Origin of the sequence: Streptomyces sp. NPDC004667 (genome assembly GCF_040609475.1) — a bacterium.
GTDB lineage: Bacteria > Actinomycetota > Actinomycetes > Streptomycetales > Streptomycetaceae > Streptomyces.
In genome coordinates this window covers 1-54,072 of sequence record NZ_JBEXKC010000054.1, presented here as the reverse complement: position 1 = coordinate 54,072, position 54,072 = coordinate 1, and the positions used below count along the sequence as shown (strand labels likewise).

The window sequence follows — 54,072 nt, the reverse complement described above, 5'->3', positions numbered from 1 at the left end:
GCGGTGGTTCAGAGTGTCAGCGAGTTGGAGGAGGGCGATCGCCCGTCCGGTGTCCTTGACGTAGGTGAGGTCGAGCCCGTCGTCGGCGAAGGCCGACCCTCGGACGGGCGGGTGCGCTGGTGGCGGGAGCTGGACCGGGCCCGCCCGGGTGCGCCCCTCACCCTGACGGGAGCGCTGGTGCTGTGGGCGTCGGAGGGCGAGCTGACCGCCCTGGACAAGGCGTCGGGTGAGCCGGTCTGGCGGCATCCGCTGGCGGGCGACGGCCCGCGCACGGTGACGGTGGCGGGCGAGTGCCTGGTCCTCGGCGACGGTCGGCAGCTGCGGGCCCTGCACCTGCCGAGCGGGGTGCCCCTGTGGTCCTGGCCCCGCGGGTACGGGTCCGGGGGCGGCGGCCGGGCGGTGCCGGACGTGGCGGCGGGGGCGGTGCCCGTGCTGGACGGGGGTGTCGTGCGCGCCCTGGACCGGCGCAAGGGCTACGAGCTGTGGCGCTTCGACCCGGGCGCGCCGGCGGCCCGGCTGCTGTCCGCGGACGGGGTGGTGTACGTGGCCGCCCACCGCGCGGAGCAGGGCTGGGACGTGGTGTTCGCGCTGGACGCGGAGACGGGCGCGGTGCGCTGGCAGCGGCCGGTGACCCGGCACGACGGGCCGGACTGCGCGCTCGAACTGCTCGGCGTGCGGCGGGGCGTGCTCCACGTGAGGTCGCTGCGCGGCGGACGCCGCGGCCTGCTGGGCCGTACGGCGCCACCGTTCGTGACGGGCCTGGACCTGGACGGGGGCAAGCCCCGCTGGCAGTGGGACCACGCCGCGCTCGCCGGCCGGCGGCCGGCCCTGACCGCCGACACGTTGGCCCTGCCCCTCCCGGAGTTGACGGGGGTCGCCCTCCCGTAGGCTCCGGGTGCGTGGGTACGTAAGCCCCCATACCCTCCCAAATGTGACTGCGTCGAGAACACGCGCTACCGCCGGGATATCCGTACGGACCGGGCTGGCCCTCGCCGCCGCGCTGCTGGCGTTCGGCGGGTGGGGGGTGGCCGGGGCGCCGCCCGCCCGGGCCGAGGATCCCGTCACCCTGTCCGCGCAGGGGCAGATCACCGACCGCGTGGGGGCGCTGGGCGACCGGAAGCCCGCCGTCACGGCGGCGCTGGACAAGTTGTACGCCGACCACCGGATCCAGCTGTTCGTCGCGTACGTGGACGATTTCTCCGGCCGCTCCGCCCAGAGCTGGGCGGACGCCACCGCGCAGAAGAACGGACTCGGCCAGAACGACGTGCTGCTGGCGGTGGCCACGGGCGCCCGCCAGGTCGCCTATTCGGCAGATGTGGACTCCGGTTTCACGCCGGAGCAGCTGGCTGAGGTCGCCCGCACCGCCATCGAGCCCGCCCTGAGGCAGAACGACTGGGCGGGCGCGGCCATCGGTGCCGCCAACGGCTACGGCGCGGTGCTCGGCGGGCAGCCCGTCCCGGTGCCGACGATCACGCCCGGCGAGCCGGACCCCGGCGGCGGGCAGGGCGGCGGGAGCGGGGTGGGGGACTTCGTGCTGCCGGTGGTCGTCGTCGGCGCGGCCGGGGCCCTGGGGGTGTACGCGTACACCCGCCGCAAGCGCGGTGGGGGCGGCGGACGCGGTACGACGACCGCCCATCCGGGGTGGGACGGCGCCAGGGCGGAGCCGACGCCGCTGCCGGAGCTGGACGGGCGGGCCAAGAAGCTGCTGGTGGAGACCGATGACGCGGTCCGCACCAGCACCGAGGAACTGGGTTTCGCCACGGCCCAGTTCGGCGAGGAGGCGGTGGCGGCCTTCACCGGGGCCGTCGAGTACGCCAAGGACGAGCTGACCCACGCCTTCCGGCTGCGCCAGCAGCTGGACGACGCCTACCCGGAGGACGACGCCACGCGGCGGCGGATGCTGGAGGAGATCGTGGCGCGCTGCACGGAGGCGAACCGGCGGCTCGACGCGGAGTCGGCGGACTTCGACCAGCTGCGGGACCTGGAGAGGAACGCCCCGCAGGCCCTGGCCGCGGTGGAGGCGCGGTACGGCGCGCTGAGCGGGCGGACCACAACCGCCGGGGCGACCCTGACGGCGCTGGCGGGCCGCTACGCGGACTCCGCGTCGGCGCCGGTCGCCTCCAACGCCGCACAGGCCGAGGACCGGCTGCTGTTCGCGACCACCCATCTCGGCGAGGCGCGGACGGCGGTCGGCGCCGGGGACAACGGCAGGGCGGCCGTGCACGTGCGGGCGGCGGAGGGCGCGGTGGACCAGGCGGCGACCCTGGTGGACGCGGTCGAGCGGCGGGCCCGGGAGCTGGCGGAGGCGGCCGGGAAGCTGCCGGTCGCCCTGACCGGGACGGAGGGCGACCTCGCCGACGCCCGCGGGCTGCTCACGGGCACCGCGCAGGGTTCCTCGACGGGCGACCTGCGGGGCCGGATCGGCCGGGCCGAGTCCGTCCTGGCCGATGTGCGCCGGGAGGAGGCGGCGGGCCGCTACGACCCGATCGACGCCCTGCGCCGGATCGAGGAGGCCGACGCGGCCCTGGACGAGGCGCTGGCCGGGGCGCGCGAGCGGGAGAGCGGGCGGCAGCGGGCGGCGGCCCTGCTGGACCAGGCCCTGCTGTCGGCCCGCAGTGCGATCGGCGCGGCGACGGACTACGTCACCACCAGCCGGGGCGCGGTCGGCAGCCGGGCCCGCACCCGGCTGGCGGAGGCGCAGCGGCACCTGGAGCGGTCGGCGTCCCTGGCCGGCCAGGACCCGGCGGGCGCCCTCGCGGAGGCGCAGCGTGCGGACTCCCTGGCACGGGAGGCGCAGCAGCTGGCGGAGCAGGACGTACGGGCCTACCGGAACCCGTACGCCGACGGGCGCTCCGGCGGCGGCCGGGGCGGGGCGGTGCTCGGCGGGATCATCCTCGGCGAGATCCTCCGCGGCGGCGGGGGCTTCGGGGGCGGGCGGGGCGGCGGTTTCGGGGGCGGGGGCTTCGGGGGCGGGGGCGGCGGCAGCGGCCCCGGTTCGTTCGGCGGGGGCGGCACCCGGGGCCGGATGGGCGGTGGCGGCCGCTTCTGAACCCGCGTGGCGGCGGACGCAGGACACAGACCCCTCACAGTTCCCGTCAGGAGAGACCCGTCATGAGCAAGCAGACCATCCTCGGCCGTGTCACCCAGCTCGCGAGGGCCAACATCAACGCCCTGCTGGACCAGGCGGAGGATCCGCAGAAGATGCTCGACCAGCTGATCCGCGACTACTCGAACAACATCTCGGAGGCCGAACAGGCGGTGGCGACCACCATCGGCAACCTGCGGATGCTGGAGGCCGACCACAAGGAGGACGTGGAGGCCGCGGCCGAGTGGGGCGTCAAGGCCCTCGCTGCCAGCCGGAAGGCGGACGAACTGCGGGCGGCGGGGTCCGCGGCGGACGCCGACCGGTTCGACAACCTCGCGAAGGTGGCCCTCGGCCGGCAGTTGCAGTCGGAGAAGGAGGCACGGACGGCGGAGCCGGTGATCGCCGCCCAGACGGAGGTGGTGGACAAGCTCAGGGCGGGCCTGGACGCGATGAAGGGCAAGCTGACGGAGCTCCAGGCCAAGCGGGACGAGTTGGTGGCGCGGGCCAGGACCGCCCGGGCGCAGAACACGATGCTGGACGCGGTCAAGAACATCGACCTCATGGACCCGACCAGCGACCTCAACCGCTTCGAGGAGAAGGTCCGCCGCGAGGAGGCCATGGCGATGGGCAAGCAGGAGCTGGCCGCCTCCTCCCTGGACGCCCAGTTCGAATCGCTGGAGGACCTGGGCCGGACCTCGGAGGTGGAGGCCCGCCTCGCCGCGCTCAAGGCCGGCGGGGCGGCGTAGTCCCGGGCGCCGGCACGGCCCGGCGAGGCGGGCGTCCGTCGCGTCGGCCGTCGGCCCGACGGCCGGGCCCTCTCCTCGCGGCCCGGCGGCCGGGCGCCCCGGGGGGCGCCCGGCGCGCGGGTCAGCCGTACATGCTCAGCAGCTGCTCCGCCGAGAGTTCGGTGACCGTCTCGCCCGGCGCTCCGGGCATGGGGAGGGGGAGTTCGAACCAGACCGTCTTCCCTCGGTGGGTGCGGCGGGTGCCCCAGCCCGCGGAGAGGAGGCCGACGAGCTGGAGGCCGCGGCCGCCCTCGTCGGTGTCCCGGGCCCGGCGGCGGCGGGGCTGGGCCAGGTTCGCGTCCCACACCTCGCACACCAGGGTCCGGTCCAGCAGCAGGCGCAGCCGGATCTCGCCCTCCCCGTACCGCAGGGCGTTCGTCACCAGCTCGCTGACCAGCAGCTCCGTGGTGTCGAGCAGACCCTCCAGGCCCCAGGCCGGCAGCTTCGCGCGGGCCAGTTCCCGGGCCCGGCCCACCGAGCGGGCCTCGCGCGGCAGCTGCCAGTCGCCGACCGCGTCCACCGGCAGCCCCTGCACCCGCGCCATCAGCAGGGCGATGTCGTCCTCCCCGTGCCGGGTGTGCAGGGTGTTCAGGACGTGGTCGCAGATCTCCTCCAGGGGCCGGGCCGGATCCGCGACCGCGTCCCGCAGCCCGCGCAGCCCCTCCTCCAGGGGGTGGTCGCGGGACTCCACGAGCCCGTCCGTGTACAGGGCGAGCAGCGCCCCCTCGGGGAGTTCCACCTCGACCTCCTCGAAGGGTTCGCCGCCCACCCCGAGCGGCATCCCGGTCGGGATCTCCAGCAGCAGGCCGGGGCGCGGCGGCCCGCCCTGCTCGGCCGGTTCGACCAGCACGGGCGGCATGTGGCCCGCGTTGGCGATGGTGCAGCGCCGGGTCACCGGGTCGTAGACGGCGTACACGCAGGTGGCGAGGTACACCTCGGAGCGGTCGGCGTCGCGCGTGTGCAGGGCGGCGCGCGAGGCCTGCTGGGAGCCGCCCCCGGTGGCGCCCCCGTGGGCGCCGAGGCCGCGGGCCACCTCGTCGAGGGCGGTGAGGACCTCCGCCGGCTCCAGGTCCAGCAGCGCCAGGGTCCGTACGGCCGTGCGCAGTTCGCCCATGGCGACGGCGGCCCGCAGTCCGCGTCCCATCACGTCGCCGACGACCAGCGCCGTGCGGTGCCCGGGGAGTTCGATGACGTCGAACCAGTCGCCGCCGACCTCGGTGGCCGCGTTCCCCGGCAGGTAGCGGCAGGCGATGTCCAGTCCGGCCGCCTCCGGGTCGCCGGGGGGCAGCAGGCTGCGCTGCAGTATCAGGGCCCGCTCGTGCTCGCGCCGGTAGAGGCGGGCGTTGTCGATGCAGACGGCGGCGCGCGCGGCCAGTTCCACCGCGACGGCCCGGTCCCGTTCGCCGAAGGGCTCGCTGCCCTTCGTGCGGGAGAACTGGGCGAGGCCCACCACCGTGTCGTGGGCGACCATCGGGACGATCAGCGTGGACTGCACGAGCCCGTCCGGCGCGCCCCCCTCGATCAGCCGGGGGCGCGCCGTGCGCAGGGCCAGTGCCCCGGGCGACGCCGCCGGATAGCGGTGGGTCTCCCCTACGGAGACCAGCGGGCCGGGCCCCGACAGCGGGGCGTCGGACACGGCGGAGGCGAAGGCCACCCGCCGCAGCGGCGCGGACGGGGCCCGGCCGGCCCCCTGGCCGGGCAGGGAGGGCACCCCGGGGCCCTGTGGTCGGGCGGGCCGGTCGTCGTCGCCGATCAGGAGTCCTTCGTAGAGGTCGACGGCGGCCAGGTCGCAGAAGCCGGGGACGGTGACGTCGAGGAGTTCGCGGGCGGTGGTCTCCAGGTCGAGGGAGTTCCCGATCCGGTGCCCGGCCTCGTTGAGCAGGGCGAGGTTGCGCCGTACCCCGGCGGCCTCGCGGGCGGCGAGGTGGCGGCGGGTGACGTCGGTGCCGAGGCCGGCGATACCGATCGGACGGCCGGTGCCGCCGTGCACGCGGTAGAGGTTGATGGACCAGTGCCGGTGGTCCCGGCTGCCCGGGGCCGCGCCGCTGATCCGCAGGTCGGTCACGGACTCGCCGGTCTCCAGCACCCGGCGCAGGGCCTCGGTCATCTTGTCGGCCTCGTGCGGCGGCAGGTAGTCGTGCACGGTCCGGCCGCGGTGCTCCTCCACCGCCCCGCCGAAGACGGTCGCGAAGCGGCGGTTGGCGCGCTGCACGGTCAGGTCCGTGCCGAAGAGCAGGAACCCGAAAGGAGATTGGCCGAATATGGCCTGCGAGGCGGCGAGATCGGATTCGATGCGCCGCAGTGCGCGCACGTCGACGACGACGCACAGCGCGGCCCGTTCGGCGGTCTCGGTCTGGGTCGGCATCACGTAGATCTCGGCCACACCGTGCTCGCCGTCACCGCCCGGGATACGGAAGGGGACCAGGCCGGTCCACTCCTTGCCGTCGAGGATCTCCGCGACCTTGCGGTGTCCGCCGGCGCGCAGCTCCGGCGGCATGAAGGCGTCCACCGGATCACGCCCCACCGCCTGGGCCGCGGCGAGCCCGAACAGCTCTTCCGCGCGCAGACTCCACTGATCGATGAGCCCGTCGGGCCCGATCGAGAAAGATGCGACCTTTATGTAGTCATATATCGAGCCAGGCGGGCTGCTGTGCCACAGGGAGTCGTGCCACGTCTCCCCGGGCACGCGGGCCTGATGTGCCTGCGCAGGTATCTCGCTCACGCGACCGTCCCCTCCAGCTCACCGCAACCGGACCGGCCATGACCGAAGTATTCAGCACCACGGCCCCGTACGGCACGGCGTTCACGATCACAAAAGGGTCCCGTTGTTTTCCGGCCACGCCCGGTGGGTCTTCACCGGACGTCCACCGGGAGACCCCCTGCCGCCCTTCACCTTGTTACTCACCAGGAAGAGCCAACTCGAACCACACGGTTTTGCCCGACTTCCCGTGACGGGTTCCCCAGCGCTGCGCCGAGACGGCGACCAGATGCAGTCCGCGCCCGCCCTCGTCGTCCGGCCGCGCGACCCGTTCGCGGGGCGGATCCGGAAGCGGATCGGAAACCTCCACCAACAGGGCGGGACCTCCGGCCAGACCGGGGGTGGCGGGACCGCGCCGCACCAGACGGACCCCGATGGGACCGGAGGCGTAGCGCAGGGAGTTGGTCACCAGCTCGCTGACCAGCAGGACGGTCACGTCGCCCACGGAATCCAGCCCCCAGGAGCGAAGGGTGCCGCGCACGGCGTGGCGGGCGGTGCGGACGGCACCGGGCTCGGCGGGAAAGGCCCACTCGGCGCATTCACCGTCTGTGTCGATCACGCCGATCACTTCCCGGGCCACCAACGACCCCAGTCCGGTTCGTCGGGGACGAAAGGGGGACGAGATAGGGACTAATAGCGACATACCCCTTATTTGGGGCGCCGTACCACCCGATCCCGCCCGATCCCTCCGGCACCGGCGCACTGTGGCGCAGACGGCCTACAGCGTGCGCTTCATGCGCCCCGGTGCGCCCCGTCGCGCAGCCGCCGGCCCGCTTCGGCGACGGCCGGGCGGTCCTGCTCGAGCCAGTCCACCGAGTCCAGCTCGTGCGGCCCGAGCCAGCGCAGCTCGTCGTGGTCCTCCAGCGGCTCGGGTTCCCCCGAGAGCAGCCGTGCCGTCCACACGTGCAGGACGAGCCCCGGTCTCACCGGCCACTCCCCCGGAATCCGCTCCACCGCCTCGGTCTCGACACCGAGCTCCTCGCGGAGTTCGCGCACCAGCGCCTCGGGGACGGACTCGCCGGGCTCGGTCTTCCCGCCCGGGAGCTCCCACCGGCCCGCGACCTCGGGGGGCGCACTGCGCCGGGCGGCCAGCAGGCGCCCGTCATGACAAAGGGCTCCGCCCACAACCACACGTACGGTCATGGGCGGAGCCTATGCCAGCGCCGACTGTCAGTTCATCGTGGCAGTCTGGCTGCCCTGTTCGATCCGCTCGACCCAGTAGAGCTGCTTGTGTCCCCGGTCGTCGAGGCTGTCGACGACCTTCTGGGCCTCGGCCCGGGTGGGGTACCGGCCCACCCGGTAGCGGTTGCCGTTGTCGTCCTGACGTATGACCAGCCATGGGAGCAGGGCACCGCTGTCGTTCATCGCGCTTCACCCTCCGCCGATGTACATGCCCAGGAAACCGCATTGCGCATATGCCGGAGCTTACGCCCGACCTTTACTCAGCGGATACGGTTTTTCACAAAGAGGTACCTAGGGGGCGTACGCATCCGGCCAGGCGTACGAGCGGGCCGTGCGCGCCGGTTCAGACCGGGCGCACCGAGGGTGTCGGCAGGGCCACCGGGCCGGCTCCCGGCCCCTTGCGGCAGACGTCCCCGCAGGTCGCGTCGAGGGAACAGCACAGCGAGCAGACCGGCCCCGACCACGCGGGGCAGTCGGCGATGTCCGGGAGCTCGTACGCCGTCTCGCACACGGCGCAGGTGTGGGTGGCGGTGACGTCCGCGACCTCCGCGTCCGGGCCGCCCACGGTGTTCGGCCTGGCCAGGTAGTACTTCCCGCCCGTCGCCCAGGCGATCAACGGGCACAGGAGCAGGGCGAGTCCGGCGGCGATGAAGGTGGAGAAGGCCTCGGCGTAGGTGCCGAAGAGGCCCGAGAAGGCGAGGATCGAGACGGTGGAGGCGATCACCATCGCGCCGAAACCCGCCGGGTTGACGGCGTAGAGATAGGCGCGCTTGAACTCGATGTAGGGCGGGCTGAGTCCGAGCCGCTTGTTGATCACGAGGTCGGCGGCCACGGCGGCGATCCAGGCGATGCCCACGTTGGAGTAGAAGCCGAGGAGCCTGCCGAGCATCGCGAACATGTCCAGCTCCATCAGCGTGAGCGCGATGGCGAGGTTGAGGAAGATGTACCAGACCCGGCCGGGGTGGCGGTGGGTCACGCGGGAGAAGAAGTTGGACCAGGAAAGCGAACCGCTGTAGGCGTTGGTGACGTTGATCTTGACCTGGGAGACGATCACGAAGAGGGCGGCGGCGGGCAGCGCGAGACCGCCGAGCCACGGGCGCAGCGCCTCGACCTGCGGGGCGATCGGCTCCAGGGCGTGGGTCTTGCCGACGGCCTCCAGGGCCGCGAACGCCAGGAAGGCTCCGCCGAGCTGCTTGGCGGCCCCGATGACCACCCACCCGGGGCCGGCCGCGAGGATCGCGAGCCGTCGGCGGCGGCGGTTGGCGGCGGTCTCGGCCGGCATGAACCGCAAGTAGTCGGCCTGTTCGCCGATCTGGGCGATGAGGGACAGGGCGATGCCCGTCCCGAAGCCGAAGCCGATCCAGGAGAAGCCGGAACCCGCCCCGTCGGTGCCTCCGAAGCGGGTGAAGGCGCCCCAGGCGCCGGGCGCCTCGAAGGCCAGGACCAGGAAGGGCAGCGCGAGCCCGATCAGCCACACGGGCTGGGTCCAGGCCTGCACCTTGGCGAGGGCGCCCATGCCCCGGAAGACGACGGGGATCACGATCAGCGTGGTGAGGAGGTACCCGAGCTGGACCGGGAGCCCGAAGGCCTGGTGCATGGCCTGGGCCATGATCGAGCCTTCGAGCGCGAAGAAGATGAACGTGAAGGAGGCGTAGATCAGGGAGGTCAGCGTCGACCCGAAGTAACCGAATCCGGCACCGCGCGTCACCAGGTCCATGTCCAGCCCGTACGTGGCGCACGCGCGGGCGATGGGGATGCCGGTCAGGAAGATCACCACGGCTGCGACCAGGATCGCGGCGGCGCCGCTGGTGAAGCCGTAGGCGAAGACGATGGAGGCGCCGATGGCGAAGTCGGCGAGGTAGGCGATCCCGCCCAGCGCGGTCCCGGCGACGGCACCGGGGCTCCAGCGGCGGAACGAGTGCGGGGCGTATCTCAGCGAGTAGTCCTCGCGGCTCTCGTCGGCGGCGAGCTTGGCGTAGCCGCGGCGCGGTCGCGTCGGTGGCGTGGACGTGAGGGCGGTGTCGGTCATACCGCCGGAAGGTAGGCCCACCGCATGACGCCCCGTCACACCCGGGCGTTGCCCGCGCGTTACGCGGCCCCGCCCGGCGTCACCACGGCGTTAACGCCGGAGGATCCGGCCCCGCCGGCGTGCGGGGCGCGGGGGGCCGGGGGCGGAGCCCGGTCCGGGCCGTGCGGCCCGGCGGAGCCCGGGGAAAGGCCCGGCGGAACCAGGGGAAAGGCCCGGCCAGGGCGGGGTCAGCGGACGGGCAGGTGGTACGAGAGGCGGTAGCGGTCCGCCGGGACGACCACGTCCGCCGTCTCCACGGCCCTCCCCGACGCGAAGTACGTCCGGCTCACGACCAGGACCACGTGCCCCGGGACGCCGCCCAGCGACATGCTCTCCTCGGCCAGGCCCGGCCGGGCGCCCACCTCCTCGACCACGTTGTCCACGACCACGTCGATCGCCGCCATCCGCTCCACCACCCCCGAGCCCCCGAGCGGCCCCTCCTCGGGCAGCATCACCGGGGTGCGGCCCGTCACGGCCAGCGGCTCCCAGGAGGTCGACAGCATCATCGCCTCGCCCGCGTCGCGGAAGACGTACCGGGTGCGCATGACGCGGTCGCCCGGTTCGATGCCCAGCCGCTTCGCGATCTCCGCCGGTGCGCCGGTCTGCTCGCTGCTGGACTCCCACGTGCCGCGCGCGCCCGCCTCGGCCTGCTCCTGCCGGAACGGGGTCGAGGCGCCGCCCGTGCGGTAGCCGGAGCGGGCCACCCGCCGCGGGACCGGCTGTTCGCGCACGTACGTACCGGATCCGGAGCGGCCTTCGACCAGCCCCTCGGCCATGAGGACCTTGCGGGCCTCCAGCGCGACCGTGTCGGAGACCCCGTACTCCTCGCGGATCCGGGCCTGCGAGGGGAGCCGGGCGTGCGGGGGCAGGGACCCATCGACGATCTTCCGCCGCAGATCCCCGGCGACGCGCAGATAGGCCGGCTGCTCACCGAAAGTCACGGGCCACTCCCATCAGGTTGACAGACAGCTACACCCTGGCAACCCACCGTTGAAGTGCGCAAGCACGGGCCAGAGTTTCACTCGAAGTGATGAAGCCTGGTCACTCAAACCCGTTACCGCGCGTTACCCACGAGGTCTCAGGCCGATTCCGACCAGGACCCGCTCCCCGAGCCCCCGTCCGAGTCTTCCGGGAACTCCTCAAGCCACTCCGGAACCCGGGTCGACAGCCCGTACGCACCCCGCAGCGCCTTCTCCGTGTCGATCGTCGTGGCCCCCAGCGCCGCGTCCCACGCCCGCTGGAACTCCTCGGCCTTCCCCGCCCGCGCGGCCCGCTGCCACTGCCCGCGCGCCGCCTCGACCTCCTTCAGCAGGGCCTGCGCCGCCGGACCCACGCCCGGCCGGGACCCGACCTCCCGGAGCAGCCCGGCCTCCGCGCCCAGCGCCCCGTCGACCTCGCGCGCCCACAACCGGTACTCCGCCAGCGCCACGCCGGGCTCGCGCCGGGGACGGTCGCCCAGCACCTGGTCGGACTCGTTCAGCACGCTCAGCAGGGCCACCTGATCGACCGTGAGCGTCCCGGAGTCCTTGCGCAGACTGCCCCGGTGCTCCCGGCCCGAGGTGCCGATCACGCACAGGAGCCCGTGGTCGCCGTCGCGCCAGGTCTCGCCCGTGGGGGCGAAGTAGACCATCTCCGCGTACGGGGGCAGCGCCCACGTGTCCATCGCGTACGCGTCCTGCGCCTTCCAGCACGCCTGCGCCGCCGCCTCCTCCAGCCGCTCCGTGCCGGGGGTGCCCGTGAGCGCGAGGGGGGCCGTGGAGGTCACCTCGGCGTCGTGCACCCGCTCGCAGCCGATGCGGTGGATCGAGGGGGCCTCGTCGAAGAGGTCGCCGCCGGGAACGTTGAAGCAGTCGCCCACGCGCAGTTCGTCCATGCCCGTCAGCTCGCCCTCGACGCGCGCCGGCTCCCACGCCGGGGCCAGCCGCCCGAGGACCGTCCCCCCGTAGCGGCCCGCGCCGAGGACGAGTACCGCCGTCATCGCCACGGAGACCACCAGGCCCACGACCGCCAGCGCCCTGCCGCGCTCCCCCTTGCGCGCGATCTGCACCAGCGCCACGGCCCCGAAGACGATGCCCAGCGGCGGCAGGCACAGCAGCCCGACCAGCAGGGAGGCGAGGGCGAACCCGTTGAGGGCCGGCCGGAACGGGCCCTGGACCACGGGGGGCTGGGGCGGGGGCGGGGTGCTCACGGGGTGAGGTGCTCCATCACGGGGAGTGCGGGGAGGGTGCGAACGAACGCGCGAAATAGTACGCAGCGGGGGCGACCGAGTGATCGGTCGCCCCCGCCGTCATCGCGCGGTCCGGCCCGTTGCCGCGCCCCTCACCGCCCGGTCGCCCGGACGGGCCGGCTCAGAACTGCAGGGCCCAGGAGTCGATCTTGCCGGTGTCGGCACCGGCGAGGTCGGCGACCCGCAGCTTCCAGACCCCGTTGGCCACCTCGGAGGAGGCGTTCACCGTGAAGGTCTGGAGGATGTCGTCCGCGCTGCCGCCCGTGCGGTTGCGCAGGTTGTAGACGGTGCCGTCGGGGGCGACGAGGTCCACCTTGAGGTCGCCGACGTACGTGTGCTTGATGTCGACCGGCACGCTCAGCGTCGCCGGGGCGTTGCCGGAGATCCCGCTGACGGTGATCGGCGACTCGACGGTGGAGTTGTCGTTGATCGCGTAGTCGGCGGTGTTCTCGAAGCGGGTGCCCGGGTTCGGCGGGGTGGTGCCGGCGCCCACGTTCAGCAGGCGGTTCGGGGAGCCCGTGCCGGGGCCGGTCACCACGTTCGGGGTGGCCGCCGCGACCAGGCCGTCACGGACCTGCGCCGGGGTGGCGGCCGGGTTCTGGGAGAGGTAGAGGGCCGCGGCGCCGACGACGTGCGGGGTGGCCATCGAGGTGCCCGAGATGGTGTTCGTGGCGGTGTCGCCGGTGCCCCACGAGGAGGTGATGGAGGAGCCGGGGGCGAAGAGGTCCAGGATGCTGCCGTAGTTGGAGTAACTGGCCTTCGCGTCCGTGTTGGTGGTGGCGCCGACGGTGATGGCCTCGGCGACGCGCGCCGGGGACTTGGTGGAGGCGTCGGTGGACTCGTTGCCCGCGGCGACGCCGTAGGTGATGCCGGAGGCGATCGAGTTGCGCACGGCGGTGTCGAGCGCGGAGTCCGCCCCGCCGCCCAGCGACATGTTGGCCACGGCGGGCTTGACCGCGTTGCGGGTCACCCAGTCGATGCCGGCGACGACCTGGGCGGTGGTGCCCGAGCCGTTGTTGTCGAGGACGCGGACGCCGACGATCTTCGCCTTCTTCGCCACGCCGTACGTGGCGCCCGCGACGGTGCCGGCCACGTGGGTGCCGTGGCCGTGGCCGTCCTGGGCGGTGTTGTCGTTGTCGATGGCGTCGTAACCGTAGGAGGCGCGGCCGGCGAGGTCCTGGTGGGTGATCCGGACACCGGTGTCGATGATGTACGCCGTCACCCCCTCGCCGGCCTTGTCCGGATAGGTGTAGCTCTGGTCGAGGGGGAGCGCGCGCTGGTCGATGCGGTCCAGGCCCCAGGACGGCGGGTTCGGCTGGGTGGCGTCCACGGTGAAGACGCGGTTCTGGACGACCGAGGTGACGGCCGGGTCGGCGGCGAGCTTCCTGGCCTGCGCCTCGGAGACCTCGACGGAGTAGCCGTTGAGGGCGGCGCTGTAGGTCCGGTCGATCCTCGCCCCGTACCGCTTGGCGAGGGCCTTGCCGCTGTCGGCGGTGGAGCGGGCCGCGGAGCCGTCGAGGGTCACGATGTAGCTGCCGGGGACGGACCCGGCGGCCCCCGCGTTCTCGATGACGCCCTGCGCGCCGCGGTCGGCCGCCGAGGCGGGTAACGCGGCGGCGGCGCCGAGCGCGAGGGCCACGACGGCTATCGCGCTGACGCCGGCGGTCTTCCGGCGGGTGTGACGCATCACGGACATGTGAGGGTCCTCCTCATAGGCGGTGCGCTGCGGGGGGTCTGTGCGGGGGTCTGCGCGGGGGGTCGAGCGGGGATCCGTAGGGCCCGTCCGAGACGGGTTTAGGCATGCTCATGACAAAGCAGTGAGCCCAACGGGCCGTCGCCTCCGAAAGGTTGACCCACCCGTGCGCCATCCCACAAGAGGACAACGGACGCGTAACATCCGTGCCATATACCGGCCATGAACGAGCAAAGGTGGTCCGCACGTGACGCACGCACTCCCTGGTTACCTTTGCCCCGAGGACGGCACGCGCGCGGACGTGCGGACCGCGCCGTGGTGCTGCCCCCTGTGCGCGGGTCCGTGGGACCTCGACTTCACGCCCGATCCGGCCGCCCCGCTGGAACCGGCGGCCGGGCCCCCCTCCCTGTGGCGGTACGCGCCCGCGCTGCCGCTGCCGGGGGCGTTCGCCGTCTCCCTCGCGGAGGGACACACTCCGCTGGTCCCGCTCGCGGAGCGGATTCACGCCAAACTCGACTACCTGATGCCGACGTTGTCCTTCAAGGACCGGGGCGCGGTGATGCTCGCCGAACTGGCCCGGCGACTGGGTCCCGAGCGGGTGATCGCGGACAGCAGCGGCAACGCGGGGACCTCGGTGGCGGCGTACTGCGCGCGGGCCGGGCTGAGTTGTGAAGTTTTCGTGCCCGAGGGCACCTCGGCGAAGAAGACGGAACAGATGCGGGCGCACGGGGCGGCCGTACGGATCGTCCCCGGCGGGCGCGAGGCCACCGCGGAGGCCGCCCGCGCCGCGGCGGACGCGCCGGGGGTCTTCTACGCGAGCCACGTCTTCAACCCCTACTTCCTGCACGGCACGAAGACGTACGCGTACGAGATCTGGGAGGCGCTCGGCGGCCGTCTGCCCGACGCCCTCGTCGTCCCGGTCGGCAACGGCACGCTGCTGCTGGGCGCGGCGCTGGCCGTGGAGGAACTGGCCCGGCGCGGGGTACGGGCGCCCGCGCTGATCGCGGTGCAGGCGCAGGCGGTGTCCCCGCTGGCGGCCGCCTTCGCGGCGGGCGCGGAGGATGCGGAGCCGGTGGCGCAGCTCCCCACCCTGGCGGAGGGCATCGCGATCCCGGCGCCGCCGCGGGCCCGGCAGATCCTGGCGGCGGTCCGCAAGTCCGGCGGGACCTTCCTGACGGTCCCGGACGACCGGCTGCGCGAAGCCCAGCGGGACCTGGCCCGGCGCGGGCTGTTCGTCGAACCGACGGCGGCGGCCTGCTGGGCCGCGGTCGGCCCCGACGCCCCGGGCGACCCGCTCCAGGGCCGCACTGCGGTCCTCCCCCTGTGCGGCGCGGGAGCGAAGACGGGGCTGGCCGCCTGACCCCGGCCGGGTCGGTGGCGGCCCGGTCGGCGGATCCGGGCGGGCGGGCGTGGGCGACGGAAATCCGCCAGCCCCCGCCCGTCCGATCTGCTGGACTGGGGTCATGACCACGACAGTCGACCTCGCCGCACGGGCCACCGCCTTCGCCCGCCTGCACACCTCCTCCGCCCCCCTCGCCCTCGCCAACGTCTGGGACGTCGCCGGCGCCCGCATCGCCTTCGCCGCCGGCGCGCCCGCCGTGGCCACCACCAGCGCGGGCGTCGCCTGGTCCCTCGGGGCGCCCGACGGCGACGCCCTCGCCCGGGACCGGGCCCTGGACCTGATCGCCCGCGTCGCCGCCGCCGTCCCCGTCCCCGTCACCGCCGACATCGAGGGCGGCTTCGGCGCCGACGCCGCCGCCGTCGGGGAGACCGTCACCGGGGTGCTGGCCGCCGGTGCGGTCGGCGTGAACATCGAGGACGGCGACCGCGCCCCCGCCGAGCACGCGGAGCGCCTGGCCGCCGCGCGCGCCGCCGCCGACGCCGCCGGGGTCCCGCTGTACGTCAACGCCCGCGTGGACACCTACCTGCGCGGGCTCGGCGCGCCGGAGGGCCGTCTGGAGGAGACCCTGACGCGGGCCACCGCCTACCTCGCCGCCGGCGCCTCCGGCATCTTCGTCCCCGGCGTCCACGACCCCGCCGTCCTCGCCGAACTGGCCAAGGGCATCGACGCCCCGCTCAACGTGCTCGCCGGTCCCGCCACCCCGCCGGTCGCCGAGCTCGGCGCGCTCGGCGTGGCCCGGGTCAGCCTCGGATCCTGGGTGGCCGAGGCCGCGTACGCCCTCGTCCGGCGCGCCACCGAGGAGCTGCTCGCCGGCGGCACCTACGGCTCCCTCGCCCACGCGCTCCCGTACGGCGAGGTGAACGCCCTGCTCAAGGGCTGAGATACCGGGAAGCGTGCAGACGGCAACGACCGTAGGATCCGGCCATGAGCACCCCGACCCCGCTGGTGGGCGAGTCCGCGGCCGCCCCGCACCGCCGGATCAACGGCGCGGTGTGGACCGCCCTCGGCCTCGTGTACGTCGTCTGGGGCTCGACGTACCTCGGCATCCGGATCGTCGTGCAGACCATGCCGCCGTTCCTGTCCGCCGGGGTGCGCTTCCTCACCGCCGCACTGGTGCTGGCCGTCGTGGTCGCCTGCCGGTACGGGCCGGGCGCACTGCGGGCGACCCGCGCGCAGATCGGCTCGGCGTTCCTGGTGGGCCTGCTGCTGGTACTGGGCGGCAACGGCCTGGTCGTACTGGCCGAGACCTCGCTGCCGTCGGGGCTGGCCGCCCTGCTGGTGGCGGCGGTGCCGATGTGGTTGGTGGTGCTGCGGGCCGCCACCGGGGACCGGCCGCCGGCGCGGACCCTGGCCGGGGTGCTGGTGGGGTTCGCGGGGCTGGTGGTGCTGACCAGCCCGGGGCTGAGCGGTGAGGTCCGACTCTCGGGGGTGCTGCTGGTGCTGGCGGCCTCCCTGCTGTGGTCGCTCGGCTCGTTCTCGGGGGCCAGGCTCCCGGCGCCGGGCAACCCCTTCACCGGCAGCGTCTACCAGATGCTCGCGGGCGGCACGGGCGGGCTCCTGGTGGGGCTGCTGCGCGGGGAGCAGCACGGCCTCGACCCGGGCACCTTCTCCACGGCCTCCTGGCTGGCGCTGGGCTACCTCGCGCTGATCGGGTCGGTCGTCGGTTTCACCGCGTACACGTGGCTGCTGCGGTCGGCGCCGCTCTCGCTGGTGTCCACGTACGCCTACGTCAATCCGGTCGTCGCGGTCGCGCTCGGTGCGCTGATCCTCGACGAGGCCCTGACCTGGCCGATCGTGCTCGGCGGGGCGATCGTGGTGGCGGGGGTCGTCGTGATCGTCAGCACGGAACGCAAGAAGTAGCGGCCCCAGGGGCGGGAAGGCCGGGCGGGAAGGCGGGCCGGGAGGGGCGTGGCGTCAGCCGCGGGCCGCCTGCTCGTAGAGGGCCTTGGCCTTCTCGTCGTAGAGCGCGGCGGTGGAGTCCACGTCCGTGTCCCCGCCGCTGAGCACCCCGATCAGCCGGCCCGGCTGCCCCGTGCCGCCCCGGTCGGCGATCCAGGGGCTGCCGCTGGTGCCCGTCCAGAAGCCCGCGCAGCTGATGTACAGCATGTCGGGGTCGTTCACGTCGTGGCGGGTCTGGGTGGTGCAGGAGACGGGTTTGTTCTGCGGGTTGTGCTCCGACTCCGGGTAGCCGACCACGGTGACGTCCCGCTCGTACCCGGAGGTCCAGTCGGGCTTCGGCGCCTCGCCCGCGCCGACCCGCTGCTGCAGGGTGCGGCCGTCCGCGTCGGGCTCGATGGTGAGGAAGGCGAAGTCGGCGGTCTCGTCGCCCCACTTCGTCCAGCGGTCGTCCACGTGGATCGAACGGACCTTCCACACACCGAGGGGCTGGGTGCCCGCGCCCTCCCCGGAGAAGGCGGGGGCGAAGGAGAGCTCGCCGATGGCGAGGCCGTCGTGGGCCACCTCGCCGACGTGTCCGTCCTCGCCGGCGGGGGCGACGCAGTGCGCGGCGGTCGCGACGACGTTGCCCCGGGGGCTGTCGACCACGCTCGCCGTGCACCAGTGCTCCCCGTTGGCCATGAGCACGCCGACGGTGGGGAAGGGATGCACCGACTGGTCGCCCGACGCCTTGAGGAACACGACGGCGCACAGCGCCGCGATCCCCGCGGCCGCGGCGGCCGACGCCCCCTTGACCACCGGGCTCATCGCACGGCGGGATCGGGAGTGGGTCCCTGCATCACCTTGCTGATCCACGCCAGGGAGCCCTCCCTCATGCCACGTACGTACGACTTCCCATTGTGCTCACCATCCTGGATCACCTGGAGGCGGGTGTGCACGGGGCCCTTGCCGTAGGTGCGCATGAAGCCCTCGGCCAGTTCCCGGCCGCTCTCCTTGGTCCCGATCTGGAAGTTCACGTAGACGTCCGGGCCGCCCTCCCTGATCAGCTTCTCGGCGAGCTTCTCGGGGTTGTTCGCGTCCATGGCCTGCCGGTTCCCCTTCCAGAGCGGGGAATCGGGGACGATGTCGACCCCGCTGGCGATGACGGCCTTGAAGCGGTCGGGGTACTTCAGCACGTCCTTGAAGGCGCCGAACCCGCCCGAGGAGGAGCCCATGAAGGCCCAGCCGTCGCGGGAGGTGAAGGTACGGAAATTGGCCTTCGCGAAATCGGGGACGTCCTCGGCCATCCAGGTGCCCATCCTGGGCTCTCCGGGGATGTCGGAGCCGTCGAAGTGGTGCTTGGTGTCGGCGTTGATCACCGGCATGACCAGGATGAAGGGCAGGCTGGTGCCGGCCTTGAAGCCGTCGATCACGGCCTGCTGGAGGCCTAGCCCCGGGCCGGTCCCCCAGTAGTTCTTGGGGTAGCCGCGCCCGCCCGGCAGGGAGATCAGCACGGGGAAGCCGCTCTTGGCGTAGCGCGGGTCGTCGTACTCCTTGGGCGCCCACACCCACACGTCGCCGGTGAAGCCGGACTTCGCCCCGGTCAGGGTGGTCATGCCGATCTGCGTGCCGTCCGGCAGCCTGCTGGTGCGCACGAAGGCGGCCTTGGGGCCGGTCGGCATCAGCACCCCCGGCCGGATGTCCTCGGCGGCGGCCGACTCCTGGATCTTCCCGAAGGACACCGGGTCGCCCAGGTCCGAGAAGAGCCCGAAGGCGTACGCCGCGCCGCCCCCGGCGGCGAGGGCGAGCGCGACCGCGCCGCCGATGAGGGCCCGGCGCAGGCGCTGGGGGCGACGGCGGCCCTCGGTCATGGGGCTGCCGTCGCCTTGATGGTCATACTGCACGGATTCGTTCCCGTTCCTTCTCCGGCGCCCTCGTTGGGCACGGGTCGGACCGATAGGTCCCCCTTACACACCTGTACAGAGGTGTGAACGACCGTAGGGGTTGCCTGGGACCGGTGCGACGTGGCGAGGGCCACGTGGCGGACGGGCGTTCGGGTGGGGCGGGCGGGCGTTCGGAGGGGACGGACGGGCGCGGTGGGGCGGGTCGGCCGGCAGCCGGCCGGCCGCGCAGCCGCCCGTCAGCCGGCCTCGGGCTTGGGACCCTTCAGCACCTTGCTGACCCACTCCAGCGAGCCTTCCTTCATGCCCCGCACGTAGTGCCAGCCGTTGTGCTCGCCGTTCTGGATGTCGCGGATGGTGGTCTTGACGGGGCCCTTGCCGTACTCGCGCACGAACTTCGCCATCCGGTCCTTGCCGGTCTCCTTGGTGCCGACCTGGAAGTTGATGTAGACCTCGGGACCGTTCGAGTCGATCAGCTTCTGGGCGAGCTTCTCCGGGTTGTTCGCGTCCATCTCGGCCTGGTGGCCCTTCCAGAGCGGGGAGTCCGGGGTGATCTCGCCGCCGCTGGCGATGACCGCCTTGAAGCGGTCCGGGTACTGCAGGACGGTCTTCATGCCCACGAAGGCGCCCGAGGAGGAGCCCATGAAGGCCCAGCCGTCCCGGGATTTGTACGTACGGAAGTTCGCGCGGACGAAGTCCGGTACGTCCTCGGCCATCCAGGTGCCCATCTTGGGCTGGCCGGGTATGTCGGCGCCGTCGTAGTAGTACTTGTTGTCCGGGTTGAGCACCGGCATGATCACGATGAACGGCAGGCTGGTGCCGGCCTCGACGCCCTCGGCTATGGCCTTCTGGAGGCCGAGGCTGCGGTCGGCCCAGTAGTTCGTCGGGAAGCCGTTGCCGCCGGGGAGGGCGATCAGGACCGGGAAGCCGCTCTTGGCGTACTTCGGGTCGTCGTACTCCTTGGGGGCCCAGACCCAGACGTCACCCTCGAAGCCGGACTTGGCGCCCGCCAGGCGGGTCTTGGCTATGACGGTGCCGTCGTCGAGCTTGGCGGTCTGCTTGAAGTCGGACTTCGGGCCGGACGGGATGAGCACGTCCGGGTCGCCGGTGGGCTTGGGCGGGGCCACCGGGGCGGGGCTCGGGGACTTCTGCCCGGAGCCGCCGGACGCCGGGGCGGGCCGGTCGGCCGCCGGGCCGAAGCTGACGGTCTCGCCGTTGCCCGAGAACCACTCGTTCTTCCAGGCGGCGAATCCCCCGCCGCCGAGGAGCAGCGCGCAGGCCACGCCCGCGCCGATCCAGATCGCGCGCCGGGAGCGGCCCCGGCCCGGCTCGGGGTCGGCGCCGGACGGCTGCTGCGGGTACTCGTGCACGGACTTCGCTCCGAACGGTCGGGGCTGCCCCGGGGCGGGGCAGAACGGCTGGACAGACATCCACTGGTCCTGATGTGCGAGTGTCCTGGAAGGTTCCGAATCCGCGCAAAACAGGGGCGGAACTTCCGGTGGCCGCGCCCGGACCCCCGGTCACTTCAGGGTGTCGAGCACCTCGGCGCAGCGTCCGAGCAGCTCCACGAGCCGCTCCCGGTCCTCGGCGGAGAGGGCCGCGGCGAGCGCCCGCTCGACCCGGACGGCGCCCTCGTCCGCCCGCTCCATCACGGCCCGGCCCTCCTCGGTGAGCCGGGTCTCCAGCACGTTGCGGTGCCACTCGTGGGGGGTCCGCTCGATGAACCCGCGCTCCTGGAGGTTCTTCAGGACCGTGTTCATGGTCGGCGGCGTGACCCCGCAGAGCCGGGACAGGGCGGCGGCGGAGATACCGGGCTTCTCGGCGAGCCAGAGCAGCGCCGCGTACTGCGGCACCGTCACGGCGGCCGGCTTGCACGCGGTGTTCTTCGCCGCGAGGAGGGCCTGCTCGGCGCGCTTGATGTGCGAGCCGATGCGCTCTCCGGGGGGCATGGACGTCATGGGGGAAATCCTACGACCCTTGCCAATCATTAGAACTCTAACTACTCTTCGAACTCACCCAACGAGAAGGATTCACACATGCCCACGCTGCCGAAGCACCTCGCCGTGGCCCTCGCCGTGTCGGCGGCCCTCACGGTGGCCGCCACCGCGCCCGCCGGTGCCGCGACCGCTCCCCCGTCGCCCGCCACCGCCACCGCCGCGCCCTCGCCCTCGCCCCGGATCTCGACGGCGTTCACCCTGCCGGGGGCGAAGGTCTATCCGGAGGGCATCGCCTCCGATTCCCGTACGGGCACCGTCTACGTCGGCTCGTACGCGGACGGCACCGTCTACCGCGCCCGCCCCGGCGCCCGCACCGCCGAGGTCTTCCTCCCCGCCGGCACCGACGGCCGGCACACGGCGAACGGCCTGCGCGTCGACGCCCGGGGCCGGCTGTGGGTCATCGATTCGACCACCGGGGTCGCGGTGTACGACACCCGCACCGGAGCCCGCCTGGCCCACTTCGAGGTCCCGGGCACCGGCCCGCGCTTCATCAACGACCTCACCATCACCCCGGACGGCACGGCCTACCTCACCGACAGCGCCCGCCCGGTGATCTACCGGGTCACCCCGGCCCAGCTGCGGGCCGGCTCCGGCGCCCTGGCCGTCGCCTACGACCTGACCGGGCACCTCACCCCGGCGCCCGCCGGCAGCTTCGCCCTCAACGGCATCGTCTCCGACCCCGCGGGCCGCTACCTGCTGGCCGTCGACATGACCGCGGGCGACCTGCACCGCGTCGACCTCCGCACCGGCGCACTCGGTCGCGTCGCCCTGACCGGCGGCGACCTCAAGGCCGCCGACGGCCTCGCCCTCTCCCCCGACGGCACCCTGCGCGTGGCCCAGAACCTCCCCAACACCCTGACCCGCTGGCAGCTCAGCGCCGACGGCACCCGCGCCCGCCTGACCCGCACCCTGACGGACCCCTCGCTCCAGATCCCCACCACCCTCACCCACACCCGGGGCCGCACCCTGGTGGTCCGCTCCCAGTTCGACCACGGCGGCCCCATGAACCCCACCGGCGGCACCCCGACCACCTTCACGGTCGCCGAGGTCCAGGGCCTCTGACGGCAGGGAACCCCAACGGGCGGGGCGGGAGCACCGGGGCCGCGCTGGGGTGCGGGGGGGCAACAGCAGGCCGGGCGCTGCCGTTCCGCTTGCGCGCCGCTACCTATCCACTGCCGATCCGCTACCGATCCGCCGCCAGCCGCGACAGCAGCTCCCCCGCCCGCCGCGCACCGTCCGTGAACCCGGCCGCGTCCGCCGCCGCCGCGGCCCGTCCGAGCTGGCCGGCGGCCTCCTCGACCCGGCCGAGGCCGGCCAGGGCCTCGCCCCGGACGATCTGCAGCTGCGCCCGGCCGACCTCCAGCTCGTCGGGGACGAGCCCCTCCGCGCGCACGACGTACGCGAGCGCCTGCGCGTGGGCCCCCGTCCGCAGGCAGTGCCGGGCCAGGTGCTGGAGGGTCAGCACCCGCGTGGAGGGGTGGCCGGTCCGCGCGGCGAGCTCCACCGCCCGGGACATCAGTTCCCCGGCCCGCTCGCGGCACCCCGTGGAGTCCAGGACCGCCCCGAGGTTCGCGTAGGCGATGGCCTCGCCGATCCCGTCTCCGGCCCGCGCGGCCAGCGTCGGCGCCCGCTCCAGGTGGACCAGGGCCTCGGCGTCGCGGCCCTCCTCGTGCAGCACCCACCCGAGCAGGGACCGGGTGCGCGACTGCGCGTCGGGGTTCTCCTCGTGCTCCGCCGAGCGCAGTCCGGCCTCCAGGAGCGGCACCCAGCCGTCCCCGATCCGCCACAGCACCAGCGGCCACGGTACGAGGGCCAGCCGCCAGGCCCGGTCGTGCAGGCCCAGGGCAGCGGCGGCGGCGACCGCCCCCTCCAGGGCCGGGCGCTCCGCCTCGTACCAGGCCAGTGCGGCGCGGCGGTCCTCGAACTCCCGGATCGCCGGGGGCCTGCGGAAGTCGCGGGGCAGCGCGTAGCAGGGCTGCGAGCCCGGCTCGGCGGCGGCGTCGGCCGCGAGTCCCGTGTAGAGGTAGTGGTCGAGGAGGCGGCGCAGGCCCTCGGGGTCCGCCTGCGGGGCGAGCTCGCGGGCGTAGAGCCGTACCAGGTCGTGCGAGGACCAGCGGCCCGGAACGGGCTCGCCGATCAGGTGGGCCGCGGCGAGCCGGTCCAGGTCGGCGCAGGCCTGCGCGGGCGAGGTCCCGGCGAGCGCGCCGGCCGCGAAGCGGTCCAGGTCGCCCGCGGGGTGCAGGCCGAGCGCGCGGAACATCCGGGCCGCGGACTCGGGCAGTTGCTGCACGGTGAGGCGCAGCGCGGCCGACACCCCGGTGTCCTCGACGTTCAGGGCCGCCAGTCGCCCCTGTTCGTCGGCCAGCTCGCCGACCATGGCGCCGAGCCCCCACTCCGGCCGCTCGGCCAGGCGGGCCGCCGTCACCCGCAGTGCCAGCGGGAGCCCGTCGCAGAGGGCGGCCAGCCGGGCGGCGGCTTCCGGTTCGGCCTCGACCCGGGCCGCGCCCAGCACGTCGGCGAGCAGGGCCCGCGCGTCGGCCGGCGGGAGGTGGCCCAGGGGGAGCGGCCTGGCGGCGTCGGAGGCGACGAGTCCGCCGAGCCGGTTGCGGCTGGTGACCAGCGTCGTGCAGTGGTCGCCGCCGGGGAGCAGGGGCCGGACCTGCTCGGAGGAGCGCGCGTCGTCGAGTACGAGGAGCAGCCGGCGCCCCGCGGTGAGCGAGCGGAACAGCGCGCCCATCGCGTCGGCCGTCTCCGGCATCCCGTCCGGCGACACCCCCAGGGCCAGGAGGAACTCCCTTAGGACGGCGCCGGTTTCGGGCGGCTGGGCGTCGCTGAAGCCGCGGAGGTCGGCGAAGAGCCGGCCCGCGGGGAAGTCGGCGTGCCGCTGGTGGGCCCAGTGCACGGCGAAGGCGGTCTTGCCGACTCCGGCGGGCCCGGTGACCAGGCGGACGGCCGCGCCGCCCGACCCGACGGCCCGGGTGAGCTCCGCCAGTTCGGCGTCCCGCCCGGTGAACCCTCTTGGCGGACGCGGCAGTTGCTCGGGAACCACCGCCTCGGCGGCCGGGGCGGGCGCGGCGGACCGCCGCCGCGACGCGGGGCCGGCCGAACGCAGCAGCTCCGCGTAGGCGGCTTCGAGCACCTCCCCGGGGTCCACGCCGAGCTCCTCGCCGAGCAGCCGGCGGGTGCGGTGGTACCAGCCGATGGCGTCCGACTGCCGCCCCGAGCGGCCCAGGGCCAGCATCAGCGCGGCCGCCAGGGATTCGCGCAGCGGGTGCGCGACGGCCTCGGTGCGGAGCACGGCGGCGGCCATGCCGTGCTCGCCGAGCCGCCCGTACGCCCCGGCGAGCGCCTCCACCGCGGCCAGCCGCAGCTCCTCCAGGCCGCTCGCCTCGGCCTGGAGGTGCCGGCTCTGCACGGTTCCGGTGAGCGCGGGACCCTGCCAGAAGGAGAGCGCCTCGCGCAGCTTCAGGACGGCGTCGGCGGGCCGGCACTGCGCCCCGGCCAGGGTGACGAGCTCCTCGAAGCGGTGCGCGTCCACGAGTGACTCCGGCATCCGCAGTACGTACGCCGAGCCCTGGGTGGCGAGTTCGACCCCGTGCGCCGGGGCCCCGCACCGGGCCAGCAGGGCGCGCAGCCGCGAGACGTGCCCCTGGAGCACGGTCCGGGCCCGGGCGGGCGGCTCGTCCTCCCAGAGGGCTTCGATCAGCCGGCTCACCGGGACCGCGGTGTTGGGCCGCAGCGCCAGCACGGCCAGCAGGCTGGAGCGCTTGGCGGGCCCCGGCGCGACGTCCCCGCACTCCGTCACGACGGCGACGGTCCCGAGCAGCCGGATCTCCACCTGTTGCCTCCCCCGCACCCACTGCGAACCCCCGAGGATACGCACCAAGATCCACCCACCGGCCCCGCCCGCCGCCCACCGGCGGGGCCGCGCCTCGGTCCGTCCGGGGAAGGGTCTGGATCTTCGCGTATCTCCCTACAGAACCACCCTGCTCGACCGACCCGGCGGGCGATGACATAACGGCCTAAAATGACCTGAAAGCAGTCACGGCATGTCCGGCGGCTCCAGGGTGCCCCCGCGGGCCGCCCGGCTGGCCCAGGAGGCGTGATGACCGTATCCCCCGACGCGGCACCGCAGTACACGCACAGCGACCCCGAGGACGTCCTCAAGCAGCTCGGGAGCTCTTGGCGCTGGGCACTCGGGTTCGCCCTCGCGACCTTGATCCCCGGCATCCTGATACTCGTCTGGCCCGACGAGACCCTGCACGTCCTGGCCGTGATCATCGGCCTGCAGCTCCTGGTGGCCGGCGCCTTCCGTTTCGTCTCGGCCTTCTCGCACAGCGGCGACCGGGGCGGCAGCAGACTGGCGGGCGTCCTGATCTCCATGCTGGCGTTCCTGGCGGGCGTCCTGGTACTGCGGCATCCGATGCAGACGATCGGCGCGCTGTCCCTGATCCTCGGGGTGTTCTGGCTGCTGAGCGGAGTGCTCACGGCGTACACGGCGATCGCCGACCACGACCTCGTACACCGCGGCATGCTCTTCGGCCTGGGCGCCCTCGGCGTCATCGCCGGAATCGTCGTGCTCTGCTTCCCGGTGGACTCCGCGGTCGCCCTGACACGACTGCTGGGCCTCTGGCTCGTCCTGCTCGGCGTGTTCGAAGTCGTGATGGCCTTCGTACTGCGCTCCGCCACCCGCGAACTCGCACACACACCCCCGCAGTGAACCCCCGACACCCCTCCGGCCCGAGCCGCGGGCCGCTACCGTAAGGCCATGACCGCACTGCCCGACTGGATGCGCCCACCGCGCGCCGAGGGCTGGTTCGCGGAGGACCTCGACCACCTCCCCGAGGCACCCCGCCACACCGAGCTGATCGACGGAGCCCTCGTTTTCAGGCTGTCGCCCCAGCGGTGGTGGCACGGCCACCTCGTCACCATGCTCACCGTCGCGCTCATGGAGCAGGTGCCCGCCGACACCAGAGTCGGCCGCGAAATGACCATCAAGCTCGACCCGCGGAACCGTCCCGAACCGGACCTGCTGGTGACGACGGCCGATTTCGACGGCGACCGCACCTGGTTCGCACCGGAGGACGTCCAGCTCGTCATCGAGGTCGTCTCCCCGGAGTCCGCCCATCGCGATCGCACAGTAAAACTCCGCAAGTACGCGGAGGCCGGCATCCCGCACTACTGGTGCATCGAGGACGAGGACGGGGCACCCGTCGTCCACGCCTACGAGCTCGACGAACCCACCGGCACCTACGCGCCCGCCGGCATCTTCCGGGGCACCCTCCAGCGCCCGGTGCCCTTCGAGATCACCCTGGACCTCGACAAGCTCACGCCACCCCGAAACGGCTGAAAGTCAGCGCCAAGCCTGCACGGGAATGCAGAAGGGGTCGGACTCGCAGAGTCCGACCCCTTCTGACCTGCACATTTGACGAAATCACCCAACGTGCAACAACAGGATGATTACACGTTGAAGCGGAACATTCAGCACAGCGCTCCGACCTGCGGAAACGCAGTTTTCGGAACCCTTGTCCAGCACCGACCCAGCACGGTGCGGATTCATCCAGCACATCCGGCACGCGCGACCGCGACGAAGATCGTCACCCACACCGACACACGTTGTGTACACATGAGTCACTCGGTACGCTTGGGCGCATGACGCAGCCGTTGCCCATAGAGTCCATCCGCGACGTGCGCGCCCACCTCGCCGAGGTCGTGGAGCGCGCCGATCGCGACGACGTGCCCACAGTGATCACGCGTCGGGGCAAGGAGGTCGCCGCCGTCGTCTCCATCGAGGTGCTGCGCAAGTACCAAGAGTGGGAAGAACGCGAGATCAACCGCATCATCGACGAGCGCATGGCCAACCCCGCGCCCGGCATCCCGCTCGAGGACATCATGAGGGAGACGCTGGCACGCGGTGAGTGAGTACCGAACCGTCTTCCGCCCCGAGGCGCAGGCCGAGCTTCGGAAGATCCCCCGCGACATGGCGCTGCGCATCCTGGCCAAGCTGACCGAGTTGGAAACCGACCCTCTCGGCTTCAACACCACTGCACTCGTATCCCAGCCCGAACGCCGCCGCCTGCGCGTCGGCGACTATCGCGTCGTCTACACGATCGACAACGGAGAGCTGGTGGTCTGGATCGTTCACGTGGGACACCGGTCCACCGTTTACGAGACCTGATCACTCCTGACCCCACGTCAGAATATCCAGCACCCATCCAGCACGGCGACGACAAAGGGGCCGGACTCAACAGAGTCCGGCCCCTTCTGTCCTGCACGTTTGACTCAATGCCTCACGTGCAGTACGTGCACGACTACACGTTGAAGCGGAACGCATAGCGCAATGCTCCCACCTGCGGAAACGTGGTTTTGGGCGGGCCAAGTCAGCACAGAATCAGCACGGGAGTACGACCGTTACGCCGGATCGCCATCGTCACTCAACGGCGCCATAGGCATCTCAGGGAGGGCGCGTTCCACCAAGTCGGGAACGTCAGCGTCCGACCGGCGCTCCGAGTCCTGCAATTCAACACTCCGCTGAATCTGCTGACTCAACTCGTCAAGCGACCGCGCCTGCCGCCACAGCGCTTTCACGGTCTCTCCAAAGTGTTTGGCGACCTGATGCGCACTCCACTCCACAGAGTCGGTCTCAAGGGCGCTATCCCTCAGGGCCTCAAGATCCACTGTGTAGGTCAGCGTGCCCACACGGCCGAAGGGGCCGTCCGCGTCAACCTGGAACTCGTACACCTTGGGCAGTTCCGAGGAGAAGAGTTGATGGCCCACATCCATGACGAAGGGAATGCGGCGCTTGGGGGGGAAGGGTTGCGATGCGCCGACCAACAGCACGGTTGGGGGTCTCGGCCCGCTCGGCACCCAGAGTGGTCTGGAGCGGAGGACTCACCGAGATGTGCACGTTGCGGGCCAGCGTCTGGCCGATGTTCTCGATCACCAGCACAAGCAATGACGAACCAGGGATGCGGGGCCTGATGTCGACGATGACGTACGGTTCCGCCTGCTCGCGTTGGGCCCTCTCCGTGAGGGCGTTGGCCTCGGCAACCGCCCTCGCCTGACGCCGGTTGCAGACGAGAGACCAGAACGCGGCCGTCGTGGAGAAGACGAGAGCCGCCACGGAAATGACCACCGTGGCGATCTGAACCGATGAGTCACTCATGACCGGATGCTAGGCAGGTGGCTGGTTGCAGCGTGGAAAGTTGCCGAAAATCATCCGGCTGAGATCGTCTGCTCCCCAGCCTGAGCTGCTGACCGCTACCGTGAAGCCATGACCGCACTGCCCGACTGGATGCGCCCGCCGCGCGCGGAAGGCTGGTTCGCAGAGGACCTCGACCACCTCCCCGAGGCACCCCGCCACACCGAGCTGATCGACGGAGCCCTCGTATTCATCATGTCGCCCCAGCGCTGGTGGCACGGAGAGATCGTCACCGACCTCACGTTGGCTCTCAGGGCGCAGGCCCCGGCGGGCTTCAGGGTCGGCCGGGAGATGACCATCCGCCTCGATGCCCGGAACCGCCCGGAACCCGACCTCGTGGTGACCACGGCCCCGTACGACCCCGACTGCACCTGGTTCGCTCCCGAAGATGTCCAGCTCGTCGTCGAGGTCGTCTCGCCGGAATCTGCCCACCGCGACCGGACCGTCAAGCTTCGCAAGTACGCCGAGGCCGGCATCCGGCACTACTGGTGCATCGAGGACGAGGACACCGCCCCCGCCGTGCACGTCTACGAGCTCGACGAGCCGACCAGCTCGTACGCGCCGGCAGGAATCTTCCGCCACACGCTCCAGCGATCCCTGCCGTTCGAGATCAGCCTCGATCTGGACAAGCTGGCACCGGGCCAGTCGGCCTGACACCGCGATTCCAAGTCAGCACCAAGTCAGCACGGGAATACAGAAGGGGTCGGACTCGACGGAGCCCGACCCCCCTGGCCTGCACGCTTGACTAATTACTTAACGCACAGCATGGACGCCGCTACACGTTGAAGCGGAACTCCACCACGTCGCCGTCCTGCATGACGTACTCCTTGCCCTCCATGCGGGCCTTGCCCTTCGCGCGGGCTTCCGCGACCGAGCCGCATTCGACCAGGTCCGCGAAGGAGATGACCTCGGCCTTGATGAAGCCGCGCTGGAAGTCGGTGTGGATGACGCCCGCGGCCTCGGGGGCGGTGGCGCCCTGCTTGATGGTCCAGGCGCGGGTTTCCTTCGGGCCTGCCGTCAGGTAGGTCTGGAGGCCCAGGGTGGCGAAGCCGACGCGGCCGAGGGTGGCGAGGCCGGGCTCGTCCTGGCCGACCGACTGGAGGAGCTCCAGGGCTTCCTCGTCGTCCAGCTCCGAGAGGTCCTGCTCCAGCTTCGCGTTCAGGAAGATGGCCTCGGCCGGGGCGACCAGCGCGGACTGCTCCGCCTTGAAGGCGTCGTCCGTCAGCTCGTCCTCGTCCACGTTGAAGACGTAGAGGAACGGCTTGGTGGTGAGGAGGTGCAGCTCGTGGAGGAGGTCGCCCTGCTCCGTGCCCTTGGTGATGCCCTTCGAGAAGAGGGTGTCGCCCGCTTCGAGGATCTTCTTCGCCTCGACGACGGCCGCCAGGACCGCGACCTTCTCCTTCTGGAGGCGGGACTCCTTCGTCAGGCGCGGCTCCGCCTTCTCGATGGACTGGAGGTCCGCGAGGATCAGCTCGGTGTTGATCGTCTCGATGTCGTCCTTGGGCGAGACCTTGCCGTCGACGTGGACGACGTTCTCGTCCTTGAAGGCACGGATGACCTGGCAGATCGCGTCCGACTCGCGGATGTTCGCGAGGAACTTGTTGCCGAGGCCCTCGCCCTCCGAGGCGCCGCGCACGATGCCCGCGATGTCGACGAAGTCGACCGTGGCCGGGAGGACCTTCTGGGAGCCGAAGATGCCGGCCAGGACCGCCAGGCGCGGGTCCGGGACGCCGACGACGCCGACGTTCGGCTCGATGGTGGCGAACGGGTAGTTGGCCGCCAGCACGTCGTTCTTGGTCAGGGCGTTGAAAAGGGTCGACTTGCCGACATTCGGCAGGCCGACGATTCCGATCGTGAGCGACACGTTGGCGACTTCCCGTAGCTGGAGGGGGCGGCGGCCCGGAGTGGGCCGTCGGACAGTTTACTTTCCGATGAGCGCCGGTGGATGTACGCGTGTCCGGGGGCCGATCCGGGGGGCCTCCCGCCTAGGTTGGTCGGGTGGAGCAATACAGGATGCGTTCGACAGGTCACCCTCAGGTGCGCGGCTCCCGGCCCCCCGCGGCCCGGGGCGGGCGGCGGCTGCCCCGGCCCCGGCTGACCGGGCTCGGCGGCGGGCTGTTCGCCTGCGTCGCGATGCTCCTGGCCGCCGGGATCTCCTGGCTGCTCTTCGACTCCTCGCTCTTCGCGTACGGGCTGCTCTTCCTCCCCGTGGCCGCCGCGACCGCCGCGTGGGTGCGGCCGGCCGACCTGGTCACCGCGCCCGTGGCCGTGCCCATCGCGTTCGCCGCCGGGGTCTGGCCCGTGTCGGGCGGCTCCGGCGGCGTCGGCGGGCAGCTGATGGGGGTGGTGTCGGCGCTGTCCCTGCACGCCGGCTGGCTCTACGCGGGCACGCTGGTCGCCGCCCTGATCGCCCTGGCGCGGCGCGCCGCGCTGAGCGGGCGGCGGCGGGCCGCCCGTCGCAGCAGCACCGCCTGAACCGCCCTGCCCGGCCGGCCCGCCTACCCCGCCTACCCCGCCTTCCGCGCCAGGTCGCGGGCGGCCATCGCCGCGCCGACGATGCCCGCGTTGTTCTGGAGCTTCGCCGGGACGATCTCCGCCCGGATGTCCCGGATCAGCGGGAGGAACTTCTCCGGCTTGCGGCTGACCCCGCCGCCGAGGATGAAGAGGTCCGGGGAGAAGAGCATCTCGACGTGGGCCAGGTACCTCTGCAGGCGGTGCGCCCAGCGCTCCCAGGTGAGGTCGCCGTCCTCCTTGGCCTTCACCGACGCCCGGGTCTCCGCGTCGTGGCCCTTGAGCTCCAGGTGGCCCAGCTCCGAGTTCGGCACGAGCCGCCCGTCCGTGAAGAGGGCGCTGCCGATGCCGGTGCCCAGGGTGAGCAGGATGACGGTGCCGCCCCGGCCGCGCCCGGCCCCGTACGTCATCTCCGCGACGCCCGCCGCGTCCGCGTCGTTGAGGACGGCGACCGGCAGGCCGTCGAGCTCCCGCGAGAGCAGGGCGGCCGCGTCCGTGCCCACCCACGCCTTGTCGACGTTGGCGGCCGAACGGGTGACACCGCCGGTGACCACACCCGGGAAGGTGACCCCCACCGGGCCCTTCCAGGAGAACGCGCCGATCACCTCCGCAACGCATCCGGCCACCCCCTCGGGGGTGGCCGGATGCGGTGTCAGTACCTTGTGGCGCTCCTGCGCCAGCTCGCCGCGGTCCAGGTCCACGGGAGCGCCCTTGATCCCGGAACCGCCGATGTCCACACCGAAGATCTGCATGGACTCACCGTACGAACGCCGGGCCCGGCAGGCTACTCGTCCGCGCCCCCGGCAACCAGTTCGGCGGCCTCCGCGCGCAGGTCGCGGCGCAGCTCCTTGGGGAGGGAGAAGACGATGGACTCCTCGGCGGTCTTGACGATCTCCACGTCGGCGTAGCCGCGGGCGGCCAGCCACTCCAGGACCTCTTCGACCAGCACCTCCGGCACCGAGGCGCCCGAGGTCAGGCCGATCGTCGTGACGCCCTCCAGCCAGGCCTCGTCGATCTCGCTCGCGAAGTCGACCAGGTACGCGGCGCCCGCGCCGGCGTCGAGGGCGACCTCGACCAGCCGGATCGAGTTCGAGGAGTTCTTCGACCCGACCACGATGACCAGGTCGGAGTCGGCGCCCATGACCTTGACCGCGGCCTGCCGGTTGGAGGTGGCGTAGCAGATGTCGTCGCTGGGAGGGGAGACGAGCAGCGGGAACTTCGTCTTCAGCGCGTCGACCGTCTCCATCGTCTCGTCGACCGAGAGGGTGGTCTGCGAGAGCCAGACGACCTTCGACTCGTCGCGCACCTCGACCTTCGCGACGTCGTCCGGGCCGTCGACGATGGTGATGTGGTCCGGGGCCTCGCCGGAGGTGCCGATGACCTCCTCGTGGCCCTCGTGGCCGATGAGGAGGATGTCGAAGTCCTCGTTCGCGTACCGGATGGCTTCCTTGTGCACCTTGGTGACCAGCGGGCAGGTCGCGTCGATCGTCGCGAGCTTGCCGCGGGCGGCCTCCTCGTGCACCACCGGCGCCACGCCGTGCGCGGAGAACATCACGATGGAGCCGGGCGGGACCTCCTCCGTCCGCTCGACGAAGATGGCGCCCTTCTTCTCCAGCGTCTGGACGACGTACTTGTTGTGCACGATCTCGTGGCGGACGTAGACCGGCGCACCGTACTGCTGGAGGGCCGTCTCGACAGCGATCACGGCGCGGTCCACTCCCGCGCAATAGCCGCGCGGGGCGGCGAGCAGGACGCGGCGGGATGCGGAAGCGGGGGCGGGAGCAGTCATACGCTCCATCGTACGGGGGTCTCCAGCAGGCCGGACGTCCCCCGTACGGCACACACTTGGTCGAACGTCCATATCGGCGATCCCCCGGAGGAACGATGGCGTCCGCTACGGATTCCACCACCGTCCCGCCCACCGCCCTGCGGCGGAGCCTCGGATTCCGGGACCTGGTCGTCTACGGCCTCCTCTTCATCGCCCCCATGGCCCCGGTGGGCGTCTTCGGCGCCCTGGACGCCAGGTCGCACGGCGCCGTCGCGCTCGTCTACCTCGTCGCGACGGCCGCGATGGCCCTCACGGCCCTCTCGTACGCGCAGATGGTGCGGGTGGCCCCGCAGGCGGGCTCGGTGTTCACCTACGCCCGCAAGGCGCTGGGCGAGGGACCGGGGCTGATCGCGGGCTGGATGGCGATGCTGGACTACCTGCTGATCCCGGCGGTCGCGTACCTCTTCTCCGGGATCGCGATGAACGCGCTGGTCCCGGAGGTCTCCCGCTGGGTGTGGACGGCGCTGGCCGTGGTGATCACCACCGCGCTGAACCTGTGGGGCGTACGGGCGGCCGCGCGCGTGGGCTTCGCGGTGCTCGGCATGGAGCTCCTGGTCCTGCTGGTCTTCCTCGTCTCGGCGGTGACCGTACTGGTCCGGGACGGGGCCCGGCGCGGCTGGCTGTCCCCGCTGACCGGCGACGGCTCGCTGGGCTTCTCGACGGCCGCCGTCCTGGGCGCGGTGTCGATCGCGGTCCTGTCCTACCTGGGCTTCGACGCCATCGTCTCCTTCGCCGAGGAGGTGACCGGGGGCTCTGCCCGGGTGGCGCGGGCGGTGCTGTTCTGCCTGGCGCTGACCGGGGTGCTGTTCCTCGTCCAGACCTACCTCGCGGCGCTGCTCACCCCGGTCTCCTCGGCCGAGCTCGCCGCCGACCCGGCGCTCCAGGGGCCGGCCTTCTACGACGCCGTCGAGGCCTCGGTCGGGGGGTGGCTGCACGACCTGGTGGCGGCGAGCAAGGCGGTGGGGGCCGCCTTCGCGGCGCTGGCCGGGCAGGCCGCGGCCGGGCGGCTGCTGTTCGCGATGGCGCGGGAACGGCGGCTGCCGGGCGTTCTGGCGCGCACTTCGGGCGGCACCCCGAGGGCGGCGCTGCTGGTCGCGGCCACGGTGACGCTGGTCGCGGCGGTGTGGGCGGCCCGCCGCGACGACGGGCTCGACCACCTGGTCTCCGTGGTGGACATCGGCGCGCTGACGGCCTTCACGCTGCTGCACGCCTCGGTGGTGGGCTGGTTCGTGGTGCGGCGGATGGAGGGCCCGCCGAACTGGCTCAAGCACCTGGTGTTCCCCGTACTGGGCGCCGCCGTGACCGTGGCCGTGATCGTCGAGGCGTCCTGGACGGCGCAGCTCGTGGGGGCGGTGTGGCTGCTGGTGGGGCTGTGCGTGCTGGTGGCCCAGCGCGGCCGACGCGCCGGGGCCGCGGCCGACGGGCCCGGTACGGGTGTCGGCCCCGGCGGTTAGCCTGCGTGCATGGGTCTGAATACGTCGGCTGATGCGCCGCTACCGGTCGGTCAGGTGTCCCGGCTCATCGGGGGCTGGATCGACCGCCTGGGCCAGGTGTGGGTGGAGGGGCAGATCACGCAGCTGTCCCGGCGGCCGGGGGCGGGGGTGGTGTTCCTGACGCTGCGGGACCCGTCGCACGACATCTCCGTCAGCGTGACCTGCTTCCGGCAGGTCTGGGAGGAGGTCGCGGACGCGGTGTCGGAGGGCGCGCGGGTCGTCGTCCTGGCCAAGCCGGAGTGGTACGCCCCGCGCGGGCAGCTGTCCCTGCGGGTCACCGAGATCCGCCCGGTCGGCATCGGGGAGCTGCTGGCCCGGCTGGAGCGGCTGAAGCGGTCGCTGGCCGCCGAGGGCCTGTTCGCGCTGGACCGCAAGAAGCCGCTGCCGTTCCTGCCGCAGCTGATCGGGCTGGTGGTGGGGCGGGCCTCGGCGGCCGAGCGGGACGTGCTGGAGAACGCCCGGCGGCGCTGGCCGGCGGTGCGCTTCGAGGTGCGCAACGTGGCCGTGCAGGGGGTGCACGCGGTGCCGCAGGTGGTGCAGGCGGTCAAGGAGCTCGACGCCCGGCCCGATGTGGACGTGATCATCGTGGCGCGCGGCGGCGGCAGCGTGGAGGACCTGCTGCCCTTCTCCGACGAGGAGGTCGTACGGACGGTCGCGGCGGCCCGTACGCCGGTGGTCTCGGCGATCGGGCACGAGCCGGACTCGCCACTGCTGGACCTGGTGGCGGACCTGCGGGCCTCCACGCCGACGGACGCCGCGAAGAAGGTGGTCCCGGACGTCGGGGAGGAGCTGGAGCGGGTGCGCCAGCTCCAGGGCCGGGGGCTGCGCGCGCTGCGCGGGCTGCTGGACCGGGAGGAGCGGGGACTCGCGCACGCCCTGGCCCGGCCGGTGTTCGTGCACCCGCAGCGGATGGTCGAGACCCGGGAGTCCGAGCTGGACGCCCTGCTGGCCCGCAGCCGGCGCACGCTCGGGCACCTGCTGGACCGGGCCGACTCCGAGCTGGAGCACACCCGGGCCCGGGTCCTCGCGCTGTCCCCCGCGGCCACCCTGGAGCGGGGGTACGCGGTGCTCCAGCGGGCGGACGGGCACGTGGTGCGGGCGCCCGGCGAGGTCGCGCCGGGGCAGGTGCTGCGGGCGCGGGTGGCGGCGGGCGAGTTCGCGGTGGAGGTCACGGCGGAGACCGCCCCGGAGACCGCCCCCGAGACCGCGTCCAAGGTCGCCTCCGAGGTCGCCTCGAAGACCGCTAGAGGATGACAAGTTCCGGCAACAAACTGGCTGTAGTACGCAGATACGATGGGAAACGGGAATGACTGAGAGCGATACCGCGCTGGGGTACGAACAGGCCCGCGACGAACTCGTCGAGGTCGTCCGCAGGCTGGAGGCCGGCGGCACCTCCCTGGAGGAGTCGCTCGCGCTCTGGGAGCGCGGCGAGGAGCTGGCACAGGTCTGCCGGCACTGGCTGGAGGGGGCCCGCGCCCGGCTGGACTCGGCGCTGGCGGCCCGGGAGGCGGCCGGGGACGGCGACGGCCGCGAGGGGGGCCGCGAAGAGTGATCCAGGTCTCGCCAGGCCCTTTTAGTTGAAATTTCATCTACTTTCGTCGTAGAGTCGGAGACATCGCGCTTCACCTCCGTAAAGAAGAAGGCTTACCGATGTCTCTCGTGCTCGACGCCGCCGCCCAGGACCTGCTGTTCCGCGAGGCCCGCACCGCCAACTCGTTCTCCGACGAGCCGGTCACCGAGGAGCAGGTCCAGGCCATCTACGACCTGGTGAAGTTCGGCCCCACGGCCTTCAACCAGACCCCGCTGCGCATCACGCTGGTCCGCTCCCCCGAGGCCCGCGAGCGCCTCGTGAAGCACATGGCCGAGGGCAACCAGGCCAAGACCGCCGCCGCCCCGCTGGTCGCGATCCTCTCCGCGGACAACGAGTTCCACGAGGAGCTCCCCCAGCTGCTGCCGCACTTCCCGCAGGCCAAGGACGCCTTCTTCTCCGAGCGCCCGGTCCGCGAGCAGTCCGCCCTGGTCAACGCCTCCCTCCAGGCCGCCTACTTCATCGTCGGCGTCCGCGCCGCCGGCCTGTCCGCCGGCCCGATGACCGGCCTGGACTTCGCCGGCGTCCAGAAGGAGTTCCTGGACGCCGACCACACCCCGCTGATGGTCGTCAACATCGGCAAGCCGGGCGAGAACGCCTGGTTCCCGCGCTCCCCGCGCCTGGACTTCGACCAGGTCGTCACCACCGTCTGAGTCCGGTCCCGCCCCACGGGCGGCGGACACGCGCAGAAGGCCGCCCGCCCCGGTTCTCCCGGGGTGGGCGGCCTTCTGCGCGTTCCGGCGGGCCGCGTCACGGCGGGCCGCGTCACGGCGGGCCGCGTTCCGGCGGGCCGCCGCACGGCGGGCCCTACGAGGCCTGCGCCCCCTGCTTGAACTCCAGCACCGCGGCCATCGCGCCGAGCTGCTCGAAGGAGGCCGTCCCGGTCACGACGGTGACGTAGCCCTGCTCCCGGAGCACCAGGGCGTCGTACTTCTCGCCGTCCCAGCGCTCCCAGGCGCGGTCGCCGACCTGCTGGGTCTGCCCGGTGGCCTTGGCCCCCTGGGTGACCTTCTCCACGTACTTCGCCGACCCGTCGCTGGACTGCTCCACCGACACGTACTGCTTGTCCGGGTCCAGGAAGCCCAGGTGCCAGGCGTTGGCGTCCTTGCGCTCGTACGTCACCGAGGTCGCCCGCCACTCCTTCGCCAGCCCCACCGGGACCGCGACGGGGTACGGCGCGGCGCGCCGCGCCGTGATGGTCTCCACCCGGTAGTCCACCGTGCGCGTCGGGTCGGCCGAGTCGTCATGGGGGAGGAAGATGTAGATGCCCGCCACGACGACGCCGATCACCGCCAGCGACCGCACCATGTCCCAGACCGTCTGCTTGCCTTTCATACCTGCCACACCCCCCATCGTCCCGCATGCCCGGGGACGATCAGCGCCGGGGTCGGTGTGGCGGGCGCGGCGGAAGTCCCGTACGGGACGGGAGGAGCGGGGGATGTGTCCGCTCAGCCCATCCCGTTGACCGATATTCCGCTCATACGTGACCCGCTCTGCTCAATATGTCGACGTACCGATAGAGTTCCAGCACCCTCACATCCCGGCCGTCGTCGTACAGAAAGGTGCGCTCCGATGACCGAGCACAACCTGCCGCCCCAGCTCGAAGTCTCTCCCGAAGCCCCCGACCGCAACCTCGCCCTGGAGCTCGTCCGGGTCACCGAGGCCGCCGCACTCGCCGCGGGCCGGTGGGTCGGCCGCGGCGACAAGATCGGCGCGGACGGCGCCGCGGTCAACGCCATGCGCACCCTGATCTCCACCGTCTCGATGAACGGCGTCGTCGTCATCGGCGAGGGCGAGAAGGACGAAGCCCCGATGCTCTTCAACGGCGAGCAGGTCGGCGACGGCACCGGTGCCGAGGTCGACATCGCCGTGGACCCGATCGACGGCACCACCCTCAACGCCAAGGGCATGCCCAACGCCATCGCCGTCCTGGCGGCCGCCGACCGCGGCACCATGTTCGACCCGTCCGCGGTCTTCTACATGGACAAGCTCGTCACCGGCCCCGAGGCCGCCGACTTCGTCGACATCAACGCGCCGGTTTCGGTCAACATCCGCCGGGTCGCCAAGGCCAAGGGCATGGCCGTCGAGGACGTCACGGTCGTCATCCTGGACCGCCCCCGCCACGAGGGCATCGTCAAGGAGATCCGCGAGACCGGCGCCCGCATCAAGTTCATCTCCGACGGCGATGTCGCGGGCTCGGTCATGGCGGTGCGCGAGGGCACCGGCGTCGACCTGCTCCTGGGCATCGGCGGCACCCCCGAGGGCATCATCTCGGCCTGCGCCATCAAGTGCCTCGGCGGCACGATCCAGGGCAAGCTGTGGCCCAAGGACGACGCCGAGCGCCAGAAGGCCCTGGACGCGGGCCACGACCTGGACCGGGTGCTGCACACCAACGACCTGGTGTCCGGCGAGAACGTCTTCTTCGTGGCCACCGGCATCACCGACGGCGAGCTGCTGCGCGGCGTCCACTACCGCTCGGAGACCGCGACCACGTCCTCGCTGGTCATGCGCTCGAAGTCGGGCACGATCCGGCAGATCGACTCCACCCACCGCCTCTCGAAGCTGCGCGCGTACAGCGCCATCGACTTCGACCGGGCGCAGTAGGAGCGGCCGGGCCGGCGACGGCACGGCGAAAGGGGCGGTCCCGGTGCGGGGGGACCGCCCCTTCGTCGTACGGGGATCGCGGTGGGGGCACGGGGAGACCCACCGGCGTGGCGTGTACGGGGACCCGCTCGCGCGTACGGGACCGGCGCGCGCGTACGGGGCTCAGCCGGCGGCGGCGATGGGCGGCGTACCCGCCCCGGGGAGCAGCTCGGCGGCCCGGCGGCGCCTGCGCCCCAGGACCACCCGCCGCTCGGCGGCGGTGAGGCCGCCCCAGACTCCGTAGGGCTCGGGCTGGAGCAGTGCGTGCTCGCGGCAGGCGACCATCACGGGGCAGCGCGCGCAGACCCGCTTGGCGGCCTCCTCGCGCGCGAGCCGGGCCGCGGTCGGCTCCTTGGAGGGTGCGAAGAAGAGGCCCGCCTCGTCCCTGCGGCACACCGCCTCCGCATGCCATGGGCCGTCCTCTTCCCGCGCCGGCACCCGTGGCTTCGGCACCGCGGCCGGACGCGCCTGAAGACTCTGGACGGCGGCTGCCTGCAGGGACTGATGCGGCGGATGCGGCACGGGTCTACTCCTGACGACGTATACGCGAGCGAGAGACGATGCACCAGTCCCTACCCGCTGTGCGTGCCACTAAGCACTGTGCACCGTCACCGATGGGAGGTTCGACCGAAATACGCCGCTGGCACGCGCCCCCCGTACGGGGCTCCGGAACCGGGGCCGGGGCCCGCCCGGCGGCTCAGCCGTCGAGCCGCTTGCGGAGCTTGTGCGCCAGGTCGACCAGGCGGGATCCGGGCTTGGGACGGGCCTCGATGTTCCCGAGCAGCGCGAATCCGCGGACGATGACCACCGGCGCCTGCGGGTCGCTCTCGACCCCCTCGCCGCGCACCTCGAAGTTGCCGAGGACCCCTCCGCCGTAGCCGCGCAGCGTGACGTTCTCCGGCACCAGCACCTCGACGTTGCCGAGGACGGAGGTCACGTTGATCTCGGTGACCTGCTGCTCGAAGACCGCTTCGGTGAGGTCGATGGTGATGTCGCCGAGGACCGAGACCGCGCGGGTGCGGGCCCCGGGGCGCCAGCGGCCCTTGCGGGCGGAGCTGCTGCACACGGCGACCACCGTCTCGACCGGGCCGGACACGGTGGCGGCCGGCAGTGCGGTCGGCGGGACGGCGGGGGCGGCGGCCGCGGCGCCGGCCGGGAGGTCGCTCACCAGCACGTCCAGCTCTCCCACCGTCTTCAGGGCGTAGAGGGAATCCAGGCGCTCCGAGTGCTCTTCGGCGGTCAGCCGGCCCTCGGCGACGGCGTGGGAGAGGATCTCGGCGATCCGGTCACGATCGGCGTCGGAGGCGCGCAGCCCGGCGGGGGCGGCGGCCACGGGGGCGGGGGCGGCAGGGTGCTTTTCCAGGTCCACGTCAGCCAGCATAGCGAGACACGATAGATCGCGATACTCCCCCGCCGGGCCGACTGAGCCTTACCTCACAGACAAAGCCCCCGGGGGAGGTCCTACGCTGGTTAACCGCGCTGCCAAATTGGTCGCCAGCGCCGTCTGCCGAGTGAGGAATGACTGCCGTCATGCCAGAGTTTGCGTACACCGATCTGCTCCCCCTGGGCGAGGACACCACCCCGTACAGGCTGGTGACCTCGGAGGGCGTCTCGACCTTCGAGGCCGACGGCCGTACGTTCCTCAAGGTCGAGCCGGAGGCGCTGCGCAAGCTCGCCGAAGAGGCCATCCACGACATCCAGCACTTCCTGCGCCCCGCGCACCTCGCGCAGCTGCGCCGGATCATCGACGACCCCGAGGCCTCGTCGAACGACAAGTTCGTCGCCCTCGACCTCCTGAAGAACGCGAACATCGCGGCGGCCGGCGTCCTGCCGATGTGCCAGGACACGGGCACGGCGATCGTGATGGGCAAGCGCGGCCAGAACGTGCTGACCGAGGGCGCGGACGAGGCCGCCCTCTCGCGCGGCATCTACGACGCGTACACGCGCCTGAACCTGCGCTACTCGCAGATGGCCCCCCTCACCATGTGGGAGGAGAAGAACACCGGCTCGAACCTGCCCGCGCAGATCGAGCTGTACGCGACCGACGGCGGCGCGTACAAGTTCCTCTTCATGGCCAAGGGCGGCGGCTCCGCCAACAAGTCGTTCCTCTACCAGGAGACCAAGGCGGTCCTCAACGAGGCCTCCATGATGAAGTTCCTGGAGGAGAAGATCCGCTCCCTCGGTACGGCGGCCTGCCCGCCCTACCACCTGGCGATCGTCGTCGGCGGCACCTCCGCAGAGCACGCGCTGAAGACGGCCAAGTACGCCTCCGCCCACTACCTGGACGAGCTGCCCCGCGAGGGCTCCGCGCTGGGTCACGGCTTCCGCGACGAGGCCCTGGAGCAGCAGGTCTTCGAGCTGACGCAGAAGATCGGCATCGGCGCGCAGTTCGGTGGCAAGTACTTCTGCCACGACGTCCGCGTCGTCCGTCTCCCCCGCCACGGCGCGTCCCTCCCGGTCGCCATCGCCGTGTCCTGCTCGGCGGACCGCCAGGCCACCGCGAAGATCACCGCCGAGGGCGTCTTCCTGGAGCAGCTGGAGACGGACCCGGCCCGCTTCCTGCCGGACACCACGGACGAGCACCTTTCCGAGTCCTCGGACGTCGTCTCCATCGACCTGAACCAGCCGATGGACGACATCCTGGCGACCCTGACCAAGCACCCGGTCAAGACCCGGCTGAGCCTGACCGGACCGCTGGTCGTGGCCCGCGACATCGCGCACGCCAAGATCAAGGAACTGCTGGACTCGGGCGCGGAGATGCCGCAGTACCTGAAGGACCACCCGGTCTACTACGCCGGCCCCGCGAAGACCCCCGAGGGCTACGCGTCCGGCTCCTTCGGCCCGACCACGGCCGGCCGCATGGACTCCTACGTCGAGCAGTTCCAGGCGGCGGGCGGCTCCAAGGTCATGCTGGCCAAGGGCAACCGCTCGCAGCAGGTGACGGACGCGTGCGGCGCGCACGGCGGCTTCTACCTCGGCTCGATCGGCGGCCCGGCCGCGCGCCTGGCCCAGGACTGCATCAAGAAGGTCGAGGTCCTGGAGTACGAGGAGCTCGGCATGGAGGCGGTCTGGAAGATCGAGGTCGAGGACTTCCCGGCGTTCATCGTCGTGGACGACAAGGGCAACGACTTCTTCCAGAACCCGGCCCCGGAGCCGACGTTCACCCACATCCCGGTCCGCGGCCCCGGCCTGGCGTAGCCCGGCACTCCCCCCCGCCCCCAGAGAGCCCCCGGCGCCCCCGCGCCGGGGGCTCTTGCCGTGCCCGCCCCCTCCCGGGCCCGCGGCGTGGCCCACGGGCGGCCCGGGCAAGAGCGCGTTAGCGGACGGCAGCAAGGCATTAGCGGACGGCAGCGAATCGTTAACGGCCCGATTTACGGTGGGCCCCGGAGGCCATCCACCGCTTTGCGCAGCGCGATTCCGTCAGGAATTCCGGTCGTGGTCGTACTGATCGGCCGGGACCGCAACGCATCGGCGGTCGGGGTGCGTTCTTCCCCCATGTTTCGCCATGAATCGGAGAACAGGCATGAGCTCTACCCGTCGTGACGTCCTGAAGTGGGCAGCAGGAGCCGGCGGCCTGGCCGCTGCCACCGTGCTCGGTCTCCCGAGTACGGCAACCGCTGCGAGCTGGTCCGCCCGGTCCTGGATGGGACAGCTCTCCAACAGCCTTCCCGTCACGAAGCTGACGATCCCCGGAACCCACAACACCTGCGCCAACAGCGGCATCAGCATCGCCAAGTGCCAGGACTGGGACCTGCTGACCCAGCTCAACAACGGCATCCGCTTCCTCGACATCCGTTTGAACGGATTGCAGGGCTCCGCGAACGAAATGGGCCTCTACCACGGCAAGGTATACATGAAAAAGCGGTTCGCGGACGTCCTCAACGACTGCGACTACTTCCTGCGGAGCAATCCGAAGGAAGTGATCATCATGCGCGTCAAGAATGAGGATGCGGGAGGCGAGGCGCTCGGCGCGGAGGAATTCAGGCGGCGCTTCAACTGGCATCTGGACGACCCGTCGATGCATTTCCGTCCGCTCTTCTGGACCGCCCCCACGTGGCCCACCCTGGGTCAGGCTCGCGGCAAGGTCGTGCTCCTCACCGACTTCAGCCACGACTGGACCGTCCTCAAGTGGAACGACCACTGCAAGGTCCAGGACAAGTACAACGTCCCGGACGACGAGAAGAAGCAGGCGATCGTCGACTGGTTCGACGCGGCGTGGTTCGACCAGACCACTTCCCAGATGTTCATCAACTTCACCAGCACCGCCAAGGGGCCCATCCCCGAACCTTCCATCGGGGCCCAGAAGATCTTCCCGAGCGTCTACGCGTACCTGGAGCCGAGGAAGGCCCAGCGAGCCCGCTTCGGCATCGTGCCCATGGACTTCCCCAACTACCGCCCCGACATCATGAACCTTTTGATCGACAAGAACTTCGTCTAAAGGCTCGGGACGGTCGGAGGGCGGGCTGCCGGCCCGCCCGCCGCGCGCAGCAGCTCCGCCTCCACCGGGGTCGCCGCCAGGCCGGTCTCGCGGGCCTCGCGCAGCTGCGGCAGGGTGAGCCCGTACAGCGCGCGGACGGCCTTCAGCGGGACGCCGTCGGGCCCGCCGACGGCGAGGCGTACGGTGCCCTCGGCGGCGACGATCCGCTCGCGGACCCACGGCGGGGGCGGCCCCCAGCCGCCGCCGCACGCCAGGGCCTCGTCCGTGGGGCAGTACCGCTGTTCCTCCCAGCGCAGCCGGCCTTCCACGACGCGCTGCCACGCCTCGAAGCGGCAGGAGGCGCAGGGCTCGCAGTGGAGCGTCACGAAGTGTTCAGCCATCGGTGGAGCATCCCGTAACGGGTCGGAGCGCGCATCCCGATAACGTCTGGGGCATGACTGAGCTGTCCTCCCCCACCGCCCGCGACGTGCGCGTCGTCGCCCATCGCGGGGCCTCGTACGCGCACCCCGAGCACACCATCGAGGCCTATCGGCGGGCCATCGCCGACGGCGCGGACGCGCTGGAGTGCGATGTGCGGCTGAGTGCCGACGGGCGGCTGGTGTGCGTGCACGACCGGACGGTGGAGCGGACCTCCGACGGCCGCGGGGTCGTCTCCGAGATGACGTACGAGGAACTGTCCGCGCTCGACTTCGGGCGGTGGAAGGGCGAGGCGCACCGAGGGGCGCGGGTGCTGCTCTTCGAGGACCTGCTCAAGGAGGCGCTGGCCGCGGACCGGCCCGTGGGGCTGGCGGTCGAGACCAAGCACCCCACCCGGGCCGGCGGGCGCCTGGAGGCCGAGCTGGTGCGGGTGCTGCGCGACCACGGCCTGGCCGACGGGGCGTCGGGGCTCGTCGAGGTGATGAGCTTCTCCCGGACCGCGCTGACCCGGATGCACCGGCTCGCGCCCGGACTGCCGGCCGTGTACCTGATCGAGCGCCGGGTCAGGCCCGTCCGTCCCCCGTTCGCGACGCACGCGGGCCCCGGCATCGACCTGGTGCGCAAGGATCCCGGACTCGTGGGGCGCCTGAAGGCGAAGGGGCTGGAGGTGCGGGTGTGGACCGTGGACGAGCCCGAGGACGTGGAGCTGTGCGTCCGGCTCGGGGTGGACACCCTCATCACCAACCGGCCGCGCGAGGTGCGCGAGCTGCTCGGGGCGCGGGCCCGCTGAGGGCGGCCGGAGGCCACGGACTACGGACGTACGTGCGGGCCGTCCGGTCGCGGAGGTGGGAACACCCGGCCGGGTGAACCGGCCGGGTGTGGGGGGTCCGAGGGGATGGCGGGGTTACGCGAAGCGCTGGTTCGCCGAGCCGTTGCAGGGCTGGAGGCGCAGCTGTTCGTGGGCGGCGGCCACGGTCAGGCACATGCCGGTGGCGGCGGCCGGGCGCAGGGTGGCGCCGTCGCGGACGAACGTCTGGTTGGCGCCGCCGTGGCAGTTCCACAGGATCAGGCCGGTGCCGGCCCCGTAGTTCGCGCCGGGGACGTCAAGGCAGCGGTCCTGGGTGAGTTCGGTGTGCACGGCGCCGCGGGCGGGTTCGTACCACCAGCCCTGGTTGCGGCCGCCGTGGCAGTCCCAGCCGACGACCTTGGTGTTGTTGGCGCTGGAGCCGCCGAAGTCGTCGAGGCAGTTGCCGGTGGCCTCGTTCTTGAGGGGCTTGTAGAGGTCGTCCCAGGCGCCGGCCTGCAGGACGGGCGTCCCGGTGCTGGCGGGGTCGGCGCAGGAGGCCTCGCGCAGGCCGGAGTCGTAGAGCTGGGTCAGGCAGGACGCGAAGGCGCCGTGGCCGCGGTAGTTGGGGTGGAAGGACTGGCGGGCGGTGTTCTCGTCCCACGGGAAGTGGTCCCCGAGGTCGAGGTAGAGGCCGCGGGCCCAGGTGTCCTCCATGCACACCTCGTGGCCCTGGAAGAGGCGCGAGTTGTCCAGGTAGAGGGCGCCGGAGGCGCGGGCGGCCTCGCGCATGCCCTTCTCGAAGGTGGGCACCGCGTAGTTGCGGCCCCAGGCGGCGTCGGAGTCGTAGCCGGCGCAGCCTCCGGGGAGCTTGCCGGGGAAGTTCGGGTTGTCGTTGAAGTCGGGGCCGATGGGGCTGGGGTAGCCCATCACCACGAGCTTGTAGTCGGAGTCGGCGTATCCGGCGTCGCGCATGACCGTCTTGAGGTCGGCGACGGTGGCCTCCACCTTGGGCTTCAGGCCGTCGACGCGCGCCTGCCAGCCGGGGCCGTACTTGGGCTCGCAGGTGCCCTGGCTGAGCACCCAGCGGGTGACGCAGTCGGTCATGACGGGGCCGAACTGGAGGTCGTCGTTGGCCCCGGCGACCAGCAGCACCATCTTGATCCTGGTGTTGCGGGCCTTGATGGCGAGGCTGTCGCTCTGGACGAGTTCGTCCGCGTACTGCTTGCTGCCGCCGATCCTGATGTTCCCGGTGTAGCCGCCGGAGCAGGCCACGTTGAAGGTCAGGTCGGCCGGGATGCCGGTGCGGTGGATCGCCGAGTCCGGCGAGCGGTGGCACTGGTTGGCGGACGTGTTGGTCGCGGGGTCGTAGTTGCCGACGCCCTCGCCCGAGATCTCGCTGTCGCCGAGCGAGATGAGCCCGGTCTTGCGCTCGTTCAGCGGGCGGATCGCCGGGTCCCCGTAGATCTTGGCGGCCTCGGCGGCCCGGACGGCTTCGAGTTCCGGCGAGAGGGGTGTGATCGAGCCGCCGGCGGCGGGTGCCGCCTGGGCCATGGGGGTGATGGCGGTGACGCCCCCGAGGGCGGCCGCGATCGCCGCGATGGCGGCGAAGGTAGATCTGAGCCTGGGTTTCGTACGCGCACGTGCCATGAACGCCTCCCCGATAGCAGTGGTACCCGCGGTGTTACCGGCGGTGTTACCCACGGTATTTACTGGCCGGTAGGGGAGTTGGGAACACTTCGAACAAGACAATTGCTCAACTTTTTCAGGAGGCAACCGACATGACAGAGGATCAGCGGTCCGAAGAGTTCCGGACCGAGCACGACTCCATGGGCGAGGTACGGGTCCCCGCGCACGCCAAGTGGCGCGCCCAGACCCAGCGCGCCGTGGAGAACTTCCCGCTCTCGGGGCAGCGCCTCGAACGCGCCCACATCGAGGCCCTGGCCCGCATCAAGGCCGCCGCGGCCGTGGTGAACGAGAAGCTCGGCGTGCTGGACGCCGACACGGCCGCGGCCGTCCGCTCCGCCGCGGCCGAGGTCGCCGACGGCCGCTGGGACGACCACTTCCCCGTCGACGTCTTCCAGACCGGGTCCGGGACCTCGTCCAACATGAACGCCAACGAGGTCATCGCCACCCTGGCCACCGAACGGCTCGGGCGCGACGTGCACCCCAACGACCACGTGAACGCCTCGCAGAGCTCCAACGACGTCTTCCCGTCATCGATCCACATCGCCGCCACCGCCGCCGTCACCGGCGAGCTGATCCCGGCCCTGGAGCACCTCGCCGCCGCCCTGGAACGCAAGGAGGCCGCGTTCGCCGAGGTGGTCAAGGCCGGCCGCACGCACCTGATGGACGCCACCCCGGTCACCCTGGGCCAGGAGTTCGGCGGGTACGCCGCCCAGGTGCGCCACGGCGTCGAGCGGCTGCGCGCCGTCCTGCCCCGGCTGGCCGAACTGCCCCTGGGCGGCACGGCGGTCGGCACCGGCATCAACACCCCTCCCGGTTTCTCCGCCGCGGTGATCGCCGAGGTGGCCGCGGCGACCGGGCTGCCGCTGACCGAGGCCCGCAACCACTTCGAGGCCCAGGGGGCCCGGGACGCGCTGGTGGAGACGTCCGGGATGCTCCGCACCATCGCCGTCTCGCTCACCAAGATCTGCAACGATCTGCGCTGGATGGCCTCGGGCCCGCGCACCGGATTGGCCGAAATCAATCTGCCGGATCTGCAACCGGGGTCCTCGATCATGCCCGGAAAGGTCAATCCGGTGGTCCCGGAGGCCGTCCTGATGATCGCCGCGCAGGTGACGGGGAACGACACCGCGGTCGCCGTGGCGGGCGCGGCCGGCAACTTCGAGCTCAACGTGATGCTCCCGGTGATGGCCAGGAACCTCCTCGAATCGATCCGCCTGCTCGGCAACGGCAGCCGGCTGCTGGCCGACCGCACGGTGGACGGGATCACCGCCAATTCCGAGCGGGCCAGGGAGTACGCCGAGTCCTCGCCCTCCGTGGTGACCCCGCTGAACCGCTACATCGGCTACGAGGAGGCGGCCAAGGTCGCCAAGCGGGCCCTCGCCGAGCGGAAGACGATCAGGGAGGTCGTCCTGGAGTCCGGCTACGTCGAGCGGGGCGCGCTCACCCTGGAACAGCTGGACGAGGCCCTGGACGTCCTGCGGATGACCCGGCCCTGAACGGCCCCCTCCCAGGGGCCGAATCCGGTCGTTTACCGTCCCCGCACCCCTCCGTGACCTGCAACGCAGCCAGTTCGGGGGCGGCCGCCCTAAGATCTGCGCATGACAGGTACCCACAGGTCCGTGAACGGTGCGGGGCACCGCCCCGCGCAGGACGCGCACTGGGCGCCCGGGGACCGGATCCTCTGGCGCTACCGCGACCACGCCCCGGGGCTCAAGGGCCAGGTCCACATCGCCCGTCCGGTGACCGTGGTGCGGGACACCGCCGAGCTGCTGGCGGTGTGGATGGCCCCCGGCACCGAATGCGTCAAGCCGGTGCTCGCGGACGGCACCCCCGTGCACGAGGAGCCGCTCGCCACCCGCTACACCGCGCCCCGGACCACCGCGCGCTCGCGCTGGTTCGGGGCGGGCGTGCTCAAGCTGGCCCGCCCCGGGGAGCCGTGGTCGGTCTGGCTGTTCTGGGACCACGGCTGGCGCTTCAAGAACTGGTACGTGAACCTCGAAGAGCCCCTCGTCCGCTGGTCCGGCGGAGTGGATTCGGTGGACCACTTCCTCGACATCTCCGTCTACCCGGACCGCACCTGGAACTGGCGCGACGAGGACGAGTTCGCGCAGGCCCAGCGCATCGGGCTGATGGATCCGCAGCAGGCCCGGGGGGTCGAGGAGGCCGGGCGGGCGGCGGTCGGCGTGATCGAGGCCTGGGGATCCCCGTTCCGCGACGGCTGGCAAGACTGGCGGCCCGATCCGGCCTGGGGCGTTCCGGCCCTGCCCGAGGACTGGGACCGCACCCCGGCGCATATGACGTCATGAGACCCTTGATGCGCCCCCGGGGTTCAAACGTAGGATCGTCCTCCGCCGGTCGTGCGCGGGGGGCCCACCGGTCCCCGTAACCGCAAATGACCTGCGGCGACCGGGACTTGACCGGAGGTCGACGCCGAACGAGAGGTAACGAGCGGGACGCGGATCCCGGGGGTGATGGTGCCCCCGCCGCTGAGCGGGTATACCGCGACTGACCGAGTTGAGTGCAGCGCACATCCAGCGCAAACGGACGGAATTCCACGCGTGACGGAGTACCCCACCTCCCAGGAGGGCCCGCAGCCCGCCGTCGCCTCAGGCGGAGGTACGGACGAGCCCGGCCACGGCAAGGCCCCCATCGCGGCCGCCGAGGCCGTACGCACGCATGCGCAGACTCCGGCAGCCGACCTCCCGCGCCCGCGCGGCGCCGCCGGGAGCGGCGGACCGCAGGGCACCCGGGCCTCCGGCCACGACGCGGCGGACACCGGCCCGGCCGGCGCCCGCGCGCGCGACGGCGAGGCCGCGCGCAACGCGGGACGGCGGGACGCGGACGGCGGCGAACCGCTCCCCGGCGGCCCGGCCACGGCCGCCGCCGGGGCTCCCGGCGCGGCGGCCACGGATCCCGCGGCGCCCCCGGTACCGGGGTCCGCCCCCGGGGCCGGTGCCACCGGTCCCGGTGAGGTCGGCGTGGCGCGCCGCGAGGGCGACCGGCTGCGCTTCGTCGGGGCCGCCACCCGGCGGATCGCGCGCGGCATCGACCTCGACGAGATCGTGCTCGGCCTGTGCCGGGCGACCGTGCCCACCTTCTCCGACGCCATCCTCGTCTACCTGCGCGACCCGCTGCCCGTCGGCGACGAGCGGCCCGTCGGCCCGGTCGTTTTAAGGCTCCGGCGCACCGACCGGCTCCGGCCGATCGACGACCTGGCGCTGGACGGGGGCGAGGGCGCGGGGGCGGCGGGGGCCGCCGGGGAGCTCGACTTCAGCCAGCTGCCGCTGGTCGGCCCGCAGGGTGACCTGCCCGCGGCCGAGCTCTGCGAGATCCGCGCCGGCGGGGCCCTCGCCGAGGTGCTGCGCGGCGTACGGCCCGTCTTCGGATCGGCCGCGGGAGCCCGCGACGCGCTCCCGGAGCTGCTGGGGTCCGACCATCCGGTGCCGCGCGGCCAGCGGGCCATCCTGGCCCCGCTGCGGGGCCGCCGGCGCGTCATCGGCGCGGCGGTGTTCCTGCGCACCCCGGACCGGGACGCCTTCGAGCAGAACGACCTGCTCGTCGCCGCCCAGCTGGCCACGCACACCGCGCTCGGCATCGACAAGGCGGTGCTCTACGGCCGCGAGGCCTACATCGCCGACGAGTTGCAGCGCACCATGCTGCCGGACAGCCTCCCCCAGCCCACCGGGGTGCGGCTCGCCTCGCGCTACCTGCCCGCCGCCGAGACGGCCCGGGTGGGCGGCGACTGGTACGACGCCATACCGCTGCCCGGGAGCCGGGTCGCGCTGGTCGTCGGCGACGTCATGGGCCACTCCATGACCTCCGCCGCGATCATGGGCCAGTTGCGCACCACCGCGCAGACCCTGGCCCAGCTGGACCTGCCGCCCGCCGAGGTGCTGCACCACCTGGACGAGCAGGCGCAGCGGCTGGGCTCCGACCGCATGGCCACCTGCCTCTACGCGGTCTACGACCCCGTCTCGCACCGGATCACCATCGCCAACGCCGGCCACCCGCCGCCCGTGCTGCTGCACCTGGGCGGCCGGGCCGAGGTGCTGCGCGTCCCGCCGGGCGCCCCCATCGGGGTCGGCGGCGTGGACTTCGAGGCCGTCGAGCTGGACGCCCCGGCCGGGGCCACCCTGCTGCTGTACACGGACGGACTGGTGGAGTCCCGGCTGCGGGACGTGTGGACCGGCATCGAGCAGCTGCGCGAGCGGCTCGCGACCACCGCGCAGCTGACGGGGCTGGACCACTCGCCGCCGCTGGAGGCCCTCTGCGACGACGTGCTGGACATGCTCGGACCGGGCGACCGGGACGACGACATCGCCCTGCTCGCGGCCCGTTTCGAGGGCATCGCGCCGAGCGACGTCGCGTACTGGTTCCTGGACCCGGAGGAGACCGCTCCGGGCCGGGCCCGGCGCTTCGCCCGCCGGGCGCTGTCCCGGTGGGGCCTGGAGGACCTGAGCGACTCGCTGGAGCTGCTGGTCAGCGAGGTGGTCACCAACGCCGTCCGGTACGCCGAGCGGCCCGTGACGCTGCGCCTGCTGCGCACGGACGTGCTGCGCTGCGAGGTCGGCGACGACTCCCCGCAGCTGCCGCGCCAGCGGCGGGCGCGGGAGACCGACGAGGGCGGGCGCGGCCTGTTCCTGGTGAACCGGCTGGCCCGGCGCTGGGGCGCCACCCGGCTGAGCAGCGGGAAGGTCGTCTGGTTCGAGCTCCCGCTGCCGGGGGCGCACGACCGCCGCTGACGTCCCGTCCCGCCGCCCCGGATCCCGGGACCGGTCCCGTACGCACGACGCACCGCCGCCCCGCAGCATGATCGCTGCGGGGCGGCGGTGCGTCGTGGTGCCGGGGTGCCTACTGGCCCAGGAGCGGGTTCGGCGGCGGCGTCGGGTCCTTCGTGGGCGGCGTCGGGTCCTTCGTCGGGGGCGTCGGGTTCTTCGTCGTCGGCGTCGGGTTCTTCGTCGGCCCGGTCGGGTCCGGCTTGCCGGTGCTGCCCGTGGGGTCCGGGGTGCCGGTGGGACGGGTGGCGGAGCCGGTCGGCGTCGGGGCGACCGTCTGGTTCGACGCGGTGGGCGACGGGCTGCGGGTCGGCGCCGGCGGGGTGCCCATCTCGGCGTCCTCCAGGTCGAACTGGCCGGTGGACTGGCCCCTGAGCGCGGCCGTGGTGTACGCCTGCCAGATCTGGGCGGGGAAGCTGGAACCGCCCGCGCGGCCCTTGCCGGCGGTACCGGTCAGGGTGACCTGGTTGTGCGAGTTCGGGTCCTCGCCGAACATCGCGACGACGGTGACGAGCTCCGGGGTGTAGCCGGTGAACCAGGCGGCCACGTTGGACTCGGTGGTGCCGGTCTTGCCCGCGGCGTCGTACGCGGAGCTGCGCACGGCCTTGCCGGAACCGTCCTCGACCACGCCGGTGAGGACCTTGGTGACGGTGTCGGCGGTCTTGGCGGTCAGGACCTGCGCGCCGATCGGGTTGACCGGCTTGAAGTCGGCGTCCGCGTGTTCGGCCTTCTTGACGATGGTCGGGGTGACCTTCTTGCCGTGGTTGCCGAAGGTGGCGTAGACGCCGGCCATCTCCACGGTGTTCGCGCTCATCGTGCCGAGCGACATGGCGGGCCTGTCGGCCGGCCAGCCGTCGCGGTCGCGCATGCCGAGGGAGAGGGCGGTCTCCTTCACCTTCTCCGGCTTGGCGTCGACGATCATCTGCGCGTACACGGAGTTCACGGAGGAGTTGGTGGCCTCCTGGACCGTGAGCATCGGGTCGCCGTAGTTGATGTTGTCCTGGTTCTGCGGGGCGAAGGCGGTCGCGCTGCCGACGACGGGGCGCTTGCTGGTGCCGTCGTAGAGGGCGTTCGGCGTGATCGGACGGCCGTCCTGGGTCTTCGCGCCGGTCTCCAGGGCGGTGGCCAGCACGACCGGCTTGAAGGTCGAGCCCGGCTGGAAGTCGGTGCGCAGGGCGTTGCTCTCGGCCTTCTCCGTCAGGCCCACGCCGCCGTACATCGCGACGATCTGGCCGGTCTTGGCGTCGACGGAGGTGGCACCGGCCTGGACGCTCTGGTCCTGGGGACGGTCCTTGGTGTTCTTGCGGTCGAGCTTGGACTCCAGCTCGTCGTCGACGGCCTTCTCCAGCGCGGCCTGCTTCTTCTTGTCGATGTTGAGCGTGATGGTCCAGCCGCCGGCGGCGATGTCGGCGTCCTTGATGTTCTGGCGGCTCAGCTCCTGCTTGGCGGCCTGGACCAGGTAGCCCTTCTGCCCGTCCATGCCCGGGAGCGGCTTGGGCTTGATGGGCTCCTGGAACTTCAGGGTCGCGCGCTTGGCCTGGTCCAGCTTGCCCATCTCGACCATGTTGTCGAGGACGGCGTTGAAGCGGATCATGACCAGCCGCTTGCCGTTGGGCCCGGCGATCGCCCAGTCGTACTGGCTGGGGGCCTGGATGACGGCGGCGAGGTAGGCGGCCTGCTCCAGGTTCAGCTTCTCGGCGTCGACGCCGTAGTAGGCCTGGGCGGCGGCCTGGATGCCGTAGGCGTTGCGGCCGTAGAAGTTGGTGTTCAGGTAACCGGCGAGGATCTCGTTCTTCTTCATCCGCTGGTCGACCTTGATGGAGATCACCAGCTCGCGGAGCTTGCGGGTCGCCGACTGGTCCTGGGTCAGGTAGTAGTTCTTGACGTACTGCTGGGTGATCGTCGATCCGCCGGCCTTGCCGCGGCCGAGGGCCGTGTTGACGACGCCTCGGGCGACACCGATCACGTCGACGCCGCTGTCCTTGTAGAAGGACTTGTTCTCGATGGCGATGAAGGCGGTCCGCACGTCCTCGGGGATCTTGTCGATCGGGAGGATCTCGCGGTTCATCTGGCCGGTGCGGGCCATGATCGAACCGTCGGCGTACTTGTACGTGTTGCTCTGGAGGATCGCGTTCTTGTTCGGGTCCGGCGGGTCCACGGAGAAATAGAGGGCGACCGCTCCGATGATGAGGAGCAGGGCACCTCCGAGGAAAGTCCCCAGGATCGTCTTCCAGTTGAGGAAGCGGCGTATGCCGCTGCGCTTCTTCCCGGTCGACTTGCCCGCACGCCCGCTCGGCGCTTTCCGCGCACCGCGCTGCTGCTGCGCCCGTCGCGCCTCTGCTCGGCCCATCGCTCCCGCTCCGCTCGATTACCCCCCCGACGTCAGCTCAGAAAACTAACACCGCAGGCTATGACAAAGGACGGCTAATTCTGATCAATACCGGTCAATTCGGACGTGAGAATCAGCACCCACTCCGATGGAACCGACGCCCATGAGACCTGAAGGGTTGCGGTGAACGCAAAAAGTGCTATCACTTTGATAGGCGCTTCGGCCGATCGCGACCGGACGCACCACACCAAACGGGGGTATTCATGACAACCGCAGTCGACCGCCGGCCGAGTGAGGTCCGGGAGTTCGCGGCGCACAGCGTCGGTGGCGGACTGGCCCTGCTGCTGGGCCTGTTGGGCACGGCGGGAGGGGTGGCCCTGATCGCCTCCGGCGCGGCGGCGACCACGACGGGGCCCAAGGCGGCGATGATCGCGGCCGGGATCCTGCTGGCCCTCTGCTCGCTGTTCGCCATGATGGGACTGAACACGGTGGCTCCCGGCGAGGCCCGCGTGGTCCAGCTCTTCGGCCGCTACCGCGGCACGATCCGGGCGGACGGACTGCGCTGGGTCAACCCGCTGACCTCCCGCAGGAAGATCTCCACCCGGGTCCGCAACCACGAGACGGCCGTCCTGAAGGTCAACGACGCCTACGGCAACCCGATCGAGCTCGCCGCCGTCGTGGTCTGGCGGGTCTCCGAGACCGCGCGCGCGGTGTTCGAGGTCGAGGACTTCACGGAGTTCGTCGAGACGCAGACCGAGACGGCCGTGCGGCACATCGCGATCGAGTACCCCTACGACGCCCACGACGAGGGCGGGCTCTCGCTGCGCGGCAACGCGGAGGAGATCACCGAGAAGCTCTCCGCGGAGCTGGCCACCCGGGTCGAGACGGCGGGCGTGGAGATCATCGAGTCCCGCTTCACGCATCTCGCGTACGCTCCGGAGATCGCCTCCGCGATGCTCCAGCGCCAGCAGGCCGGCGCGGTCGTGGCGGCCCGCAAGCAGATCGTCGAGGGCGCGGTGGGCATGGTGGAACTGGCCCTGACGCGACTGGCCGAGGAGGAGATCGTGGACCTGGACCCGGAGCGCAAGGCCTCCATGGTGTCGAACCTGATGGTGGTGCTCTGCGGCGACCGCGCGGCCCAGCCCGTCATCAACACGGGGACCCTCTACCAGTGACCCCCGGCGGCGAGGACCCGGGCGCGGGCCGGCCCGCACCCCGGGCCGCACGGCAGGCGCGCAAGCAGGTGCTCCTGCGCCTGGACCCGCAGGTCTACGACGCGCTCGCACGCTGGGCCGGCGAGGAGCTGCGCAGCGCCAACGCGCAGATCGAGTTCCTGCTGCGCCGGGCCCTGTCGGAGACGGGCCGCCTTCCGGGCGGCGCCGCCCCCATCCCGCCGCGCGGCC

49 protein-coding genes are annotated in these 54,072 nt (G+C 72.3%); 26 read left to right on the top strand and 23 right to left on the bottom strand.

Annotated elements, in window-relative coordinates; all coding sequences use genetic code 11:
- The 3 genes from ABZW32_RS26475 to ABZW32_RS26465 all read left to right on the top strand — a co-directional run.
- On the top strand, positions 1-888 hold an 888-nt coding region (locus tag ABZW32_RS26475; RefSeq protein ID WP_356220162.1), incomplete at its 5' end, for a PQQ-binding-like beta-propeller repeat protein.
- A gap of 112 nt (positions 889-1,000) precedes the next feature.
- Positions 1,001-3,049 (top strand): TPM domain-containing protein, encoded by a 2,049-nt coding sequence (locus ABZW32_RS26470; protein WP_356220174.1) that lies wholly within the window; start codon positions 1,001-1,003, stop codon positions 3,047-3,049.
- 62 nt (positions 3,050-3,111) lie between these two features.
- Positions 3,112-3,831 carry a PspA/IM30 family protein gene (locus tag ABZW32_RS26465; RefSeq protein WP_356220160.1) on the top strand — a complete coding sequence of 240 codons (720 nt, stop codon included), beginning with the start codon at positions 3,112-3,114 and terminating at the stop codon, positions 3,829-3,831.
- 121 nt (positions 3,832-3,952) lie between these two features.
- Here the strand turns inward: ABZW32_RS26465 and ABZW32_RS26460 are convergent, their stop codons facing one another.
- The 8 genes from ABZW32_RS26460 to ABZW32_RS26425 all read right to left on the bottom strand — a co-directional run bounded on the left by ABZW32_RS26460 (position 3,953) and on the right by ABZW32_RS26425 (position 13,801).
- On the bottom strand, positions 3,953-6,529 hold the full coding sequence (locus tag ABZW32_RS26460; RefSeq protein ID WP_356220172.1) for a SpoIIE family protein phosphatase: 2,577 nt from the start codon (positions 6,527-6,529) through the stop codon (positions 3,953-3,955).
- 238 nt (positions 6,530-6,767) lie between these two features.
- The gene (locus tag ABZW32_RS26455; RefSeq protein WP_356220169.1) at positions 6,768-7,196 is read right to left on the bottom strand and encodes an ATP-binding protein; all 429 of its coding nucleotides are present in this window, start codon (positions 7,194-7,196) and stop codon (positions 6,768-6,770) included.
- Positions 7,197-7,360: 164 nt separating this feature from the next.
- Positions 7,361-7,771: a (deoxy)nucleoside triphosphate pyrophosphohydrolase gene (locus ABZW32_RS26450; RefSeq protein WP_356220158.1), complete on the bottom strand. Its 411-nt coding sequence runs from the start codon at positions 7,769-7,771 to the stop codon at positions 7,361-7,363.
- A gap of 27 nt (positions 7,772-7,798) precedes the next feature.
- A complete protein-coding gene (locus tag ABZW32_RS26445) occupies positions 7,799-7,993 on the bottom strand; it encodes an SPOR domain-containing protein (RefSeq protein ID WP_266842006.1) in 195 nt (64 codons plus the stop codon).
- 160 nt (positions 7,994-8,153) lie between these two features.
- Positions 8,154-9,839 (bottom strand): hypothetical protein, encoded by a 1,686-nt coding sequence (locus tag ABZW32_RS26440; protein ID WP_356220155.1) that lies wholly within the window; start codon positions 9,837-9,839, stop codon positions 8,154-8,156.
- A gap of 227 nt (positions 9,840-10,066) precedes the next feature.
- Positions 10,067-10,819, bottom strand: coding sequence for a GntR family transcriptional regulator (locus ABZW32_RS26435; RefSeq protein ID WP_356220153.1), 753 nt, complete (start codon positions 10,817-10,819; stop codon positions 10,067-10,069).
- 137 nt (positions 10,820-10,956) lie between these two features.
- Complete coding sequence (locus ABZW32_RS26430; RefSeq protein WP_356220150.1) at positions 10,957-12,066, bottom strand: DUF4190 domain-containing protein; 1,110 nt, start codon at positions 12,064-12,066, stop codon at positions 10,957-10,959.
- Positions 12,067-12,226: 160 nt separating this feature from the next.
- Entirely contained in the window at positions 12,227-13,801 is a 1,575-nt protein-coding gene (locus tag ABZW32_RS26425; RefSeq protein ID WP_356220148.1) for a S8 family serine peptidase, read from the bottom strand.
- Positions 13,802-14,045: 244 nt separating this feature from the next.
- Here ABZW32_RS26425 and ABZW32_RS26420 point away from each other — a divergent pair, with 244 nt between their 5' ends.
- The 3 genes from ABZW32_RS26420 (at position 14,046) to ABZW32_RS26410 (ending at position 17,060) form a co-directional block, all read left to right on the top strand.
- The gene (locus tag ABZW32_RS26420; RefSeq protein ID WP_356220145.1) at positions 14,046-15,158 is read left to right on the top strand and encodes a threonine synthase; all 1,113 of its coding nucleotides are present in this window, start codon (positions 14,046-14,048) and stop codon (positions 15,156-15,158) included.
- A 103-nt stretch (positions 15,159-15,261) separates the two neighbouring features.
- Positions 15,262-16,080: an isocitrate lyase/phosphoenolpyruvate mutase family protein gene (locus ABZW32_RS26415; RefSeq protein WP_356220143.1), complete on the top strand. Its 819-nt coding sequence runs from the start codon at positions 15,262-15,264 to the stop codon at positions 16,078-16,080.
- 44 nt (positions 16,081-16,124) lie between these two features.
- The gene (locus ABZW32_RS26410) at positions 16,125-17,060 is read left to right on the top strand and encodes an EamA family transporter (RefSeq protein ID WP_356220140.1); all 936 of its coding nucleotides are present in this window, start codon (positions 16,125-16,127) and stop codon (positions 17,058-17,060) included.
- 54 nt (positions 17,061-17,114) lie between these two features.
- Here ABZW32_RS26410 and ABZW32_RS26405 read toward each other — a convergent pair whose 3' ends face one another.
- The 4 genes from ABZW32_RS26405 to ABZW32_RS26390 form a co-directional block, all read right to left on the bottom strand.
- A complete protein-coding gene (locus tag ABZW32_RS26405) occupies positions 17,115-17,903 on the bottom strand; it encodes a trypsin-like serine protease (RefSeq protein WP_356220139.1) in 789 nt (262 codons plus the stop codon).
- A complete protein-coding gene (locus ABZW32_RS26400) occupies positions 17,900-18,946 on the bottom strand; it encodes an alpha/beta hydrolase-fold protein (RefSeq protein ID WP_356220136.1) in 1,047 nt (348 codons plus the stop codon). The genes ABZW32_RS26405 and ABZW32_RS26400 overlap by 4 nt, the downstream gene beginning before the upstream one ends.
- A 269-nt stretch (positions 18,947-19,215) precedes the next feature.
- Positions 19,216-20,346 (bottom strand): alpha/beta hydrolase-fold protein, encoded by a 1,131-nt coding sequence (locus tag ABZW32_RS26395; protein WP_356220166.1) that lies wholly within the window; start codon positions 20,344-20,346, stop codon positions 19,216-19,218.
- Positions 20,347-20,496: 150 nt separating this feature from the next.
- Positions 20,497-20,934, bottom strand: coding sequence for a MarR family transcriptional regulator (locus ABZW32_RS26390; protein ID WP_356220134.1), 438 nt, complete (start codon positions 20,932-20,934; stop codon positions 20,497-20,499).
- Positions 20,935-21,012: 78 nt separating this feature from the next.
- Between ABZW32_RS26390 and ABZW32_RS26385 the strand changes: the two genes are divergently transcribed.
- The gene (locus ABZW32_RS26385) at positions 21,013-22,035 is read left to right on the top strand and encodes an SMP-30/gluconolactonase/LRE family protein (protein WP_356220132.1); all 1,023 of its coding nucleotides are present in this window, start codon (positions 21,013-21,015) and stop codon (positions 22,033-22,035) included.
- A gap of 121 nt (positions 22,036-22,156) precedes the next feature.
- Here ABZW32_RS26385 and ABZW32_RS26380 read toward each other — a convergent pair whose 3' ends face one another.
- Positions 22,157-24,811 (bottom strand): BTAD domain-containing putative transcriptional regulator, encoded by a 2,655-nt coding sequence (locus ABZW32_RS26380; RefSeq protein WP_356220130.1) that lies wholly within the window; start codon positions 24,809-24,811, stop codon positions 22,157-22,159.
- 267 nt (positions 24,812-25,078) lie between these two features.
- On the opposite strand from ABZW32_RS26380, the gene ABZW32_RS26375 reads away from it, so the two are divergent.
- The 4 genes from ABZW32_RS26375 (at position 25,079) to ABZW32_RS26360 (ending at position 27,151) form a co-directional block, all read left to right on the top strand.
- A complete protein-coding gene (locus ABZW32_RS26375) occupies positions 25,079-25,693 on the top strand; it encodes a DUF308 domain-containing protein (protein ID WP_356220128.1) in 615 nt (204 codons plus the stop codon).
- A gap of 48 nt (positions 25,694-25,741) precedes the next feature.
- Complete coding sequence (locus tag ABZW32_RS26370) at positions 25,742-26,323, top strand: Uma2 family endonuclease (RefSeq protein ID WP_356220125.1); 582 nt, start codon at positions 25,742-25,744, stop codon at positions 26,321-26,323.
- Between the two features lie 302 nt (positions 26,324-26,625).
- On the top strand, positions 26,626-26,895 hold the full coding sequence (locus tag ABZW32_RS26365; RefSeq protein ID WP_356220123.1) for a type II toxin-antitoxin system Phd/YefM family antitoxin: 270 nt from the start codon (positions 26,626-26,628) through the stop codon (positions 26,893-26,895).
- The gene (locus tag ABZW32_RS26360; protein WP_356220120.1) at positions 26,888-27,151 is read left to right on the top strand and encodes a type II toxin-antitoxin system RelE/ParE family toxin; all 264 of its coding nucleotides are present in this window, start codon (positions 26,888-26,890) and stop codon (positions 27,149-27,151) included. Before ABZW32_RS26365 ends, ABZW32_RS26360 begins: the two co-directional genes overlap by 8 nt.
- Before the next feature lie 233 nt (positions 27,152-27,384).
- Here ABZW32_RS26360 and ABZW32_RS26355 read toward each other — a convergent pair whose 3' ends face one another.
- Positions 27,385-27,813 carry a hypothetical protein gene (locus ABZW32_RS26355; protein ID WP_356220118.1) on the bottom strand — a complete coding sequence of 143 codons (429 nt, stop codon included), beginning with the start codon at positions 27,811-27,813 and terminating at the stop codon, positions 27,385-27,387.
- 433 nt (positions 27,814-28,246) lie between these two features.
- Here ABZW32_RS26355 and ABZW32_RS26350 point away from each other — a divergent pair, with 433 nt between their 5' ends.
- Entirely contained in the window at positions 28,247-28,828 is a 582-nt protein-coding gene (locus tag ABZW32_RS26350; protein ID WP_356220115.1) for a Uma2 family endonuclease, read from the top strand.
- 121 nt (positions 28,829-28,949) lie between these two features.
- Here the strand turns inward: ABZW32_RS26350 and ychF are convergent, their stop codons facing one another.
- The gene (ychF, locus tag ABZW32_RS26345) at positions 28,950-30,038 is read right to left on the bottom strand and encodes a redox-regulated ATPase YchF (RefSeq protein WP_356220113.1); all 1,089 of its coding nucleotides are present in this window, start codon (positions 30,036-30,038) and stop codon (positions 28,950-28,952) included.
- A 149-nt stretch (positions 30,039-30,187) separates the two neighbouring features.
- Between ychF and ABZW32_RS26340 the strand changes: the two genes are divergently transcribed.
- Positions 30,188-30,649, top strand: coding sequence for a DUF6542 domain-containing protein (locus ABZW32_RS26340; protein WP_356220110.1), 462 nt, complete (start codon positions 30,188-30,190; stop codon positions 30,647-30,649).
- Between the two features lie 32 nt (positions 30,650-30,681).
- Here the strand turns inward: ABZW32_RS26340 and ppgK are convergent, their stop codons facing one another.
- Entirely contained in the window at positions 30,682-31,437 is a 756-nt protein-coding gene (gene ppgK, locus ABZW32_RS26335; RefSeq protein WP_356220108.1) for a polyphosphate--glucose phosphotransferase, read from the bottom strand.
- 32 nt (positions 31,438-31,469) lie between these two features.
- Complete coding sequence (locus tag ABZW32_RS26330; RefSeq protein ID WP_356220105.1) at positions 31,470-32,483, bottom strand: 4-hydroxy-3-methylbut-2-enyl diphosphate reductase; 1,014 nt, start codon at positions 32,481-32,483, stop codon at positions 31,470-31,472.
- 86 nt (positions 32,484-32,569) lie between these two features.
- Between ABZW32_RS26330 and ABZW32_RS26325 the strand changes: the two genes are divergently transcribed.
- The 4 genes from ABZW32_RS26325 (at position 32,570) to ABZW32_RS26310 (ending at position 36,247) form a co-directional block, all read left to right on the top strand.
- Positions 32,570-33,967 (top strand): APC family permease, encoded by a 1,398-nt coding sequence (locus ABZW32_RS26325; RefSeq protein ID WP_356220102.1) that lies wholly within the window; start codon positions 32,570-32,572, stop codon positions 33,965-33,967.
- A gap of 9 nt (positions 33,968-33,976) precedes the next feature.
- Complete coding sequence (xseA, locus tag ABZW32_RS26320) at positions 33,977-35,260, top strand: exodeoxyribonuclease VII large subunit (RefSeq protein WP_356220100.1); 1,284 nt, start codon at positions 33,977-33,979, stop codon at positions 35,258-35,260.
- Positions 35,261-35,312: 52 nt separating this feature from the next.
- Positions 35,313-35,558, top strand: coding sequence for an exodeoxyribonuclease VII small subunit (locus ABZW32_RS26315; protein WP_030226198.1), 246 nt, complete (start codon positions 35,313-35,315; stop codon positions 35,556-35,558).
- Positions 35,559-35,656: 98 nt separating this feature from the next.
- On the top strand, positions 35,657-36,247 hold the full coding sequence (locus tag ABZW32_RS26310) for a malonic semialdehyde reductase (RefSeq protein WP_356220097.1): 591 nt from the start codon (positions 35,657-35,659) through the stop codon (positions 36,245-36,247).
- Between the two features lie 154 nt (positions 36,248-36,401).
- Here the strand turns inward: ABZW32_RS26310 and ABZW32_RS26305 are convergent, their stop codons facing one another.
- Entirely contained in the window at positions 36,402-36,929 is a 528-nt protein-coding gene (locus ABZW32_RS26305) for a DUF4245 domain-containing protein (protein ID WP_356220164.1), read from the bottom strand.
- Positions 36,930-37,166: 237 nt separating this feature from the next.
- On the opposite strand from ABZW32_RS26305, the gene glpX reads away from it, so the two are divergent.
- Positions 37,167-38,198, top strand: coding sequence for a class II fructose-bisphosphatase (gene glpX / locus ABZW32_RS26300; RefSeq protein ID WP_356220094.1), 1,032 nt, complete (start codon positions 37,167-37,169; stop codon positions 38,196-38,198).
- A gap of 162 nt (positions 38,199-38,360) precedes the next feature.
- Here glpX and ABZW32_RS26295 read toward each other — a convergent pair whose 3' ends face one another.
- Both ABZW32_RS26295 and ABZW32_RS26290 read right to left on the bottom strand, forming a co-directional pair.
- Complete coding sequence (locus ABZW32_RS26295) at positions 38,361-38,735, bottom strand: WhiB family transcriptional regulator (RefSeq protein WP_078950126.1); 375 nt, start codon at positions 38,733-38,735, stop codon at positions 38,361-38,363.
- A 199-nt stretch (positions 38,736-38,934) separates the two neighbouring features.
- The gene (locus ABZW32_RS26290; protein ID WP_356220091.1) at positions 38,935-39,606 is read right to left on the bottom strand and encodes a DUF1707 domain-containing protein; all 672 of its coding nucleotides are present in this window, start codon (positions 39,604-39,606) and stop codon (positions 38,935-38,937) included.
- A gap of 161 nt (positions 39,607-39,767) precedes the next feature.
- On the opposite strand from ABZW32_RS26290, the gene ABZW32_RS26285 reads away from it, so the two are divergent.
- A complete protein-coding gene (locus ABZW32_RS26285) occupies positions 39,768-41,435 on the top strand; it encodes a fumarate hydratase (RefSeq protein WP_356220089.1) in 1,668 nt (555 codons plus the stop codon).
- A 325-nt stretch (positions 41,436-41,760) separates the two neighbouring features.
- On the top strand, positions 41,761-42,675 hold the full coding sequence (locus ABZW32_RS26280) for a phosphatidylinositol-specific phospholipase C (protein ID WP_356220086.1): 915 nt from the start codon (positions 41,761-41,763) through the stop codon (positions 42,673-42,675).
- Here the strand turns inward: ABZW32_RS26280 and ABZW32_RS26275 are convergent.
- Positions 42,672-43,055 (bottom strand): hypothetical protein, encoded by a 384-nt coding sequence (locus tag ABZW32_RS26275; protein ID WP_356220084.1) that lies wholly within the window; start codon positions 43,053-43,055, stop codon positions 42,672-42,674. The genes ABZW32_RS26280 and ABZW32_RS26275 overlap by 4 nt on opposite strands.
- Positions 43,056-43,108: 53 nt before the next feature.
- Between ABZW32_RS26275 and ABZW32_RS26270 the strand changes: the two genes are divergently transcribed.
- On the top strand, positions 43,109-43,882 hold the full coding sequence (locus tag ABZW32_RS26270; protein WP_356220081.1) for a glycerophosphodiester phosphodiesterase family protein: 774 nt from the start codon (positions 43,109-43,111) through the stop codon (positions 43,880-43,882).
- 114 nt (positions 43,883-43,996) lie between these two features.
- Here ABZW32_RS26270 and ABZW32_RS26265 read toward each other — a convergent pair whose 3' ends face one another.
- Positions 43,997-45,526, bottom strand: coding sequence for a ricin-type beta-trefoil lectin domain protein (locus tag ABZW32_RS26265; protein ID WP_356220079.1), 1,530 nt, complete (start codon positions 45,524-45,526; stop codon positions 43,997-43,999).
- A 131-nt stretch (positions 45,527-45,657) separates the two neighbouring features.
- On the opposite strand from ABZW32_RS26265, the gene ABZW32_RS26260 reads away from it, so the two are divergent.
- From ABZW32_RS26260 to ABZW32_RS26250, 3 genes are all read left to right on the top strand, one after another.
- Positions 45,658-47,061 (top strand): class II fumarate hydratase, encoded by a 1,404-nt coding sequence (locus tag ABZW32_RS26260; RefSeq protein ID WP_356220077.1) that lies wholly within the window; start codon positions 45,658-45,660, stop codon positions 47,059-47,061.
- Between the two features lie 102 nt (positions 47,062-47,163).
- On the top strand, positions 47,164-47,871 hold the full coding sequence (locus tag ABZW32_RS26255; protein ID WP_356220074.1) for a DUF402 domain-containing protein: 708 nt from the start codon (positions 47,164-47,166) through the stop codon (positions 47,869-47,871).
- 252 nt (positions 47,872-48,123) lie between these two features.
- On the top strand, positions 48,124-50,307 hold the full coding sequence (locus ABZW32_RS26250) for an ATP-binding SpoIIE family protein phosphatase (protein WP_356220072.1): 2,184 nt from the start codon (positions 48,124-48,126) through the stop codon (positions 50,305-50,307).
- Positions 50,308-50,416: 109 nt separating this feature from the next.
- On the opposite strand, the gene ABZW32_RS26245 is transcribed toward ABZW32_RS26250, so the two are convergent.
- The gene (locus tag ABZW32_RS26245; protein WP_356220069.1) at positions 50,417-52,690 is read right to left on the bottom strand and encodes a transglycosylase domain-containing protein; all 2,274 of its coding nucleotides are present in this window, start codon (positions 52,688-52,690) and stop codon (positions 50,417-50,419) included.
- A 242-nt stretch (positions 52,691-52,932) separates the two neighbouring features.
- Between ABZW32_RS26245 and ABZW32_RS26240 the strand changes: the two genes are divergently transcribed.
- Positions 52,933-53,844: an SPFH domain-containing protein gene (locus ABZW32_RS26240; RefSeq protein ID WP_356220066.1), complete on the top strand. Its 912-nt coding sequence runs from the start codon at positions 52,933-52,935 to the stop codon at positions 53,842-53,844.
- A partial coding sequence (locus tag ABZW32_RS26235; protein WP_356220064.1) for a hypothetical protein occupies positions 53,841-54,072 on the top strand: 232 nt, incomplete at its 3' end. The genes ABZW32_RS26240 and ABZW32_RS26235, both read left to right, overlap by 4 nt.

What these genes read in the sequence shown, in the direction of transcription:
- ABZW32_RS26325 (WP_356220102.1), top strand. Translation starts at nt 32,570, where the DNA reads ATGGCGTCCGCTACGGATTCCACCACCGTCCCGCCCACCGCCCTGCGG.
- ABZW32_RS26240 (WP_356220066.1), top strand. Translation starts at nt 52,933, where the DNA reads ATGACAACCGCAGTCGACCGCCGGCCGAGTGAGGTCCGGGAGTTCGCG.
- ABZW32_RS26305 (WP_356220164.1), bottom strand. Translation starts at nt 36,929, where the DNA reads ATGAAAGGCAAGCAGACGGTCTGGGACATGGTGCGGTCGCTGGCGGTG.
- ABZW32_RS26375 (WP_356220128.1), top strand. Translation starts at nt 25,079, where the DNA reads ATGACCGTATCCCCCGACGCGGCACCGCAGTACACGCACAGCGACCCC.
- ABZW32_RS26275 (WP_356220084.1), bottom strand. Translation starts at nt 43,055, where the DNA reads ATGGCTGAACACTTCGTGACGCTCCACTGCGAGCCCTGCGCCTCCTGC.
- xseA (WP_356220100.1), top strand. Translation starts at nt 33,977, where the DNA reads ATGGGTCTGAATACGTCGGCTGATGCGCCGCTACCGGTCGGTCAGGTG.
- ABZW32_RS26285 (WP_356220089.1), top strand. Translation starts at nt 39,768, where the DNA reads ATGCCAGAGTTTGCGTACACCGATCTGCTCCCCCTGGGCGAGGACACC.
- ABZW32_RS26425 (WP_356220148.1), bottom strand. Translation starts at nt 13,801, where the DNA reads ATGTCCGTGATGCGTCACACCCGCCGGAAGACCGCCGGCGTCAGCGCG.
- ABZW32_RS26410 (WP_356220140.1), top strand. Translation starts at nt 16,125, where the DNA reads ATGAGCACCCCGACCCCGCTGGTGGGCGAGTCCGCGGCCGCCCCGCAC.
- ABZW32_RS26390 (WP_356220134.1), bottom strand. Translation starts at nt 20,934, where the DNA reads ATGACGTCCATGCCCCCCGGAGAGCGCATCGGCTCGCACATCAAGCGC.
- ABZW32_RS26350 (WP_356220115.1), top strand. Translation starts at nt 28,247, where the DNA reads ATGACCGCACTGCCCGACTGGATGCGCCCGCCGCGCGCGGAAGGCTGG.
- ABZW32_RS26415 (WP_356220143.1), top strand. Translation starts at nt 15,262, where the DNA reads ATGACCACGACAGTCGACCTCGCCGCACGGGCCACCGCCTTCGCCCGC.
- ABZW32_RS26365 (WP_356220123.1), top strand. Translation starts at nt 26,626, where the DNA reads ATGACGCAGCCGTTGCCCATAGAGTCCATCCGCGACGTGCGCGCCCAC.
- ABZW32_RS26450 (WP_356220158.1), bottom strand. Translation starts at nt 7,771, where the DNA reads ATGACCGTACGTGTGGTTGTGGGCGGAGCCCTTTGTCATGACGGGCGC.
- ABZW32_RS26445 (WP_266842006.1), bottom strand. Translation starts at nt 7,993, where the DNA reads ATGAACGACAGCGGTGCCCTGCTCCCATGGCTGGTCATACGTCAGGAC.
- ABZW32_RS26400 (WP_356220136.1), bottom strand. Translation starts at nt 18,946, where the DNA reads ATGACCGAGGGCCGCCGTCGCCCCCAGCGCCTGCGCCGGGCCCTCATC.
- ABZW32_RS26340 (WP_356220110.1), top strand. Translation starts at nt 30,188, where the DNA reads ATGCGTTCGACAGGTCACCCTCAGGTGCGCGGCTCCCGGCCCCCCGCG.
- ABZW32_RS26440 (WP_356220155.1), bottom strand. Translation starts at nt 9,839, where the DNA reads ATGACCGACACCGCCCTCACGTCCACGCCACCGACGCGACCGCGCCGC.
- ABZW32_RS26310 (WP_356220097.1), top strand. Translation starts at nt 35,657, where the DNA reads ATGTCTCTCGTGCTCGACGCCGCCGCCCAGGACCTGCTGTTCCGCGAG.
- ABZW32_RS26265 (WP_356220079.1), bottom strand. Translation starts at nt 45,526, where the DNA reads ATGGCACGTGCGCGTACGAAACCCAGGCTCAGATCTACCTTCGCCGCC.
- ppgK (WP_356220108.1), bottom strand. Translation starts at nt 31,437, where the DNA reads ATGCAGATCTTCGGTGTGGACATCGGCGGTTCCGGGATCAAGGGCGCT.
- ABZW32_RS26255 (WP_356220074.1), top strand. Translation starts at nt 47,164, where the DNA reads ATGACAGGTACCCACAGGTCCGTGAACGGTGCGGGGCACCGCCCCGCG.
- ABZW32_RS26260 (WP_356220077.1), top strand. Translation starts at nt 45,658, where the DNA reads ATGACAGAGGATCAGCGGTCCGAAGAGTTCCGGACCGAGCACGACTCC.
- ABZW32_RS26370 (WP_356220125.1), top strand. Translation starts at nt 25,742, where the DNA reads ATGACCGCACTGCCCGACTGGATGCGCCCACCGCGCGCCGAGGGCTGG.
- ABZW32_RS26405 (WP_356220139.1), bottom strand. Translation starts at nt 17,903, where the DNA reads ATGAGCCCGGTGGTCAAGGGGGCGTCGGCCGCCGCGGCCGCGGGGATC.
- ABZW32_RS26280 (WP_356220086.1), top strand. Translation starts at nt 41,761, where the DNA reads ATGAGCTCTACCCGTCGTGACGTCCTGAAGTGGGCAGCAGGAGCCGGC.
- ABZW32_RS26245 (WP_356220069.1), bottom strand. Translation starts at nt 52,690, where the DNA reads ATGGGCCGAGCAGAGGCGCGACGGGCGCAGCAGCAGCGCGGTGCGCGG.
- ABZW32_RS26315 (WP_030226198.1), top strand. Translation starts at nt 35,313, where the DNA reads ATGACTGAGAGCGATACCGCGCTGGGGTACGAACAGGCCCGCGACGAA.
- ABZW32_RS26465 (WP_356220160.1), top strand. Translation starts at nt 3,112, where the DNA reads ATGAGCAAGCAGACCATCCTCGGCCGTGTCACCCAGCTCGCGAGGGCC.
- ABZW32_RS26330 (WP_356220105.1), bottom strand. Translation starts at nt 32,483, where the DNA reads ATGGAGCGTATGACTGCTCCCGCCCCCGCTTCCGCATCCCGCCGCGTC.
- ABZW32_RS26385 (WP_356220132.1), top strand. Translation starts at nt 21,013, where the DNA reads ATGCCCACGCTGCCGAAGCACCTCGCCGTGGCCCTCGCCGTGTCGGCG.
- ABZW32_RS26270 (WP_356220081.1), top strand. Translation starts at nt 43,109, where the DNA reads ATGACTGAGCTGTCCTCCCCCACCGCCCGCGACGTGCGCGTCGTCGCC.
- glpX (WP_356220094.1), top strand. Translation starts at nt 37,167, where the DNA reads ATGACCGAGCACAACCTGCCGCCCCAGCTCGAAGTCTCTCCCGAAGCC.